The 56,606-nt window shown below is 67.0% G+C and carries 50 protein-coding genes, 1 pseudogene and 1 riboswitch (1 of these 52 running past the window's edge); of the genes and pseudogenes, 35 read left to right on the top strand and 16 right to left on the bottom strand.

Annotated elements, in window-relative coordinates; all coding sequences use genetic code 11:
- Positions 1-2,843, bottom strand: partial view of a methyltransferase domain-containing protein gene (locus ABWV53_RS00255; protein WP_353361731.1) — the 5' portion only. 1,189 nt of this gene lie to the left of the window's left edge; only the first 2,843 of its 4,032 coding nucleotides appear in the window; the start codon lies at positions 2,841-2,843; its stop codon lies off the left edge, out of view.
- Between the two features lie 93 nt (positions 2,844-2,936).
- Here ABWV53_RS00255 and ABWV53_RS00250 point away from each other — a divergent pair, with 93 nt between their 5' ends.
- The 17 genes from ABWV53_RS00250 (at position 2,937) to ABWV53_RS00170 (ending at position 21,995) form a co-directional block, all read left to right on the top strand.
- Positions 2,937-3,737 carry a glycosyltransferase family protein gene (locus tag ABWV53_RS00250; protein WP_353361729.1) on the top strand — a complete coding sequence of 267 codons (801 nt, stop codon included), beginning with the start codon at positions 2,937-2,939 and terminating at the stop codon, positions 3,735-3,737.
- Positions 3,734-4,834 (top strand): glycosyltransferase family 4 protein, encoded by a 1,101-nt coding sequence (locus ABWV53_RS00245; RefSeq protein ID WP_353361727.1) that lies wholly within the window; start codon positions 3,734-3,736, stop codon positions 4,832-4,834. The genes ABWV53_RS00250 and ABWV53_RS00245 overlap by 4 nt, the downstream gene beginning before the upstream one ends.
- Positions 4,835-4,955: 121 nt before the next feature.
- Positions 4,956-5,846 (top strand): acetylglutamate kinase, encoded by an 891-nt coding sequence (argB, locus tag ABWV53_RS00240; RefSeq protein WP_353361725.1) that lies wholly within the window; start codon positions 4,956-4,958, stop codon positions 5,844-5,846.
- Positions 5,847-5,908: 62 nt separating this feature from the next.
- Positions 5,909-6,616 (top strand): response regulator, encoded by a 708-nt coding sequence (locus ABWV53_RS00235; protein WP_353361723.1) that lies wholly within the window; start codon positions 5,909-5,911, stop codon positions 6,614-6,616.
- A 76-nt stretch (positions 6,617-6,692) separates the two neighbouring features.
- Positions 6,693-8,138 carry a sensor histidine kinase gene (locus ABWV53_RS00230; protein WP_353361721.1) on the top strand — a complete coding sequence of 482 codons (1,446 nt, stop codon included), beginning with the start codon at positions 6,693-6,695 and terminating at the stop codon, positions 8,136-8,138.
- Positions 8,139-8,209: 71 nt separating this feature from the next.
- Positions 8,210-8,926 carry a nucleoid occlusion factor SlmA gene (slmA, locus tag ABWV53_RS00225; protein ID WP_353361719.1) on the top strand — a complete coding sequence of 239 codons (717 nt, stop codon included), beginning with the start codon at positions 8,210-8,212 and terminating at the stop codon, positions 8,924-8,926.
- Positions 8,927-9,338: 412 nt separating this feature from the next.
- Positions 9,339-10,004, top strand: coding sequence for a TetR/AcrR family transcriptional regulator (locus ABWV53_RS00220; protein WP_353361717.1), 666 nt, complete (start codon positions 9,339-9,341; stop codon positions 10,002-10,004).
- A gap of 75 nt (positions 10,005-10,079) precedes the next feature.
- A complete protein-coding gene (locus ABWV53_RS00215; RefSeq protein ID WP_353361715.1) occupies positions 10,080-11,885 on the top strand; it encodes an acyl-CoA dehydrogenase C-terminal domain-containing protein in 1,806 nt (601 codons plus the stop codon).
- 47 nt (positions 11,886-11,932) lie between these two features.
- On the top strand, positions 11,933-12,367 hold the full coding sequence (locus tag ABWV53_RS00210) for a DUF2147 domain-containing protein (protein ID WP_353361713.1): 435 nt from the start codon (positions 11,933-11,935) through the stop codon (positions 12,365-12,367).
- A gap of 21 nt (positions 12,368-12,388) precedes the next feature.
- Positions 12,389-14,791 (top strand): 3-hydroxyacyl-CoA dehydrogenase/enoyl-CoA hydratase family protein, encoded by a 2,403-nt coding sequence (locus ABWV53_RS00205; RefSeq protein WP_353361711.1) that lies wholly within the window; start codon positions 12,389-12,391, stop codon positions 14,789-14,791.
- 12 nt (positions 14,792-14,803) lie between these two features.
- Entirely contained in the window at positions 14,804-15,331 is a 528-nt protein-coding gene (locus ABWV53_RS00200) for a DUF4442 domain-containing protein (RefSeq protein ID WP_353361709.1), read from the top strand.
- A gap of 67 nt (positions 15,332-15,398) precedes the next feature.
- Positions 15,399-16,598: an acetyl-CoA C-acyltransferase gene (locus tag ABWV53_RS00195; protein ID WP_353361707.1), complete on the top strand. Its 1,200-nt coding sequence runs from the start codon at positions 15,399-15,401 to the stop codon at positions 16,596-16,598.
- 351 nt (positions 16,599-16,949) lie between these two features.
- Positions 16,950-17,780, top strand: a complete 831-nt coding sequence (locus ABWV53_RS00190; RefSeq protein ID WP_353361705.1) for an acyl-CoA thioesterase — start codon at positions 16,950-16,952, stop codon at positions 17,778-17,780.
- Positions 17,781-17,790: 10 nt separating this feature from the next.
- On the top strand, positions 17,791-18,591 hold the full coding sequence (locus ABWV53_RS00185; protein WP_353361703.1) for an enoyl-CoA hydratase: 801 nt from the start codon (positions 17,791-17,793) through the stop codon (positions 18,589-18,591).
- A 115-nt stretch (positions 18,592-18,706) separates the two neighbouring features.
- Complete coding sequence (locus ABWV53_RS00180) at positions 18,707-19,171, top strand: thioesterase family protein (RefSeq protein WP_353361701.1); 465 nt, start codon at positions 18,707-18,709, stop codon at positions 19,169-19,171.
- 177 nt (positions 19,172-19,348) lie between these two features.
- Positions 19,349-19,936 (top strand): bactofilin family protein, encoded by a 588-nt coding sequence (locus ABWV53_RS00175; RefSeq protein WP_353361699.1) that lies wholly within the window; start codon positions 19,349-19,351, stop codon positions 19,934-19,936.
- Positions 19,937-20,168: 232 nt separating this feature from the next.
- Positions 20,169-21,995 (top strand): tail fiber domain-containing protein, encoded by a 1,827-nt coding sequence (locus ABWV53_RS00170; RefSeq protein WP_353361697.1) that lies wholly within the window; start codon positions 20,169-20,171, stop codon positions 21,993-21,995.
- Between the two features lie 31 nt (positions 21,996-22,026).
- Here the strand turns inward: ABWV53_RS00170 and ABWV53_RS00165 are convergent, their stop codons facing one another.
- Positions 22,027-22,524 (bottom strand): acyl-CoA thioesterase, encoded by a 498-nt coding sequence (locus ABWV53_RS00165; protein ID WP_353361695.1) that lies wholly within the window; start codon positions 22,522-22,524, stop codon positions 22,027-22,029.
- A 41-nt stretch (positions 22,525-22,565) separates the two neighbouring features.
- On the opposite strand from ABWV53_RS00165, the gene ABWV53_RS00160 reads away from it, so the two are divergent.
- From ABWV53_RS00160 to ABWV53_RS00145, 4 genes are all read left to right on the top strand, one after another.
- Positions 22,566-24,467 (top strand): ABCB family ABC transporter ATP-binding protein/permease, encoded by a 1,902-nt coding sequence (locus ABWV53_RS00160; protein ID WP_353361693.1) that lies wholly within the window; start codon positions 22,566-22,568, stop codon positions 24,465-24,467.
- Between the two features lie 76 nt (positions 24,468-24,543).
- Entirely contained in the window at positions 24,544-24,822 is a 279-nt protein-coding gene (locus ABWV53_RS00155) for a type II toxin-antitoxin system TacA family antitoxin (protein ID WP_353361691.1), read from the top strand.
- Entirely contained in the window at positions 24,819-25,337 is a 519-nt protein-coding gene (locus ABWV53_RS00150; RefSeq protein ID WP_353361689.1) for a GNAT family N-acetyltransferase, read from the top strand. Before ABWV53_RS00155 ends, ABWV53_RS00150 begins: the two co-directional genes overlap by 4 nt.
- Positions 25,338-25,405: 68 nt before the next feature.
- Positions 25,406-25,726, top strand: a complete 321-nt coding sequence (locus ABWV53_RS00145; RefSeq protein WP_353361687.1) for a nucleotide pyrophosphohydrolase — start codon at positions 25,406-25,408, stop codon at positions 25,724-25,726.
- A gap of 54 nt (positions 25,727-25,780) precedes the next feature.
- Here the strand turns inward: ABWV53_RS00145 and ABWV53_RS00140 are convergent, their stop codons facing one another.
- From ABWV53_RS00140 to ABWV53_RS00130, 3 genes are read right to left on the bottom strand one after another with little or no spacing between them, the layout of a single operon-like run.
- A complete protein-coding gene (locus tag ABWV53_RS00140; RefSeq protein WP_353361685.1) occupies positions 25,781-26,833 on the bottom strand; it encodes a DctP family TRAP transporter solute-binding subunit in 1,053 nt (350 codons plus the stop codon).
- Positions 26,834-26,863: 30 nt separating this feature from the next.
- On the bottom strand, positions 26,864-28,162 hold the full coding sequence (locus ABWV53_RS00135; RefSeq protein ID WP_353361683.1) for a TRAP transporter large permease: 1,299 nt from the start codon (positions 28,160-28,162) through the stop codon (positions 26,864-26,866).
- Entirely contained in the window at positions 28,159-28,749 is a 591-nt protein-coding gene (locus ABWV53_RS00130) for a TRAP transporter small permease (RefSeq protein WP_353361681.1), read from the bottom strand. The genes ABWV53_RS00135 and ABWV53_RS00130 overlap by 4 nt, the downstream gene beginning before the upstream one ends.
- Positions 28,750-28,963: 214 nt before the next feature.
- Between ABWV53_RS00130 and ABWV53_RS00125 the strand changes: the two genes are divergently transcribed.
- From ABWV53_RS00125 to ABWV53_RS00095, 7 genes are all read left to right on the top strand, one after another.
- Positions 28,964-29,905 (top strand): LysR family transcriptional regulator, encoded by a 942-nt coding sequence (locus ABWV53_RS00125; protein ID WP_353361679.1) that lies wholly within the window; start codon positions 28,964-28,966, stop codon positions 29,903-29,905.
- Between the two features lie 260 nt (positions 29,906-30,165).
- Positions 30,166-31,053 carry an amino acid ABC transporter substrate-binding protein gene (locus ABWV53_RS00120; protein WP_353361677.1) on the top strand — a complete coding sequence of 296 codons (888 nt, stop codon included), beginning with the start codon at positions 30,166-30,168 and terminating at the stop codon, positions 31,051-31,053.
- Between the two features lie 119 nt (positions 31,054-31,172).
- The gene (locus ABWV53_RS00115; protein ID WP_353361675.1) at positions 31,173-32,075 is read left to right on the top strand and encodes a transporter substrate-binding domain-containing protein; all 903 of its coding nucleotides are present in this window, start codon (positions 31,173-31,175) and stop codon (positions 32,073-32,075) included.
- Between the two features lie 117 nt (positions 32,076-32,192).
- Positions 32,193-32,921, top strand: coding sequence for an amino acid ABC transporter permease (locus ABWV53_RS00110; RefSeq protein ID WP_353361673.1), 729 nt, complete (start codon positions 32,193-32,195; stop codon positions 32,919-32,921).
- Between the two features lies 1 nt (position 32,922).
- A complete protein-coding gene (locus ABWV53_RS00105; RefSeq protein WP_353361671.1) occupies positions 32,923-33,591 on the top strand; it encodes an amino acid ABC transporter permease in 669 nt (222 codons plus the stop codon).
- 75 nt (positions 33,592-33,666) lie between these two features.
- A complete protein-coding gene (locus tag ABWV53_RS00100) occupies positions 33,667-34,404 on the top strand; it encodes an amino acid ABC transporter ATP-binding protein (protein WP_056670037.1) in 738 nt (245 codons plus the stop codon).
- Positions 34,405-34,514: 110 nt separating this feature from the next.
- The gene (locus tag ABWV53_RS00095; protein WP_353361669.1) at positions 34,515-34,886 is read left to right on the top strand and encodes a hypothetical protein; all 372 of its coding nucleotides are present in this window, start codon (positions 34,515-34,517) and stop codon (positions 34,884-34,886) included.
- Between the two features lie 99 nt (positions 34,887-34,985).
- On the opposite strand, the gene ABWV53_RS00090 is transcribed toward ABWV53_RS00095, so the two are convergent.
- Complete coding sequence (locus ABWV53_RS00090; RefSeq protein ID WP_353361667.1) at positions 34,986-36,491, bottom strand: PQQ-binding-like beta-propeller repeat protein; 1,506 nt, start codon at positions 36,489-36,491, stop codon at positions 34,986-34,988.
- Positions 36,492-36,882: 391 nt separating this feature from the next.
- On the opposite strand from ABWV53_RS00090, the gene ABWV53_RS00085 reads away from it, so the two are divergent.
- Positions 36,883-37,845, top strand: coding sequence for a tripartite tricarboxylate transporter substrate binding protein (locus tag ABWV53_RS00085; protein WP_353361665.1), 963 nt, complete (start codon positions 36,883-36,885; stop codon positions 37,843-37,845).
- Between the two features lie 158 nt (positions 37,846-38,003).
- Here the strand turns inward: ABWV53_RS00085 and ABWV53_RS00080 are convergent, their stop codons facing one another.
- The 9 genes and pseudogenes from ABWV53_RS00080 to ABWV53_RS00040 all read right to left on the bottom strand — a co-directional run bounded on the left by ABWV53_RS00080 (position 38,004) and on the right by ABWV53_RS00040 (position 46,888).
- Complete coding sequence (locus ABWV53_RS00080; RefSeq protein ID WP_353361663.1) at positions 38,004-38,285, bottom strand: hypothetical protein; 282 nt, start codon at positions 38,283-38,285, stop codon at positions 38,004-38,006.
- A gap of 108 nt (positions 38,286-38,393) precedes the next feature.
- Positions 38,394-39,227, bottom strand: coding sequence for an HAD family hydrolase (locus tag ABWV53_RS00075; RefSeq protein ID WP_353361845.1), 834 nt, complete (start codon positions 39,225-39,227; stop codon positions 38,394-38,396).
- A 64-nt stretch (positions 39,228-39,291) separates the two neighbouring features.
- Complete coding sequence (locus tag ABWV53_RS00070; protein WP_353361661.1) at positions 39,292-41,136, bottom strand: hypothetical protein; 1,845 nt, start codon at positions 41,134-41,136, stop codon at positions 39,292-39,294.
- A 41-nt stretch (positions 41,137-41,177) separates the two neighbouring features.
- A complete protein-coding gene (locus ABWV53_RS00065) occupies positions 41,178-41,579 on the bottom strand; it encodes a hypothetical protein (RefSeq protein ID WP_353361849.1) in 402 nt (133 codons plus the stop codon).
- Positions 41,580-41,670: 91 nt separating this feature from the next.
- A pseudogene (locus ABWV53_RS00060) lies at positions 41,671-41,841 on the bottom strand (IS4 family transposase); the annotation flags it as partial.
- A 151-nt stretch (positions 41,842-41,992) separates the two neighbouring features.
- Entirely contained in the window at positions 41,993-42,403 is a 411-nt protein-coding gene (locus tag ABWV53_RS00055; RefSeq protein ID WP_353361659.1) for a GtrA family protein, read from the bottom strand.
- Positions 42,404-42,412: 9 nt separating this feature from the next.
- The gene (locus ABWV53_RS00050) at positions 42,413-43,444 is read right to left on the bottom strand and encodes a glycosyltransferase family 2 protein (RefSeq protein ID WP_353361657.1); all 1,032 of its coding nucleotides are present in this window, start codon (positions 43,442-43,444) and stop codon (positions 42,413-42,415) included.
- The gene (locus tag ABWV53_RS00045; protein ID WP_353361655.1) at positions 43,428-45,224 is read right to left on the bottom strand and encodes an ArnT family glycosyltransferase; all 1,797 of its coding nucleotides are present in this window, start codon (positions 45,222-45,224) and stop codon (positions 43,428-43,430) included. The genes ABWV53_RS00050 and ABWV53_RS00045 overlap by 17 nt, the downstream gene beginning before the upstream one ends.
- A 35-nt stretch (positions 45,225-45,259) precedes the next feature.
- The gene (locus tag ABWV53_RS00040; RefSeq protein ID WP_353361653.1) at positions 45,260-46,888 is read right to left on the bottom strand and encodes a peptide chain release factor 3; all 1,629 of its coding nucleotides are present in this window, start codon (positions 46,886-46,888) and stop codon (positions 45,260-45,262) included.
- Between the two features lie 201 nt (positions 46,889-47,089).
- Here ABWV53_RS00040 and ABWV53_RS00035 point away from each other — a divergent pair, with 201 nt between their 5' ends.
- The 5 genes from ABWV53_RS00035 (at position 47,090) to ABWV53_RS20270 (ending at position 53,027) form a co-directional block, all read left to right on the top strand.
- Entirely contained in the window at positions 47,090-48,373 is a 1,284-nt protein-coding gene (locus ABWV53_RS00035) for an MFS transporter (protein WP_353361651.1), read from the top strand.
- 46 nt (positions 48,374-48,419) lie between these two features.
- A riboswitch (S-adenosyl-L-homocysteine riboswitch) is annotated at positions 48,420-48,503 on the top strand.
- Positions 48,504-48,590: 87 nt separating this feature from the next.
- Positions 48,591-50,030 carry an adenosylhomocysteinase gene (gene ahcY, locus ABWV53_RS00030; RefSeq protein WP_353361649.1) on the top strand — a complete coding sequence of 480 codons (1,440 nt, stop codon included), beginning with the start codon at positions 48,591-48,593 and terminating at the stop codon, positions 50,028-50,030.
- A gap of 116 nt (positions 50,031-50,146) precedes the next feature.
- Positions 50,147-51,148 (top strand): TlyA family RNA methyltransferase, encoded by a 1,002-nt coding sequence (locus tag ABWV53_RS00025; protein WP_353361647.1) that lies wholly within the window; start codon positions 50,147-50,149, stop codon positions 51,146-51,148.
- Positions 51,145-52,005 (top strand): methylenetetrahydrofolate reductase [NAD(P)H], encoded by an 861-nt coding sequence (gene metF / locus ABWV53_RS00020; RefSeq protein ID WP_353361645.1) that lies wholly within the window; start codon positions 51,145-51,147, stop codon positions 52,003-52,005. The genes ABWV53_RS00025 and metF overlap by 4 nt, the downstream gene beginning before the upstream one ends.
- Positions 52,006-52,208: 203 nt before the next feature.
- Positions 52,209-53,027 carry a septal ring lytic transglycosylase RlpA family protein gene (locus ABWV53_RS20270; RefSeq protein WP_502903798.1) on the top strand — a complete coding sequence of 273 codons (819 nt, stop codon included), beginning with the start codon at positions 52,209-52,211 and terminating at the stop codon, positions 53,025-53,027.
- A gap of 65 nt (positions 53,028-53,092) precedes the next feature.
- Here ABWV53_RS20270 and ABWV53_RS00010 read toward each other — a convergent pair whose 3' ends face one another.
- Positions 53,093-54,004 carry a 23S rRNA (adenine(2030)-N(6))-methyltransferase RlmJ gene (locus ABWV53_RS00010; RefSeq protein WP_353361643.1) on the bottom strand — a complete coding sequence of 304 codons (912 nt, stop codon included), beginning with the start codon at positions 54,002-54,004 and terminating at the stop codon, positions 53,093-53,095.
- A gap of 196 nt (positions 54,005-54,200) precedes the next feature.
- On the opposite strand from ABWV53_RS00010, the gene ABWV53_RS00005 reads away from it, so the two are divergent.
- Positions 54,201-56,192, top strand: a complete 1,992-nt coding sequence (locus ABWV53_RS00005) for a serine/threonine protein kinase (RefSeq protein WP_353361641.1) — start codon at positions 54,201-54,203, stop codon at positions 56,190-56,192.
- The last annotated feature ends 414 nt before the right edge of the window (positions 56,193-56,606 follow it).

Genomic DNA, 56,606 nt, shown 5'->3' with positions numbered 1-56,606 from the left:
TGGCTACCCGAGTGGAAAGAGAGCTCGAAGCCTTCTTCCTGTCGGGCGTACCTCAGCAGTACGGTGTGGCCCGGACCCGGTGTGAGTGTCAAGAAAACGGCTTGGTCCACAAGATGGGCGGCCAGTTCCCGTACGTGGCGCACCGTGCCGCCGGCTCGGTCGTGCAGCACATTCAGGATGACCGGCAGGCCTGATTCCGCTATCCGCGCCGCATCCAGCGCCAATCGGTAGGGGCGTGCCGGGTCAGCCTGCACGAACGCATGCACGTCGCGCGCGTAGTTGGGATGCAGTCGCGCCAGAGTGGCCATGGCCGCCTGCTCACGCGGGCTCTTGCTGTCGCCGAAACTCACGCCGCCGGTGTGCAGCACGAAGGTGTCGAGCAGGTGCAGGTTGCGCCAGCCGGCCTGCGCGGCACGTTGGCAGAAGTCGTTTTCTTCGCCGTAGCCCTTGCCGAAGTTCTCGGTGTCGAACAGCCCGACATGGTCAAGGCTGTCACGCCGGATGTACATGCAGAAACCTACGCCGGTGGGCACGTCCACCACGGCGCCGGGATTGGTGCGGGCGCACAGCGCATCCATGCGCGCAGTGTCGTAGCCTGGGGGGAGGGCATTGTCCTTGCAGAACTCCGGATAGCTGCAGATCGTGGCATTGGTGGAAAACGGCGTGACCGAGGCAATGCGCTGGTCGCCGTAAGCCGCCGCGCGGATGCGGTCCAGCCAGTCATTGGCCACTTCCGTATCGCTGTTGAGCAAGAGCACGTCGTTGCTATCGCTGAGCTCCATGCCGCGGTTGACCGTGCCGACGAAGCCCAGGTTCTCTGGATTCTCCAGCAGCGTGATGCGGCTGTCTTGCGCAGCGCGGTTGCGCAGCCACTGCGTGACCTCGGGCTCGGGGCTGCAGTCGTTAATGACGATGAGGCGGTAGGGCACCCGCACCGGGCTGGCCAGCACGGAGTCGATGCACAACCGGGTGTCTGCCAATCCTCGATAAACGGGCACGATGACATCCACTGGATGCTGTGGTGGCAGCATAGGGCGTGCGCCGTCCACCGAGGCAACTCCGGCGGCTGTCGCTGGCGGCGTGTTGCGAGGAATTCGCCCCAGAAGTCGGTCCACGCGCATCTTCGCGTGAACTATGGGTCGCGTGGCGCGGAAGACGGTAGAGCGTTCGATGGAGTGCAGATGGGTCGCCAGTTGGGCGAACTCTCGCTGAGTGCGCTGCAGATCCTGCTGCAACTGCTCGACGTGGCGGCGGTGCTGGGCTGATTCGCCCAGCAGTTCGCTGCGCTGACGGATCAGTCCATCCCTCGCATTGACAAGCGCCTTCTGCACACCGAGCAGCTGTTCGTTCTGGGCGGTCACAGCTGCCTGCGCCCGCTCCAGCTCCAACTCGCGGCGGGCTTTTGCTTCCTCGGCAGCCTGAAGGGCTCGGCGGTGGGATTCTTCCAGTGCAGAGCGGGCTGCTTCTGCTGCAAGGCGTTCCTGTTCCCGCACCGCTTCCGCCGCCAGACGCTCCTGTTCGCGGGCGCGCAAGTGAGCTTGCTCCGTGTCACGAATGTCACCACGCAGCCGCTCCTGCTCTGCTGCCGCCTTCGCCTGCAGATTCACGATCTCGCTTTGTAGCGGGCGCACCGTGCTGGAGAGAGCCAAGTAGTCTGCGGACATCGGCCAGCCCAGTTCGACTTCCAATACCGCTCCGGTGCTGGAAGCCGCCTGCGCCACGCTCTGCGCAGGAATGGGCAGTTGCACCCAAGGGTCTTCACCGGTCAGGAGCACCAGGGTGGCGGGGGCCGCAGCTGCCAGCGGTGCCTGCCAGACCAGTTGGCTATGGCGCGTTTCGGCCAGCAGCGCGCCAGGCGCGTTGTCTGCCGACCATTCCCAGACGATCTGGCCAGCAGCGTCGCGAAGCCGAATGCCATACAGATGCATGAAGCCAGGCCGATCAGCGGGGTCGAATCGAAGGTGCGTGAGTCGGCTGGACTGCGGCAGTGAAAAGCGAAGATTCTGTCGCTCACGACCGACAACTCCAGTGGTGGAGAGCTTGTCATCTTCCGAATACTGGCCGTCCTTGCCCAGATACAACTGCGCGGTGAAGAGCGCGTGGGCTGGCTTTGTATCCGGTGCCCCCGCCTGGTTTGTCAGCACCACTTCTGCGCTGGGGTGCGACACGCCGATGAATTGGTAGGTCAATGCGTCAGGCACCGCAAGCAGGTATCTGGCCACCGCGGGGGGAAGTTGGTCGAAAGCGACCTTGAACTCGGATTCGGGCAGTTCACGGCGGATGGTGTCCAGGCTGTCGAGTGCCCAGCGATGCTCACCCAGGAAACGTGCAAGGGAACGGCGGGTGAAGAAACGCAGGTGGGTGCGATCGAGCAGGCCTTCGGGCCGGTACCGGAACTCGCCCTGCAGCAATTCAGCTACCAAGCCAGCGTATCCGGCATTGGGTACCGACGTCAGCAGTCGGCCCTCCGGCACCAGCAGGGATCGGCAGGCCTCGAGCACCTTTTCGGGCTGACTGAGGTGTTCCAGCACGTCGGCGCAAACGATGTAGTCATACGTCTTGCCAGCGAACAGCGCCAGCAGATCGCAAGTCTCCAGATTGGCCACCACTACATCTCGGTAGTGGGGACGTGCGTGGGATGCTTCGGCCTCGCTCCAGGTCAGTCCGTCGCTGACGGTGGAGCGGGTTTCCTTCAAGTACTGACCCAGCGCGCCGCTGCCGCAACCAAGATCAAGAACGGAGGCGCCTTCGCGGATAAGGCTCGCCAGCACGGATAGGGATGTTCGCTCGTCCTGCTTGATGGTGCGCAGATAGACGTGCAAATCCTCGATTGTTTGCGTCATGTCCGGATTATGACCAAGCGGCGACCTGACTCCGCCAGCCAGCCCCATGCTCATGACGGGGCCCACAACCCGCTACGGCGACAATAGCCTCCCATGCTTTCTCATCCCGCTTCCTTGCCCAACATGGTGGTGTCCATCGTCAGCCACGGCCATGGTTCGCTGGTGGACGACTTGCTGAGTGACTTGGCGCGCGCACGGTCACTGTCCTTGCAGCGGGTGGTGATCACGTTGAACTTGCCGGACGAGCCAGCGCCTCGGGTGGACGCGGCTTGGCCGTTCGCAGTGCAGATTCTCCGCAACCTGCGGCCGCAAGGCTTTGGAGCCAATCACAATCAGGCATTGGCCGGGGCTGCAGAATCGTGCGTGGGCATCTTCAATCCTGACGTCCGGCTGTTGCCCACTGTGTCAGGCGAGGACGATCCGCTGACCGCCTTGGTGTCGGCTGCGTCGCAGCCTGGGGTGGGCTGCGCCTACCCCATGCAGGTCGACGAAGAGGGCTGCATTCAAGATAGTGAGCGGGCCCTTCCCAGCCCGTTGGCGCTCTTGCAGCGGCGGCTGTGGGGTCGGCGGGAAACGCGGGTGGATTGGGTCAACGCAGCCTGCCTGGCGATTCCGACCCCGGTGTGGCGCGAAGTCCACGGGTTCGACGAGCGCTATTTCATGTACTGTGAAGATGTCGATCTGAGCCTGCGCCTGCGCTTGCAGGGGTTGGGCCTGATCCGCGCTCCGGTCGCCATCATCCATTCCGGGCAACGCGCCAGCCATCGCCGTTGGCGGCATCTGGTGTGGCACGTTGGCAGCCTTTTCAGGCTCTGGTCTTCAAAGGTCTACTGGCGGGCGAAACGATTGTTGCCGATGGACACGCACGCTGCGCGTACCATCGCCTCCTCATGATCTGGTTAGCGCTCGTCAGTTTTCTCGTCGTGCTCGTTGCGTGCGGCTTCATCATTCGCTGGATGAGCGAGCACGCCGTTGAGTATGGCGATGGCATGCCCCAGCGCTTCCACGTAGGTGAAGTTCCCCGACTCGGAGGCGCTGCACTGCTGCTCGGCCTTCTCGTCAGTTGGCTGGTGGGCGTCTGGCAGAACGGAAACGGCGATGCCGCTTCGCTGCGCCTGGGTGGATGGGTGGTCTGCTGGATCGTGGTGCTGTTGCCCGCCGCGCTGGGCGGCATCGCCGAAGACATGACGCAGCGGCTGGCCGTGCGCTACCGCCTGGCCCTGACGGGGCTCGCGGGGGCGTTGGCCATCTGGCTGCTGGGGTTGAACGTTACCCGTCTGGGTCTTCCCTGGCTGGATGCCGGCCTGGCTGCGGTGCCCTGGCTGGGTTTTGCCATCGTGCTGCTCGCCATCACCGGCCTCCCCCACGCCTTCAACATCATCGACGGCTACAACGGCCTGGCCGGCATGGTGGCGCTCATCATCTGCCTCGCCCTGGCGCATGTGTGCATCCAGGTGGGCGACCGGTCCCTGGCGGCGCTGCTGGTGTGCACGGCGGCGGCGACCGGGGGGTTCCTGGTGTGGAACTACCCGCGCGGCATGCTGTTCGCGGGTGATGGCGGCGCCTATGTATGGGGCGTGGTCATCGCGCTGGCCAGCATCTCGCTGGTTCAGCGCAACCCCGACGTCTCGCCCTGGTTCCCCCTGCTGCTGCTGATCTATCCGGTGTGGGAAACGCTGTTTTCCATCTACCGCAAGCTCGCGCGCGGCGTGTCGCCGGGCGTGGCCGATGCGCTGCATTTCCACCAGCTCATCTACCGGCGCATCGTGCGTGGGGTGTTCCACGACGACGAGGCCCGCCGGGTGCTGATGCGCAACAACCGCACCTCGCCCTATCTCTGGGGCTTCACCATGCTCACCGTGGTGCCCGCCGTGCTGTTCTGGAACAACACGCTCGTGCTGATGACCTTCTGCGGCCTCTTCGGGGCGCTCTACGTCACCGCCTACCTGGGCATCGTGCGTTTCAAGGTGCCCCACTGGCTGCGGCACTGAGCCGCGCGGCGGCCGGCCCCGCTGCCGCGCCCCGGTCACGCCCGCCACGGCGACGCCCCGCAGTTGCGGCACAATTTGCGCTCTTCTCCATCGCTTGAGTGCCTGACGGCGCGCCTTCCCCATGACCGACCTCCAATCCATTGCCCCGCGCGACAAGGCCGAAATCCTGGCCCAGGCGCTGCCCTACATCCGCAAGTTCCACGGCAAGACCATGGTCATCAAGTACGGTGGCAATGCCATGACCGATCCGGCCCTGCAGGCCGACTTCGCGGAAGACGTGGTGCTGCTGAAGCTGGTGGGCATGAACCCGGTGGTGGTGCACGGTGGTGGCCCGCAGATCGAGACGGCACTGAACCGGCTGGGCAAGAAGGGCGAGTTCATCCAGGGCATGCGCGTGACCGATGCCGAGACCATGGAGGTCGTCGAATGGGTGCTGGCCGGCGAGGTGCAGCAGGACATCGTGGGCCTGATCAACCAGGCCGGCGGCAAGGCCGTGGGTCTGACGGGCCGTGACGGCGGAATGATCCGTGCGCAGAAGCTGCGCATGGTCGACAGCAAGGACCCGAGCATCGAGCACGACATCGGCCAGGTGGGCGACATCGTCTCCATCGACCCGAGCGTGGTCAAGGCGCTGCAGGACGACGCCTTCATCCCCGTCATCAGCCCCATCGGCTTCGGCGAGGACAACGAGAGCTACAACATCAACGCCGACGTGGTGGCCAGCAAGCTTGCGACCGTGCTGCAGGCCGAGAAGCTGGTGCTGCTCACCAACATCCCCGGCGTGCTGAACAAGGCCGGCGAGCTGCTCACCGACCTGACCTCGCGCGAGATCGACGCCCTCTTCGCCGACGGCACCATCTCCGGCGGCATGCTGCCCAAGATCGCCGGCGCGCTCGACGCGGCCAAGGCGGGCGTCAACGCCGTGCACATCATCGACGGCCGGGTCCCGCATTCCATGCTGCTGGAAATCCTCACCGAGCAGGCCTACGGCACCATGATCCGCAGCCACTGACCCTGGCGCCCGCCTGCTTTTCCGTCATCGAGCCACGGCTGACCGCGTGAACCGCCGCTGACATGCGCCTGCTCCTGGTCGAAGACGACGTCATGCTGGCCAGCGGCATCAAGCTGGGCCTCACGGACGCCGGCTATGCGGTGGACTGGGTGGGCAGCGGCGAGCGCGCCGAAGAGGTGCTGCAGGCCGAATCGTTCGACGCCGCCGTGATCGACATCGGCCTGCCGGGAATGGACGGCCTGGAGCTCACCCGCCGCCTGCGCCGGCCCGAGATGGCGCACCCCTCCATGCCGGTGCTGATCCTTACCGCGCGCGATGCGTTGCACGACCGGGTGCAGGGGCTGGACCTGGGCGCGGACGACTACATGGTCAAGCCCTACGAGCTGCCCGAACTGCTGGCCCGCCTGCGTGCCCTGCTGCGGCGCTCGCAGGCCGCCACCACGGCCATCCTCGGCTTCGGCCCGCTGGAGCTGGACACGGCGCACCGCAGCGTCACGGTGCGGGCAGGCCCGGGCGCGATCGCGCGCCAGCCCATCGAACTGGGGCCGCGCGAATGGACGGTGCTCGAATACCTGCTCATCCACGCCCCCAAGCCCGCCAGCAAGGAAAAGCTGCTGCAGGCCCTGACCGGCTGGGACAAGGAGATCACGCCCAACGCCGTCGAGGTCTACGTCTCGCGCCTGCGCGGCAAGCTCGAGCCGCACGGCGTCGCGCTGCGGTCGATCCGGGGCTTCGGCTACCGGCTGGAACTGCAGCGGCCGTGCGACTGAGCGTGGCCCACACCCGCATCGCCAGGCGCGCACCCCCATGCAGCCGCACCCCCCGCGCCGACCCGCGCCCCCGCCCGTGACCTCCGACCTGCGCAACCGGCTGCTGCTGCTGCTGGTGGCGCCGCTGTGCGTGCTGGCGATGATCGGCGCCTGGCTGGACTACCGCTCCGCCGACGAGGCGGCCGGCCGGCACGACCAGCGGCTGATGCGGCTGCTGCCCGCGCTGGCCGACTCCATCCTGTCCCCCGCCATGACGGAGGACGGCCAGCCGCTGCTGCTGCTCGCGCCGCCGGTCGAGGAATTCCTGCGGCAGAACACCGGCTTCTCGGGCTTCAGCGTGCAGGACCTGACGGGCCGCGTGCTGCTGGGCGACGACTGGCTGGGCAACGCCGTGCCCACCACCTCGGTGCCCGAGTTCCACAGCGTGGAGCACGACCGGGTCGTCTACCGCGTGGCCGTGCAGCGCGGCCGCACCAGTGCCGGCGAACTGGTGGTCGCCCTGGCCGACGGCTCCGACCCGCGCCAGCAGTGGGGCCGGCAGCTGCTGCTGCGGGTGCTGCTGCCCAACCTGGCGCTGATCGCCGCGGCCGCGCTGGCCATCCACTGGGCAGTGCGGCGGGCCTTCAAGCCGCTGGTGGAGCTGACCGGCGCGGTCGAGCACCGCTCGCCACGCGACCTGAGCCCCATCGACGAGGCCGCGTCGCCCGCCGAGGTGCGGCCGCTGGTCGATGCGCTCAACCGCCTGTTCGCCCTGGTCAACGCGCAGGCCGAGAGCCAGCGCCGCTTCGTCGCCGATGCGGCGCACCAGCTGCGCACGCCGCTCGCCGGCCTGCAGGCGCAGGTCGAAGCCTGGGCGCTGGCGGCCCAGTCGGCGGGCGAGCCGGATGGCGCTGGCCCCGGCCGTAAATTAGAGCCAAAACAGCCCCCCGCGCTTGATGCACCAGGGGGTGGTGCTATTGTTTTGGGAGCATTGGAGTTGCAGAAGCTGCGGCAGGCCACGCGGCGCACCTCCAAGCTGGCGCACCAGCTGCTGGCGCTCTCGCGGGCCGATGCCCGCAGCCTCGACGCCCAGCCGCCGCAGTCGGTGGACCTGAAGGCGCTGTGCGAAAGCCTGCTCGAGGCCTTTCTCGATGCCGCCACCGCCAAGGGCATCGACCTGGGGCTGGAGACCGAGCCCGCCTCCACCGCCGGCCACGGCTGGCTGCTGCGCGAGATGCTGTCCAACCTGGTGGACAACGCCATCAAGTACACGCCGGCGGGCGGCAGCGTCACGCTGCGCTCGGGCCTGCGGGGCGGGCAAGCCTTCCTGCAGGTGGAGGACGACGGCCCGGGCGTGCCCGACGCGGAGCGGCAGCGGGTCATGCAGCGCTTCTACCGGCTGCCCGGCTCGGCGGGGGAGGGCACCGGCCTGGGCCTGGCCATTGCCGACGAGATCGCCCACGTGCACCGGGCGGGCCTGACGCTCGGCGGCGGCGCGGGCGGGCGGGGGCTGCTGGTGACCGTGCGGTTCCCGCCCGCGTGAGCGCAGGGCGCCAGCGCTGCGCCGCCGCCCGAGACCGCTGTGCGAAAATCCCTCGCCCCCCCTTGGTTGCCATGTCCGCACTCCCTCCCGACACCGACACGCGCCCCGTTGAAGCCCCGCCCGCTGCCGCCGGGCGGGTGCCGGGCCCTCCAGCGCCGCCGGACACGGGCGAACCGGCTCCCGCGGCCGTGCGCCGCAGGCCGCCGCCGGGCGAGCGCCGCGTGCAGATTCTGCAGGCGCTCGCCGGCATGCTGGAGCAGCCCGGCGCCGAGCGCATCACCACCGCCGCCCTGGCCGCGCGCCTGCAGGTGAGCGAGGCGGCGCTCTACCGCCACTTCGCCAGCAAGGCGCAGATGTTCGAGGGGCTGATCGACTTCATCGAGCAAAGCGTCTTCACCCTGGTGAACCAGATCATGGAACGCCCCACCGAACAGCCCGGGCCGGCCGACGGCGCCCAGCGGGCGGCGCGCATCGCGGCGCTGGTGCTGCAGTTCGGCGAGCGCAACCCCGGCATGGTGCGCGTGATGGTGGGCGATGCGCTGGTGCTGGAGAACGAGCGCCTGCTGCAGCGCATGAACCAGTTCTTCGACCGCATCGAGTCATCGCTGCGGCTGTGCCTGCGACCCGCGGCGGATGCCGCCGGCTCGGCCGCGCCGACCGTCGATGCGCAGGTGCGCGCTGCCGCGCTGTGCGATCTGGTGCGCGGGCGGCTGCAGCGCTTTGCGCGCTCGGGCTTTCGGCGGCTGCCCACCGAGCAGCTGGACGCATCGCTGCAGCTGCTGGTCTAGGGACGCTCTGCACACATCGAGCGGAAGTTGAGCGCGGTGCGGTGTTGTGCGTCGCGTTGCCTCGCGTCGCGTCGTGTGGCGTATGTGTGCTCCTCCTCCATCGCACCACCGTCCGTTCGGGCTGAGTCCGCCCGAGCCTGGGCGCAGGACTGGCGAGATGCGGTGCCCTCGTCAACGCCTTTAGGATCCGACGGAACCCCACCCGATGCCAACCGCCCCAACTGGCGCTGCAAGTGAGCACAGGCTTCGCGCAATGCCCACGCGGTTGCATCTTCCAGTCGCCCGGCGGCACGCGCACCAGCGAATCGACGCCTTCAGGGTTTTCCCTGGCAAACCCTCATCCGCAACGCGGAACTGATCTCCAGCGCAGGTTTTCATGCAAAATAGAACGACCGTTCGTTTTATTTTGCACATGGCTGATACGTCCTCCCCCTCCAAACCCGCGCGCGGCGCTGCCCGTGACGGGCGGGCCCTGCAGAAAGGGCAGCAGACCAAGGCGGTGATCGTCGAGGCCGCGCTGGGTCTGGCCACGCACATCGGGCTGGAGGGGCTGTCCATCGGCGCGCTGGCCGACGTGACGGGCATGAGCAAGTCCGGCGTGTTCGCACACTTCGGCTCGCGAGAAGAACTGCAGATCTCGGTGGTGCGCGAATACCACACGCGCTTCGAGCAAGAGGTGTTCTATCCCGCCATGGCCGCGCCTCGCGGCGTGGCCCGGCTGCGCGCCATGTTCGGCAACTGGATGCAGCGCACCTCCATCGAGATCGACTCCGGCTGCATCTACATCAGCGGCGCCGTGGAGTTCGATGACCGCGCCGGCCCGGTGCGCGACGCGCTCGCCAGTTCGGTGCTGACCTGGCTGGCCGCGATGAAGCGCGCCATCGAGCAATCGATGGAGCTGGGCGAGTTGCGCGCCGACGTGAACCCCGAGCAGATGCTGTTCGAGATCCACGGCCTGATCCTCGCGCTGCACTATGAAGCGCGCTTCCTGCAGACCCCCGGTTCCATCGACCGGGCGCATGCCGGCTTCGACAACATCCTGGCGCGCTATGGCGTGGCCGAGGCCGGCGGCGGCTGAACACGGCGGGCCTTTTTCCTTTTTTCGGCAACCCTTTTCCATCCCTTTTTTCGTTCATTTCCATCAGGAGCCCACATGCCCAGCTACACGCCGCCCCTGCGCGACATGCAATTCGTGATGCACGAGGTCTTCCGCGTCACCGACGAGTTCAAGGCCATGCCCCAGCATGCCGAAGTCGATGAAGACACCATCAACGCGGTGCTGGAAGAGGCCGGCAAGTTCGCCGCCGGCGTGGCCTTTCCGCTCAACATCTCGGGCGACGAAGAGGGCTGCACGCTGTACAAGGCCACGCATGAAGTGACCACGCCCAAGGGCTTCAAGGAGGCCTATGCGCAGTACATCGAAGGCGGCTGGGCGGCGCTGTCGTGCGACCCCGAGTACGGCGGCCAGGGCCTGCCGTTCGTGGTGAACCAGTGCCTCTATGAAATGCTCAACAGCGCCAACCAGGCCTGGACGATGTACCCCGGCCTCTCGCACGGCGCGTACGAAGCCCTGCTGGCGCACGGCACCGACGAGCAGAAGAAGACCTACCTGCCCAAGCTGGTGAGCGGCGAATGGACCGGCACCATGTGCCTGACCGAACCCCACTGCGGCACCGACCTCGGCATGCTGCGCACCAAGGCAGAGCCCGTGGCCGGCGCACCGGAAGGCACCTACAAGATCACCGGCAACAAGATCTTCATCAGCGCAGGCGAGCACGACTTCACCGAGAACATCGTCCATCTGGTGCTGGCCCGCCTGCCCGATGCGCCGAAGGGCAGCAAGGGCATCAGCCTGTTCGTGGTGCCCAAGTACCACGTCAACGCCGACGGCTCGCTGGGCGAGCGCAACCCGATCTTCTGCGCCGGCCTCGAGCACAAGATGGGCATCCACGGCAACGCCACCGCGCAGATCGCCATCGACGGCGCCATCGGCACGCTGGTGGGCCGGCCGCACAAGGGCCTGCAGGCCATGTTCGTGATGATGAACGCCGCCCGCCTGGGCGTGGGCAACCAGTCGTTGGGGCTGACCGAGGTGGCCTTCCAGAACGCGCTGGCCTATGCCAAGGACCGCATCCAGATGCGCAGCCTCTCGGGCACCAAGGCGAAGGACAAGGAAGCCGATCCGATCATCGTGCACCCCGACGTGCGCAAGATGCTGCTGACGGCCAAGGCCTATGCCGAAGGCGCTCGCGCGCTGCAGATCTACTGCACGCTGCTGCTGGACAAGGCCCATGGCCACCCCGACGAGAAGGTGCGCAAGGACTCGGATGAACTCGTCGCGCTGCTGACGCCCATCGTCAAGGCCTTCATCACCGACAACGGCCACATCAGCACCAACGCCTGCATGCAGGTCTTCGGCGGCCACGGCTTCATCAAGGAATGGGGCATGGAGCAGTTCGTGCGGGACAACCGCATCAACATGATCTACGAAGGCACCAACACCATCCAGTCGCTGGACCTGCTGGGCCGCAAGGTGCTGGGCAACAACGGCGCCACGCTGAAGAAATTCGGCAAGCTGGTCGGCCAGCTGGTGGCAGAAGAAGGCGTGAACGAGAAGATGGCCGAGTTCATCAACCCCATCGCCTACCTGGGCGAGCAGATGACCAAGTTCACCACCGAGATCGGCTTCAAGGGCTTCCAGAACCCCGACGAAGTGGGCGCCGCCGCCGTGGATTACCTGCGCGTGGCCGGCCACCTGGTGTTCGGCTACCTGTTCGCCCGCATGGCCCAGGTGGCGCTGCGCCAGATCGCCGCTGGCAATACCGACCCGTTCTACGTCGCCAAGCTGCAGACGGCGCGCTTTTACTTCGCCAAGCTGTTCCCCGAGACAGCCACGCTGATGCGCACCGCCCGCGCCGGCGCCAAGCCGCTGATGGACACCGACGCCGCGCTGGCCTGAGCGTCGCACGCTTGCAATCTTCTTAACGTTTTTGCCCTGGAGCCCTTATGAATAAAGCGCTAGCAGCTATCTTTTGTGTAGCAATCGCCGCCCCTGTCTGGGCCCAGGTCACGCCCGTGGGCACCTGGCGCAGCATCGACGACAAGACGGGCGAAGCCAAGGCCCAGATCCGCATCGGCGAAGCGGCGGGCGCGCTCACCGGGCGCATCGAGAAGTCGCTGAAGAAAGACACGGCCCCCGACGCCGCCTGCGTGGAGTGCACCGACGACCGCAAGGGCCAGCCCATCGCCGGGCTGGAGATCATCCGCGGCGGCAAGAAAGCCGAGGGCAAGGACGTGTGGGAAGGCGGCAAGATCCTCGACCCCGAGAGCGGCAAGGAATACCGCGCCAGCTTCACTCCCATCGATGGCGGCGCCAGGATGGAAGTGCGCGGCTACCTGGGGCCGTTCTGGCGCACGCAAACGTGGCAGCGCGTCCAATAAATCCATTCGACAAGAAACACCATGTCCCGATTCCAAGTGAAGAAAGTCGCCGTGCTCGGCGCAGGCGTGATGGGCGCACAGATCGCCGCCCACCTCGCCAACGTGAAGGTGCCAGTCGTCCTCTTTGATCTTGCGGCCAAGGAAGGCCCGAAGAACGGCATCGTCGCCAAGGCCATCGAAGGGCTGAAGAAGCTCAAGCCCGCGCCGCTGGGCGTGGCCGAAGACGCCGCGCTGATCGGCCAGGCCAACTACGAAGAGCACCTGGACCAGCTGCGGGAATGCGACCTCATCATCGAGGCGATCGCCGAGCGCATGGACTGGAAGCTCGACCTCTACAAGAAGATCGCGCCCTTCGTCGCCAAGCACGCCATCGTGGCGTCGAACACCTCGGGCCTGTCGATCACCAAGCTGTCCGAGGCGCTGCCCGATGCGATCAAGCCGCGCTTCTGCGGCATCCACTTCTTCAACCCACCGCGCTACATGACGCTGGTGGAACTGATCGACACGCCCACCACCCGGCCGGAAGTGCTGGACCAGCTCGAAGCCTTCGTCACCAGCGGGCTGGGCAAGGGCGTGGTGCGCGCGCACGACACGCCCAACTTCATCGCCAACCGCGTCGGCATCGCCGGCATGCTGGCGACGATGAAGGAGGTGGAGAACTTCGGCCTCACCTACGACGTGGTGGACGACCTCACCGGCAAGAAGCTGGGGCGCGCCTCCAGCGGCACCTTCCGCACCGCCGACGTGGTGGGGCTGGACACGATGGCCCACGTCATCAAGACGCTGCAGGACAACCTGACGGAAGAGACAGACCCGTTCTACGGCAGCTTCGGCACGCCCGAGGTTTTGAACAAGCTGATCGAGATGAAGCACCTGGGCCAGAAGTCCAAGGCCGGCTTCTACAAGAAGGTGGGCCGCGACATCCTGCGCTTCGACCTGGCCGAAGGCGACTACGTGCCGGGCGGCCAGAAAGCCGATGAAGTCTATGGCCGCATGCTCAAGAAGCCCGCCGCCGAGCGCCTGAAGCTGCTGCGCAATGCCGAGGGCGCGCAGGGCCGCTTCCTCTGGGCCATCCTGCGCAACAGCTTCCACTATGCCGCCGTGCACCTGGCCACCATCGCGGACAACGCCCGCGACGTGGACCAGGCCATGCGCTGGGGCTTCGGCATGAAGCAGGGCCCGTTCGAACTCTGGCAGGAGGCCGGCTGGCTCGACGTGGCGAAGATGATCCAGGAAGACATCGACGCGGGCAAGGCGCTCTCCAAGGCGCCGCTGCCCGAGTGGGTCTTCAAGGGCCCGGTTGCCGAGGCCGGCGGCGTGCACACCGCCGAGGGCTCGTGGAGCGCGTCGAAGCAGAAGTTCGTGCCGCGCCGCCAGCTGCCCGTCTACGAGCGCCAGCACTTTCCCGAAAAGCTGCTGGGCGAAACCCACCTGCCCGACTGGCGCAAGGCCGGCACCACGGTGGCCGAGTCGGACGCGCTGCGCACATGGACTCTGGACGGCAAGATTTTGATCGCCAGCATCCAGAGCAAGATGCACGCGATAAGCCCTGATGTGATGGAGGGCCTGGTCGAAGCCATCGACACCGCCGAGCGCGAGTACGACGGCCTGGTGATCTGGTCCGGCGACGCGCCTTTCAGCGTGGGCGCCGACCTGGCCGCCACCATGCCCGCCTTCGTCGTGGCCGGCATCTCCGCCATCGAAAGCGTGGAGCAGGAGCTGCAGAACCTGATGCTGCGCCTGCGCTACGCCCAGGTGCCGGTCATCTCGGCCATCCACGGCATGGCGCTGGGCGGCGGCTGCGAGCTGGCCGTGTATTCGGCACGCCGCGTGGCCCACATGGAAAGCTACATCGGCCTCGTCGAAGTGGGCGTGGGCCTGGTGCCCGGCGCGGGCGGCCTGACCTACATCGCCCGCCGCGCGGCCGAGAACGCCGCCGCCTCCACGGGCAAGGACCTGCTGCCCTTCCTCACCGAAGGCTTCACCGCCGCCGCCATGGCCAAGGTGGGCACGAGCGCGCTGGAATCGCGCAAGCTCGGCTACCTGCTGGAGAGCGACATCGTCGTGCCGCACAAGGACGAGGTGCTGTTCGTCGCGCTGAATGAAGCGAAAGCCATGGCCGCCAGCGGCTGGCGCGCGCCCCACAAGCGCCTGTTCCCGGTGGCCGGGCGCAGCGGCATCGCCACCATCCGCGGCTCGCTGGTCAACATGCGCGACGGCGGCTTCATCAGCGACCACGACCAGCACATCGCCACCTTGATCGCCGAGATCGTGTGCGGCGGCGACGTGGACGCCGGCACGCTGGTGAGCGAGGAATACCTGATGGCGCTGGAGCGCAAGGCGTTCTGCGCGCTCATCCAGCACCCCAAGACGCAGGAACGCATCCTGGGCATGCTGAACACCGGCAAGCCGCTGCGCAACTGATCGGCAGGCCGCATGACCCCGACCCCGGACCTGGCAAGCGTCTTCGCGCCCAACCGGCTGCAACTGCAGCTAGAGCAGATCGACGACTACCCGAAGTTCCTGCGCCCCTGGGTGCGCAACCTGGTGCTGCGCCGCGCCGTGCCGTTCACCCGGACGGCCGGCGTGGAGTTCATCGAGATGTCGCCCAACCGGGTGGAGGTGCGCCTGGGCAACCAGCCCCGGGTGCGCAACCACATCGGTGGCATCCATGCCTCGGCGATGAACCTGCTGGCCGAGACGGCCACCGGCATGGCCGTGGGCCTGAACGTGCGCGACGACTGCGTGCCGCTCGCCAAGCACATGACGATGGCCTTCCGCCAGCGCGCCACCGGCGCCCTGCGCGCCGTGGCGGTGCTGACCGACGCGCAACGCGCCGCGATGCAGGCCGATCCCAAGGGCGAGATGCAGGTGCAGGTCACCGTGACGGACGAAGCCGGCGTGGCGCCGGTGGAATGCGAATTCACGTGGGCCTGGGTGCCGTCCAGCCGGCCCGCCAAGTAACCGACCGACCCAACCGAAACCACTGACCCACCGATCGAGCAATCGATGGATTGAAGGAGCCTTCTCCATGGCAAAACAACTGCAGGACGCCTACATCGTCGCCGCCACGCGCACGCCCATCGGCAAGTCGCACCGCGGCTTCTTCCGCAACACCCGGCCCGACGACCTGCTGGCGACGACGCTGAAGGCCGCGCTCGCCCAGGTGCCCGGTCTGGACCCGGCCTCCATCGAGGACATCATCTGCGGCTGCGCCATTCCCGAGGGCGCGCAAGGGCTGAACGTGGCGCGCATCGGCGCCGTGCTGGCGGGCCTGCCCACCAGCGTGGGCGGCATCACCGTCAACCGTTTCTGCGCCTCGGGTCTGTCGGCCGTGCAGATGGCGGCCGACCGCATCCGCGTGGGCGAGGCCGAGGTGATGATCGCCGCCGGCGTCGAGAGCATGAGCATGGTGCCCATGATGGGTAACACGCCGTCCCTCTCGCCCAGCATCTTCGCGCGTGACGGCGACGTGGGCATCGCCTACGGCATGGGCCTGACGGCCGAGAAGGTCGCCCAGCAGTGGAAGGTGAGCCGCGAAGACCAGGACGCCTTCGCGCTGCAGTCGCACCAGAAGGCGCTGGCCGCGCAGCAGGCCGGCGAATTCGCCGACGAGATCACGCCCATCGAAGTGACCGACCGCACGGCCGACCTGGAGGCCGGCGAGGCCATCGCCCAAACCCGCACCGTGTCGCTGGACGAGGGCGCGCGGCCCGACACCAGCCTGGAGGGCCTGGCCAGGCTCAAGACCGTGTTCGCCGCGCGCGGCTCGGTCACGGCGGGCAACAGCTCGCAGACCAGCGACGGCGCGGGCGCGCTGATCCTGGCGAGCGAATCGGCCGTCAAACGCTTCGGGCTCACGCCGCTGGCGCGCTTCGTCAGCTTCGCCAGCAAGGGCGTGCCGCCGAGCATCATGGGCATCGGCCCGATCGAGGCGATTCCGGCCGCGCTGCGCTATGCCGGTCTGCAGCAGCAGGACATCGACTGGTTCGAGCTGAACGAGGCCTTCGCCGCGCAGTCGCTCGCCGTCATCCGCCAGCTGGGCCTGGACCCGGCCAGGGTCAACCCCATGGGCGGCGCCATCGCCCTGGGTCACCCGCTGGGCGCGACGGGCGCCATCCGCGCCGCCACCGTGGTGCATGCGCTGCGCCGCAAGAACCTGAAGTACGGCATGGTCACGATGTGCGTGGGCATGGGGCAGGGCGCTGCGGGCATCTTCGAAAAAGTCTAGGGAAGCTCTGCACGAATCGAGCGGAAAGTGGGCGCTGCGGATCGGGAGGGGCTGCAAGGCGCAAACCGCAGCCATAGCGGGGCTATGGCGAGGATTTGCAACGCCGCAGACTGCCCGAATCCGCAGATGCACACGGCGCGGTGATTCGTGCAGAGGTTCCCTAGGTACAACCCCCTGAGCCGCTTTGCGGCTTCCCCCTTCTCTCGCGCTGGCGCGCGGGAAGGGGGACGACGCCGGTGGCCGGGCAAAGCCCGTTCTACGGCGTCTGCTGGCGAATACCTTCGGGGCGCTGCTGTGTCCAGTCACCGGTACGACGCTCATCCGCTTGCAACCACGGCACACTAGCTCACCATGACCGAACCCCTGCACCCCCTGGACGATGCGCTGGCGCTCACGCCCGACGGCGCCGACCGCTACACCGGCCACACCACGCCCGACTACTGGAACATGGTGGGCCCTTTCGGCGGCGCCACGGCCGCCACGCTGCTGCAGGCTGTGATGCAGCACCCCGCGCGGCTGGGCGAGCCGCTGGCGCTCACCGTCAACTACGCGGGCGCGGTGGGGCAGGGCGACTTCACGGTGCAGGCCACCCCGGTGCGCACCAACCGGTCCACCCAGCACTGGACGCTGTCCATCACCCAGCCCGGCCCCGATGGCGAGCCCGTGACCACCACCACCGGCACGGCCGTGACGGCGGCCCGCCGCGAGACCTGGGGCATCACCGAGACCCCCATGCCCGATGCGCCCGCGCCCGAAGGCCTGCAGCCGCTGGGCCAGGGCCTGGGCGTGGCCTGGCTCGACCGCTACGACCTGCGCCCCGTGGCGGGCGACATGCCGCAGCAGTGGGATGGCCGCACCAGCGAGGGCAGTCTCACGCGGCTCTGGATGCGCGACGCGCCCGAGCGGCCGCTCGACTTCTGCGCGCTCGCCGCGCTGGCCGATGTGTTCTACCCTCGCGTCTGGCTGCGGCGGGCGCAGCGCGTGCCGGCGGGCACGGTGTCGCTCACCGTGTACTTCCATGCCGGCAGCGCGCAGCTGCAGGCCACCGGCACCGGCCATGTGCTGGGCCAGGCGCGGGCGCAGGAGTTCCGCAACGGCTTCTTCGACCAGACCGCGCAGCTTTGGAGCCGCGCCGGCCTGCTGCTGGCCAGCAGCCACCAGATCGTCTACTACAAGGAATGAGGACCACGACATGACCGACACCACCCACGCTGGCCAGGGCCAGGCCCCGGAGGACATCCTCGTCCACACCGAAGCCGGCATCACCACCATCACCTTCAACCGGCTGGACAAGAAGAACTCCATCACCCGCGCCATGTACGCTGCGCTGGCCGACGCCTTCGACGCGGCCGCGCAGGACGCCAGCGTGCGCGTGGTGGTGCTGCAGGGCGACGTGGCCATCTTCAGCGCCGGCAACGACATCGGCGACTTCCTGCAGCAGACGCCGTCCACGCAGGACTCGCCCGTGTTCCGCTTCCTGCGCGGCATCGCCACTTTCCCCAAGCCCGTGGTCGCCGCCGTCTGCGGCCCGGCCGTGGGCATCGGCACCACCTTGCTGTTCCATTGCGACCTGGTCTATGCGGGTGACAACGCCGCGTTCTCCATGCCCTTCGTCAACCTGGGCCTGTGCCCCGAGGCTGCGTCCAGCCTGCTGGTGCCGCGCATGTTCGGCTACCACCGCGCCGCCGAGGCGCTGCTGCTGGGCGAACCCTTCATGGCCGAGGCCGCGCTGGAGGTGGGCCTGGTCAACCGCGTGGTGCCGCCCACCGAATGCAACATGGTCGCGCAGACCCAGGCCCGCAAGCTGGCCGCCAAGCCGCTGTCGTCGCTGATCGAAACCAAGCGCCTGATGAAGCACGGCCAGCAGGCCGAGGTGCTGGAGCGCATCGCGCAGGAGGGCGAGAGCTTCGGCCGCATGCTGGTGCAACCCGCCGCCAAGGAAGCCTTCAGCGCGTTCATGGCCAAGCGGCGCCCGGACTTCAGCGCGACCTGAGCGGCCGGGCGGCGTCGTTTCTAAAGCGAAATCACCCGCCAGCGCCGATGGATAAAGCGCTTGGTGCTATGAAAATAATAGTGAATCACGGAGAAGGTTCCCCAACGTGCAGCCCATGCCCGATTTCGAACCCGAGTTCATCGCCGGCCTGACCGACATCTTCGAGGAGCGCATCGTCTTCCACCAGCTGCTGGGCCTGAAGGTGCACAGCGTGCGGCCCGACGAGGTGGCGGCGCGCATCGACATGAAGCCCGAACTGGTGGGCTACTACGGCCACCAGCGGCTGCATGGCGGGGTCATCAGCGCGTCGCTGGACGCGATGGGCGGGCTGGCGGTGATGGCCGCCATCGGGGCGCGGCACATGGACGAATCGCCCGCCCAGCGCCTGCAGCGCTTCGCCCGCCTGGGCACCATCGACCTGCGGGTGGACTACCTGCGCCCGGGCGTGGCCAGCGACCACTTCACGATGCGCGCCGAGGTGCTGCGCCTGGGCTCGCGGGTGGCCAGCACGCGCATGGAGTTCTTTGGCGCCGACGGCGCGCTGCTGTCGGTGGGGGCCGCTGCGTACATCGTCGCGTGACGGTGGCAGGCGGGCGCCGACCGCGCTTTCGCGATGCCGGCAGCCCCTTCGATGTGTGCCGCTGCAAGCCCTGCAAGCGCATGCAACCAACGAGCGGTTTGGTTACCGTTCTTGCGTAACAGTGGGATCTTTCACCGCGCACGGCTTCTAGCATGGCCCTCTTTTCAAGGAGATCTGATGGCCGTGCAAAACCCCTTCTTCGGCAAGCGTGAACCCGACGCCTTCCAGCCCCGTCAGCCCGGCTCTGTGCTGGGCGGCGCCACCACGCCCGGCAGCGCTGCCACCGCCGCCAGCCCGCTCGCAGGCGGCCCGGCGGTGAACAAGCCGCTCTCCGGCACGTCCTCCGCCGCGCCGGGCGGCGAAGGCGTGGGCAGCAAGCTCACCGTTGGCCCGAACATCAAGCTCAAGGGGGTGGAGATCACCGATTGCGACACCCTGGTGGTCGAAGGCACTGTCGAAGCCACGATGGATTCGCGCGTGATCCAGATCGCCGAACAGGGCGCGTTCCGCGGCTCGGCCGAGATCGACATCGCCGAGATCCACGGCGAATTCGACGGCACGCTGACGGTGCGCCAGAAGCTGGTGATCTACAGCACTGGCAAGGTCACCGGGAAGATCCGCTACGGCAAGGTGGTGATCGAGGAAGGCGGCCAGCTCTCGGGCGAGATTGAGGCCGGTGGCAGCGCCAGCCGCAGCGGCCAGTCCAGCACTTCGGCCTCCACGGCCTACGCCCGCAACGATTCGCCCGCGTTGGCTGCGGCCTGAGCACCACGGCACGCGGGGCGGGGGGTTCCCGCCAGCCCCGCAGGAGCGCGATTCCGCTGCCCCCTGATCGTTCGCCCCCGGTTCCCGCGCATCACGGCGCTGCGGAAACCGGGGGCGTTTGCATTGCCGGGACGGTCCAGGACGGTCCGGTCCCGCGGCCTACCCAGTAATTCGCATTTGTTTGCAAATTACTCCTATGCTTACGGTCGTCCTCACGTTGATCGACCTGTCCATGAAATCCCGTTCCGCCCCCTGGGTCATCGCCGCGTGCGTCGGAATGCCCGCCCTGGCCGCCGATATCTCCCTCACGCCGCCCAGTGGCGGTGGCGTGCTGCTCAATTCGGCCCCTGACACACCGGCCTTGCGGGTCAGCCCTGCGGGCGTGCAGTTGCCGGGTCTGCCCGGCACGGCAGCGACCTTCCAGCAGGTGGTGTGCCGCGACGCGACCGGCGTGGTGGGCAACTGCGACCCGTCAGCGCTGGCGGGCCCCCGGGGTGCCACCGGTGCCACCGGCGCCACCGGCGCGGTCGGCGCCACCGGCCCGGCCGGAGCCACGGGGCCTGCCGGTGCCACCGGCCCGGCGGGCGCCACCGGCGCGGTGGGGGCGACAGGCACTGCGGGGGCCACTGGCTCGGCCGGCGCCACGGGCCCGACCGGCCCGCAAGGCGTGCAGGGCCCCACCGGCCCGGTCGGCGCCCAGGGCGCAGTCGGACTCAACTGGCGGGGCGCGTGGTCGGGCGCGGCCACCTACGCCGCGCGCGACTCAGTGCAGTACCAGGGCTCGTCGTATGTCGCCGTCGCCTCCGTGGTGGCGGCGGGCAGCACCCCAGGCCAGTCGGGCGACTGGTCCCTCCTGGCGGCCAAGGGCGCGGACACGGCCGCCACGGTGGTCGGGCTTTCGCCCGGTGCCATCCAGACCAGCGCCACGCTGCCGCTGGTGAACATCGCTTCGGCGAACGCCATCGGCACCGGCACCGCCGCGCTGGTCAACGTCGCCACCGACAGCGGCAACCAGGCCCTCATGCGCCTGTCCGATGACGGCGCCTTCACCGTCGGCGGCACCTCCGGCAACGGCAACACGCCCGCCAGCGGGGCCGGCGTGCGCATGATGTGGGTGCCCTCCAAGTCCGCGTTGCGCGCAGGCCGCGTCGACGGTGGCGGCGCGACCTACTGGAACGACGCCAACATCGGCGACGCCTCCGCTGCGTTCGGATGGAACACGCGGGCCCTGGGCCCGTACAGTTTCGCGGCCGGGCAGGGCACCACGGCCCAGGGCGACAGTTCCGTCGCGCTGGGCAACAACGGGAACGCCCAGTCCGAACGCAGCTTCACCTTCAACGGCACGGCATCGGGCGTGGGCGCAGTCGCCATCGGCAGCGGCGCGCAGGCCACCAACGACGACACCCTGGCCATGGGGCCGAGCTCCATCGCCAGCGGCCTTGCCGCGATCACGATCGGGCCGTCCATCGCGACCGGCAGCTTCGGCGTGGCGCTCGGCCTGCAGAACAAGGCGAACGCGAATTTCACCGTCGCCATCGGCAAGAACGCCTCGGCCCTGCACCAGGGCAGCATCGTGCTCGGCGACGGCTGCGCGTCGTTCAGCAGCGACGACGTCCGCACCACCGGCAACAACCAGTTCGTCGCACGGGGCTGTGGCGGGATCTACCTGTATACCAGCCAGAACCTGTCCTCCGGCGTTACCGTGGCGGCCGGCGGGGGCGCATGGAACAGCATCAGCGACCGGAACAAGAAGGAGAACTTCGCGGACGTGGACCCGGTGGCCGTGCTCGAGAAGGTAGCGGCCTTGCCGATCCAGAGCTGGAACTACAAGACCCAGGCGCCCGCCATCCGCCACCTGGGGCCCACCGCACAGGACTTCCGCGCCGCCTTCGGCCTGGGCGAGAACGACACCACCATCAACACGGTGGATGCCGATGGCGCCGCCCTGGTCGCCATCCAGGGCCTGCACACGCTGCTCAAGGAGCAGCGCGATGCGATCGCCGAGCAGCGCCTGATGATCGAGCAGCTGCGCGCGGAGATCGAGCGCCTGAAGCGCTGAGCACGGCAGCGGCAGCGGCCGCGCCGGGCGCTCAGCCCGCGTGCGGCAGGCCTTCCTGCACACCCCCGGGGGCTGCCGCGAGCGCGGGAATCGGCCGGGGCCGGCCCGCCGCGTCGATGGCCACGTAGGTCAGGCGGGCCTCGGTCACCTTCACATAGCGGCCCTGCGCGGCGAAGCGTTCGGCATATACCTCCACCTGCACGGTGACCGAGGTGCGGCCCACCCGCTGCACGCTGGCGAAGAACGAGAGGATGTCGCCCACCCGCACCGGCTGCTTGAACACGAATTCGTTCACGGCCACCGTGGCCATGCGGCCCTGCACGTGGCGCGCGGGCAGCACCGAGCCCGCCAGGTCCACCTGCGCCATCACCCAGCCACCGAAGATGTCGCCGTTGGCGTTGCAGTCGCCCGGCATGGGGATGACCTTGAGCACCAGCTCCTTGTCGGCAGGCAGTGCGGTGATGGCGGCGGTAGTGGCGGTGGCGGCGGGCGCGGCCGACGGGGGCGTCGCGCTGGCGGATTCGGTCATGGGCACAATCTCGGTAAAAACAACAACCGGAATTGTCCTTCATGCGCCCCCACGGCGAATCTGCTGCCTCCCCCCACGCTCCGCATTCCCACGCGTCCCCGCACGGCGGCTCCCCGCATCCGGCGGCGGCGCATTCATCGGCCTCCGCTGACCCGGCGGCGCCGCCCGCCCCACGGCGCTCCGACTGGGGCACCATCGCCCGCCTGCTGCCCTATCTGTGGCAGTACAAATGGCGCGTGGTCGCGGCGCTGGTGTTCGTCATCGGCGCGAAGACGGCCAACGTCGGCGTGCCGCTGCTGCTCAAGCACCTGGTCGATGCGATGACGATCACGCCCGGCAATCCCGCCATGGTGGTGGTCGTGCCGGTGGCGCTGATCGTGGCCTACGGCTTGCTGCGCCTCTCCACCTCGGTCTTCACCGAGCTGCGCGAGCTGGTCTTCGCCAAGGCCACGCAGGGCGCGGCCCGCACCATCGCGCTGCAGACCTTCGAGCACCTGCATGCGCTGTCGCTGCGCTTTCACCTGGAGCGGCAGACCGGCGGCATGACGCGCGACATCGAGCGCGGCATGGGCAGCATCCAGTCGCTGATCTCGTTCACCCTCTTCAACATCGGCGCCACGCTGATCGAGGTGTTCATGGTGCTCACCGTGCTGGCCGTGCGCTTCGACGCCTGGTTCGCCTGGATCACGCTGGGCGCGCTGGCGCTCTACATCGCCTTTACCGTCGGCGTGACCGAATGGCGCACGCACTTTAGGCGCCAGGCCAACGAGTTCGATTCGGCCGCGCATGCCAAGGCCGTCGACTCGCTGCTCAACTACGAGACCGTCAAGTACTTCAACAACGAGGCTTTCGAGGCACGCCGCTACGACGAAAGCCTGCAGCGCCTGCGCCGCGCGCGGCTGAAAAGCCAGACCTCGCTGTCGCTGCTCAACACCGGCCAGCAGCTCATCATCGCCACCGGCCTGGTCTGCATGCTATGGCGCGCCGCGCAGGGCGTGGCGGACGGGCGCATGACGGTGGGCGACCTGGTCATGGTCAACGCCTTCATGATCCAGCTCTACATACCGCTCAACTTCCTGGGCGTGATCTACCGCGAGATCAAGCAGAGCCTGACCGACCTGGACAAGATGTTCACGCTGATGGACCGCGAGCGCGAGGTGGCCGATGCGCCCGGTGCCGTGCCGCTCGTGCTGCAGGGGCCGCCCGCCGTGCAGTTCGAGGACGTGCACTTCGCCTACGACCCGGCGCGGCCCATCCTGCGCGGGGTCAGCTTCGAGATCCCCGCCGGCCGCACCGTGGCGGTGGTGGGGCCGTCGGGGTCCGGCAAGTCCACCCTGGCGCGGCTGCTCTACCGCTTCTACGACATCCAGTCCGGCACCATCACCCTCTCCGGGCAGGATGTGCGCACCGTCACGCAGGACAGCGTGCGCCGCGCCATCGGCATCGTGCCGCAGGACACGGTGCTGTTCAACGACACCATCGCCTACAACATCGCCTACGGCCGGCCCGGCGCCACGCAAGGCGAGGTGCAGGCGGCCGCGCAGGCAGCGCGCATCCACGGCTTCATCGCCGCCACGCCTCAGGGCTACGCCACGCCGGTGGGCGAGCGGGGGCTGAAACTCTCGGGCGGCGAAAAGCAGCGCGTGGCCATCGCCCGCACGCTGCTGAAAGACCCGCCCATCCTGATCTTCGACGAGGCCACCAGCGCGCTCGATTCAGCCAACGAACGCGCCATCCAGGCCGAGCTGCAGAGCGCCGCCGAGGGCAAGACCACGCTGCTGATCGCGCACCGCCTCTCCACCGTGGTGGACGCGCACGAGATCCTGGTGATGGACGCAGGCCAGATCATCGAGCGCGGCACGCATGCCGAACTGCTGGCACGCGGCGGGCGGTACGCGAGCATGTGGGCGTTGCAGCGCCACGAAAGCCAGGGAGGGGAGTAGCGCAGTAGCGCCCGCCCCAGGTCAGGGGTGCAACCGGTTTGTAGTGCTGTTTGCAATACACGACTAAAATTCGGGAATGACCACACTTGCCAACCACCCCCTCTCGTTGCGCCTTGCCGTGAGCGACCTGGCCATGATCGACCGGGCCGCCATGCTGCGCGGGCGCTCGCGGACCGAGTTCATGCGCGATGCGGCGGTGCGTGCGGCGGAAGAGGCCTTGCTCGAAGCCCTGCCCATCCGCATGAGCCCTGAGAGCTTCGAGGAATTCCTGGCGGTGCTGGCCGCGCCCGGCACGGCGGTGCCCGAGATGGTGGAGGTGTTGCAGCGCCCCGCGCCCTGGGAACGCGCTTCGTGAAGATCGAGGGGCCGCAGGCCCTGACGGCGCAGCACGAGGTGGCCTCGTTTTCGTGTGGCCATCCCGCGTTGGACCGGTGGCTGCAGACCCGCGCGCTGTCAAATCAGCAGAAGGGCTTCACGGCGGTGGTCGTGGTGCATGTCGAGGGGCGCGTGGTCGGCTTCTATGGCCTGTCGCCCACGGCGGTACTGCCCGCGCAGTTGCCGCGATCCATCCGCACCGGACAGCCGCCCGATCCCGTGCCCTGCCTGCTGCTCGGCCAGTTGGCCACGGACAGCCGCTGGGCGGGACAGGGCGTGGGCACGGGACTGGTCAAGCACGCCTTGCAGCGCAGCGTGGCGGCGGCCCGGCTGATCGGCGGACGTGCCTTGGTCGTGCATGCGGTGGACGAGGGCGCGGCGGCATTTTGGTTGCGGCGGGGGTTTGCGGCGTCGCGCGACGACCCATTGGTGCTGTTCCGATCGATGGCGGACATTGCGGCGTCGGTGGCCGCAGTGGGTGGAAATTTGGAATGAAAAAGGCCTCTGGCGCAGATGGATCAAGCGCTGGATGCTATTAAAAAGTGAGTGATCTGAGCAGCACCATGGACATAGACGATCTCCAGGCGCAACTGCGCTCCTTTGCCGCCGACCGCGACTGGCAGCCCTTCCACACGCCCAAGAACCTGGCGATGGCGCTGATGGTCGAGGCGGCCGAGCTGCTGGAGCTGTTCCAGTGGCTTACGCCGCAAGAGTCCCGGTCACTGGCGCAGCAGGCCGAAGGGCGGGAGCGTGTGGGCGAGGAGATGGCCGATGTGCTGCTGTACCTGCTGCAGCTGGCCGATCACACGGGCGTGGACCTGGAAGCTGCCGTCGCCCACAAGCTGCAAATGAACGCCATCAAGCACCCGCCCCTGGTGCGTTGACAGCCCGAAAGAAAAGCCCCGCAGGTGCGGGGCTTCGGGGCTGAGGGGGGGCGCTCAGGGCTTGCGCGCCGCAATCGCCTTTTCCGCCGCGCTCACCAGGTCGGTGCCGATGGGGCCCTTCCACTTGTCCACCACCGGGCGGGTGGCCTTGGTGAAGGCTTCACGCTCTTCGAGGGTGAGCTGGGTGACGGTCACGCCGTGGCCAGCGATTTCCTTGAGCAGCGGCTTGTCGGCTTCCACCAGGCCCTTGCGGGCGATGGCGATCTGCTCCTTGCCGGCGTCGATGGCCGCCTGCTTCACGATCTCGCGGTCGGCGGGCGTCCAGCTGTTCCAGATGTCCTTGTTCACCACGAAGACCAGCGGGTCGTTCATGTAGCCCCAGAGCGTGATGTGCTTTTGCGCCACGGTGTAGAGCTTGGCAGCCATGTAGACCGACAGGGGGTTTTCCTGCCCATCCACGGCGCCGCTGGCCATGGCGGGCTGAGCGTCGGCCCAGCTCATCTGCGTGGGGTTGGCGCCCAGCGCGGTGAAGGTGTCCAGGAAGAGCGGCGAGCCGACGACGCGGATCTTCATGCCCTTCAGGTCGGCGGGGCTCTTGATGGCCTTCTTGGAGTTGGAGATCTCGCGGTAGCCGTTCTCGCCCCAGGCGAGCGGCACCACGCCGGCCTTGTCCAGCGTCTGGAAGAGGGACTTGCCCACGTCGCCCTGCGTCACGGCGTCGACGGCGGCGTAGTCGGGGAACAGGAAGGGCAGCGAGAACAGGTTCAGCTGCTTGACCTGCGGCGACCAGTTGATGGTGGAGCCGATGGCCATGTCGATCACGCCCTGGCGCAGTGCGCTGAATTCGCGCGTCTGGTCGCCCTGGATGAGCGATACGCCTGGATAGAGCTTGATGTTGATGCGGCCCTGCGTGCGCTCGCGCACCTTGTTCGCCCAGATCTCGCCGCCCTTGCCCCAGGGGAAGGCCGTGCCCAGCACCAGCGACATGCGGTATTCGCTCTTGTAGTTGGTGGTGGCGCCGCTGGCCTGCGCCAGTGCGGGCGTGGCGCTGAAGGCGAGGGCGGCGGCAGCCGCCACGGCGGAGGTGAGGAAAGTGCGCAGTTTCATGGTTTCAGTCTCCTTGTCGTATGAATTCGGTCAGTAGCCCAAACGGGCCGGCAGCCACAGCGCGAGTTGCGGGAAGGCGATCACCAGCAGCATCACCAGGCCCATGGCCAGCAGCATGGGGCCGACCCAGCGCACGGTGGATTCCATGCGCACGCCGGCGATGCGGCACGACACCATCAGGTTCACCGCCAGCGGCGGCGTGAACTGGCCCAGGGCCACCTTGAGCGTGAGGATGACGCCGAACCACACCGGGTCCCACTGGTAGTGGTTCATGATCGGCAGCAGCAGCGGCACGAAGATGAGGAAGATCGAGATGCCGTCGAGGAACATACCCACGGTGATGAGCAGCAGGATGAGGAGCGCCAGCACGCCGTATTCGCCCAGGCCGGAATGCACGATGGCGTTGGCCACCGGGTCGATCACGCCCAGCGTGGACAGCGAGAACGCGAAGATGCCGGCGAGCGACACCACCAGCAGGATCACCGCCGACAGCTCGCCCGCCTCGCGCAGGATGGGGAACAGGTCGCGCACGCCGATGGTGCGGTGGATGCACATGCCCACGAAGAGGCCGTAGAACACGGCCACCACGGCGGCCTCGGTCGGCGTGAACCAGCCCGCGCGCATGCCGCCCAGGATCAGCACCGGCGCGGCCAGGCCCCAGGAGGCTTCGCGCAGGCTCTTCCAGAAAGCCGGGCGGGGCATGGCGGCCTCCAGCGCGCCCATCTTGTGGCGACGCGCCAGCCACACGGCCGGCACGATCAGCGCGATGCCGGCCAGCACGCCGGGGATCATGCCGGCCGCGAACAGTGCGGGCACCGAGGCGCCCGGCACCAGCACCGAATAGATGATGAAGGCGACCGAGGGCGGAATCAGGATGTCGGTGGCCGCAGCCGCGCCCACCACGCTGGCCGAGAAGCTGCCCGGGTAGCCGGCGCGGCTCATGGCCGCGATCATCACGCCGCCCACGGCGGCGGCGTTGGCCGGCCCCGAGCCCGAGATGCCGCCCAGGAACATGGCCACCGCAATGGCCACCAGCGGCAGCATGCCCGGGCCGCGCCCGACGATGGCGACGGCGAAGTTGACGAGGCGCAGCGCCACGCCCGAGCGATCGAAGATCGAGCCCACCAGCACGAACATCGGGATGGCCAGCAGCGGATATTTGCCCAGGCCGGCGTAGAAGTTCTGCGGCACGGCCAGCAGGCCGAACCACTGCGTTTCCTGGTTGGCCAGCGCGATGGCGGCGGCGCCTGCCAGGCCCAGCGCCGCGCCGATGGGCACGCCCACGAACATCAGCACCAGGAAGGCGACGAAGAGCAGCGTGGCGATCATGGCTGGCGCTCCGGTGGCAGGCCGTGGGCGTCCGCGTCCATGAAGAACGCATCGGGTCGGCGGCCCTGGCGGATGTAGAGGCCGATGGCGCGCCAGGTGATGAGCAGCGACAGGATGGGCAGCCAGATCGAATACCACCACTGCGGCAGGCCGATGCCGGGCGAGGTCTCGTCGAAGCGGAAGTCGTCGTACACCACGCGCACGCTCAGCACGGCGATCACGCCGAACAGCACGGCCACCAGGGCCGCGCCGAACTGCGCCAGGAAGCGGCGCCGCGCGGGGGAGCCGCGCTCGGCGAACCATTCGATGCGGATGTGCCGGTCGCGCGCTACGGCGGCGGAGCCGGCCACCAGGGCCAGCACGATCATCAGGAAGACGGAGATCTCCTCCGTCCACGCGAACGACGAATTGGTGAAGTAGCGCACCAGCACGTTGGCGAAGGTGATGAGCGCCAGCAGCGCCATGACGATCACGGTGAGCCAGTCTTCGATGCGCAGGGACCGGGGCGGGGCGTGGGGGTCGCGGGAATCGCGGTAAGGGGCCACGGAGACGTCGGGCGTGTCGCCGGACGGGGGATGTGCGGACATGGGAAAGGAGGACGGGCAGAGGGTCGGACAAACGCAGAACGCCGCAGGGCGGCAGGCAACACGGTCACTCTGCCAGCCGGTGTCGTGGACCGGCGGCGTGGACGAAGCACGGGCGCGGTGGGCGCCTGCCGCATTGTGCAGGCAAAGGTGCGTGCCGCCGCGTGGGGTGTTCCCGCACCGCAGCATGGCCCGCGCCGCGAACATAATGCGCGCCATGGAAACCAAGTGGCTCGAAGACTTCGTCAGCCTGGCGGAAACCCGCAGCTTCAGCCGGTCGGCGCAATTGCGGCATGTGACGCAGCCGGCCTTTTCGCGCCGCATCCAGGCCCTCGAGGCCTGGGCCGGCACCGACCTGGTGGACCGCAGCTCCTACCCCACGCGGCTGACGCCCGCCGGCAAGACGCTCTACGACCAGTCGCTGGAAATGCTGCAGGCGCTGCAGAACACCCGCGCCATGCTGCGCGCGCACACCAGCGCGGGCAAGGACATGATCGAGTTCGCCGTGCCGCACACGCTGGCCTTCACCTTCTTCCCGGCCTGGGTGTCCGGGCTGCGCGACAAGTTCGGGCCGCTGAAAAGCCGGCTCATCGCGCTCAACGTGCATGACGCCGTGCTGCGGCTGGTGGAGGGCGGCTGCGACGTGCTGATCGCCTACCACCACCCGTCGCAGCCGTTCCAGCTCGATGCCGACCGCTATGAGATGGTCACGCTGGGGCAGGAGGTGATCTCGCCCTATGCGAAAGCGGGTGCGGACGGGCAGCCGCTCTTTTGCCTGCCGGGCCGCCCGGGCCAGCCGCTGCCCTATCTGGGCTACGCGCCGGGCGCGTATCTGGGCCGGGTGACGGAGCTCATCCTCAAGCAGTCGAGCACCGCTATCCATCTCGACCGGGTATATGAAACCGACATGGCCGAGGGCCTGAAGGCGATGGCGCTGGAAGGCCACGGCGTCGCCTTCCTGCCGCACAGCGCGGTGAAGAAGGAGCTGCGCGCACGGCGCCTCGTCAGCGCGGCACCCGCCGGGGTGCAGGACCTGCAGATGGTGATGGAGGTGCGGGCCTACCGCGAGAAGCCCTCCGGCAAGGAGCCGCTCAAGGGCATGGCGCAGTTGCTCTGGGCTTACCTGCAGTCGCAAACGGTCAACGCGGGTGTTGTGTAACCGGGTGTTGCAGTTCGTAGGCTTCCTCGCCGCGGAATGACCCTTCGCCCAGCCCCACGGTTATGCCCCGGGTAAACCCGATGTATGTGCTTGGCGCATAACATCGTCTCGCAATCGGCATTGGAAAGCCGCCGCCGGGGCCCTTACAGTCGGCTGCGCATCTGATGGCCATGCGCGCCGGTCGTGTGCTCCCATCCGGGGCACGTCGGCTGGCGCAGACATTGCTTCTTGTTCGCATCTTCACATCTAGACACTCCTTCATGGCTTTTTCGTTTTGGAAAATCGCTGGCGGCATGGTGGCACTGGGCTGCACGCTCGGCGCGTCCGCCGAGGGGGTGCTGACGAAGGTGGCCAAGGGTGGCACGCTCGTGATTGCCCACCGCGAATCGGCGGTGCCTTTTTCGTATGTGCAGGACGGCAAGCCGGTGGGCTACGCCATCGATCTCTGCATGCGCATCGCCGAGGTGGTGCGCAAGAAGACCGGCATGAAGGACGTGGCGGTCGACTTTCTGCAGGTCACGCCGGCCACCCGCATCGATGCGATCCGCAAGGGCCAGGCCGACCTGGAGTGCGGATCGACGACCAACAACGCCGAGCGCCGGCAGTCGGTGGCCTTCACCATTCCCCATTTCATCACCGGTGCGCGGCTGCTGGTGCGGCGTGCCAGCCCGGTCGACCGGCTGGAGGACCTGGAGGGCCGCAAGGTGGTGTCCACCAAGGGCACGACACCGCTGAAGGCCATGCAGCAGTTGATCCGCGAGCGGCACATGGCCGTGACCCTGCTGGAGGCGCCCGAGCACGGCAACGCGGTGGAGATGGTGGACAAGGGCGAGGCCGACGCGTTCGTGATGGATGATGTTTTGCTTTTTGGCCTGGCCGCCCAGCGACCCGATCCACAATCGCTGAAGGTGGTGGGGCGCTTCGTCACCACCGAGCCGCTGGCCATCATGCTGCGCAAGGACGACCCCGAATTCAAGAAGCTGGTGGACGACGAAATGCGCCGGCTCATCACCAGCCGCGAGATCTATCCCATCTACGACAAGTGGTTCGCCCAGCCGATTGCGCCCTACAACCGTGCGCTGAACCTTCCCGTCAGCTATCTGCTGCGCGATTTCTGGAAGTACCCGACGGACCAAGTCCCGTTCTGACCGGCCGCATGATGGCCGGCCGCCCCTGTTCGGGAGGCTGGTTTCTGCGGGTTGTCCGCAGAAAACCCGCCTCTAGAATGAAAGCCTCTGTTTTGTATTCGCAAGTTAAGGAGATATCCATGAAGAAACATCTGTTGGCCGTAGCCATTACCGCTTTGGCTGCAGGCAGCGCCTTTGCACAAGCCGGCGACACGCTGGCCAAGGTCAAGGCGTCCGGCACGATCACCGAAGGCGTGCGCGAATCGTCGGGCCTCTCCTTCACCCTGGGCGACGGCAAGTACACCGGCTTCCACTACGATGTGTGTGCCAAGGTCATCGCCGACGTGCAGAAGCACCTGGGCCTGGCGAAGCTGGAAACCAAGTACCAGCCCGTGACGTCGCAGAACCGCATCCCTCTGGTGCAGAACGGCACGGTGGATATCGAGTGCGGCTCGACCACCAACAACCAGGCGCGCCAGAAGGACGTGGCTTTCGCCGTGACCACCTACGTGGAAGAAGTGCGCATGGCGGTGAAGGCCAACTCCGGCATCACCAGCATCAAGGACCTGAACGGCAAGACCCTGGCCACCACCACGGGCACCACGTCCGTGCAGACGCTGCGCAAGAACAAGCGCGCCGACGGCCTGACGTTCAAGGAAGTGTTCGGCAAGGATCACTCCGACAGCTTCCTGCTGCTCGAATCGGGCCGCGCGGACGCCTTCATCATGGACGGTTCCATCCTGGCTTCCAACATCGCCAAGTCGAAGAACCCGGCCGATTTCAAGATCGTCGGCGAAACGCTGAGCGTGGAGCCCATCGCCATCATGATCCGCAAGGACGACCCGGCCTTCAAGAAGGTGGTCGACGACAGCATCAAGGCGATGATGAAGTCCGGCGAAATGGCCAAGCTCTACGACAAGTGGTTCATGCAGCCCATCCCGCCGAACAACGTGAAGATCGGCCTGCCCGCCAGCGATGCGACCAAGGATGCGTGGGCCAATCCCAACGACAAGCCTGCTGAAGAGTACACGCTGAAGGACTGAGCACTCCCAGTGCCCGTGCCCGCCCGAAACGCCCACGCGAGTGGGCGTTTTTTGTAAGCAGGCGAGGGGGCTGGCGGGGCGCCTTGGAAGACAAAACCATTCAAAGAAGGAATTCCCATGGGATCGAATTGGGATTGGCAGGTATTCCTGCAGGATCCGGGCGGTGAGTACCCGACGTACCTGCAGTGGATGCTCTCCGCATGGGGCTGGACGGTGTCCGTCGCCCTGCTGGCTCTGGTGATCGCCCTGGTCGCCGGCTCCATCATCGGCACGATTCGCACGTTGCCGGACAACAAGTTTCTGGTCGGCTTCGGCAATGCCTGGGTGGAGCTGTTTCGCAACATCCCGCTGCTGGTGCAGATCTTCCTCTGGTACCACGTGGTGCCTGCGGTGTTTCCCGTGATGAAGGGTGTCTCCGGCTTCGTGCTGGTGGTGCTCGCCCTGGGCTTCTTCACCTCGGCGCGTATCGCCGAACAGGTGCGCGCCGGTATCCAGGCCCTGCCGCGCGGCCAGCGCTACGCGGGCATGGCGATGGGTTTCACCACCGTGCAGTACTACCGCTACGTGCTGCTGCCCATGGCGTTCCGCATCATCATTCCGCCGCTCACCAGCGAGACCATGAACATCTTCAAGAACTCGTCCGTCGCGTTCGCCGTATCGGTGGCCGAACTGACCATGTTCGCCATGCAGGCGCAGGAAGAGACCTCGCGCGGCATCGAGATCTACCTGGCGGTGACGGGCCTCTACATCATCTCGGCCTTCGCCATCAACCGCATCATGTCGTTCATCGAGAAGCGCTCGCGGGTGCCTGGCTTCATCGCGTCCAGCGGCGCAGGAGGCCACTGACATGATGAATCTCGACTTCTCCTTCTACAGCTGGGACATCATCAGCAAGTTCGTGCTGAAGGGGTTCTACTTCAGCATCGTGCTGACCATCGTGGCCACCATCGGCGGTATTCTGCTGGGCACCGTGCTGGCGCTGATGCGCCTGTCGGGCAAGAAGTGGCTCGACGTGCCCGCCACCATCTACGTCAACGGCATGCGCAGCATCCCGCTGGTGATGGTGATCCTGTGGTTCTTCCTGCTGGTGCCGTTCCTGATCGGCAAGCCCATCGGCGCGGAGATGTCCGCGGTGATCACCTTCGTCGCCTTCGAGGCGGCCTACTTCAGCGAGATCATGCGCGCGGGTATCCAGTCGATCTCGCGCGGCCAGGTGTTCGCCGGCCAGGCCGTGGGCATGACCTACGGCCAGAACATGAAGTACGTGATCCTGCCGCAGGCCTTCCGCAACATGCTGCCGGTGCTGCTCACGCAGACCATCATCCTGTTCCAGGACACGTCGCTCGTCTATGCCATCGGCGCCTACGACATGCTCAAGGGCTTCGAGACCGCCGGCAAGAACTACGGCCGGCCCATCGAGGCCTACCTGCTGGCCGCCGTCGTGTATTTCGTGATGTGCTTTGCGCTATCGTGGTTCGTCAAGCGGCTGCACCGCAAGATCGCCATCATCCGTTGAGCCCCACGCCACGAACCCTTAACGAAAGCCGAGCGAACACGCGAGAGTGATTCGAGCGAGTGAGGAATAAAGCAAATGATTGAACTCAAGAACGTTTCCAAGTGGTATGGCAGCTTCCAGGTGCTCAACGACTGCTCCACCACCATCAAGAAGGGTGAAGTGGTGGTGGTCTGCGGCCCGTCGGGCTCCGGCAAATCTACGCTGATCAAGACCGTCAACGCGCTGGAGCCGGTGCAAAAGGGCGAGATCTGGGTCAACGGCGTGGCCGTGCACGACCCGAAGACCAACCTGCCCAAGCTGCGCAGCCAGGTCGGCATGGTGTTCCAGCACTTCGAGCTGTTCCCGCACCTGTCGGTGACCGAGAACCTGACCATCGCGCAGGTGAAGGTGCTGGGCCGCAGCGCCGACGACGCCAAGGTGCGCGGCCTGAAGATGCTGGACCGCGTGGGCCTGTCGGCGCACAAGGACAAGTTCCCGGGCCAGCTGTCGGGTGGCCAGCAGCAGCGGGTGGCCATCGCCCGCGCCCTGTCGATGGACCCCATCGTGATGCTGTTCGACGAACCCACGTCCGCGCTGGACCCCGAGATGGTGGGCGAAGTGCTCGACGTGATGGTGGGCCTGGCCAACGAAGGCATGACCATGATGTGCGTGACGCACGAAATGGGCTTCGCCCGCAAGGTCGGCCATCGCGTGATCTTCATGGACGTAGGCGGCAAGATCCTGGAAGACTGCACGAAGGAAGACTTCTTCGGCAATCCGGATGCGCGCCAGCCTCGCACCAAGGAATTTCTCAACAAGATCCTGCAGCACTGATCGCTGCCGGCCCGGCCGCCGCGTGAATGGCGTGCGGCCCGGGCGCCCGTGCCTTGCCGCGCCAGTGGGGTCGCGGCCGGCGCGCCGGTGGCGGGCTTGCACGTCCTGCCATGTCTGACGACGCATCCACCGGCCCCCCGGCCTCTTCCACCGGCGACTGGCAGCCCGTGCAATGGCGGGTCGGCGCTCCGCCGCAGCCTGCCTGGGGCGAACCGTGCAACGGCTGCGGCTTGTGCTGCCTCGCAGAGCCTTGCCCGGTGGGCATGATCGTTTCGCGAAAGCGCCGTGGACCCTGCGACGCCTTGCGCTGGGACGACGACGGTCGCCGCTACCGGTGCGGCCTGCTCAGCGACCCTGCGGAAACCACCGGCCTGCGCAGGCCGTGGGCCCTGCGATGGGTGAAGGCGTTGGCGAGGCGCTGGATCGCCGCCGGCCAGGGCTGCGATGCCCAGCCGATCCAGGTGCGGGAGATCGATGCCTGAGATGCTGGCGGTGCTGTCGAATGCTATTCTATCTATAGCGCGATAGGCCGATGGAACAAGCGCCGGAGGGTGAAATCACCCTTGACCGCACTGGGCAGCCTACAACGCCGATGCTTCCGACGGCGCCGCCGCCATCGGGCGACCCGAGCGGGTGTAGTACGGTGAAGGCGCAGACGGCTGCGGGGCGGGCTTCATGGCCTGCAGCGCACCGGGTGCCGTTTGCAGCTGCCATGGCGGGGCCTGGCAGGGCAGGCCGATGGGTGAGAGGAAGGGTTGCAGGCGCACGGCGTACACCCCGGCAACTGGCGACCGTGCGTCCACCGCCTGCGACTGAATCGGCTGACCAGACGATGACGTCGGTGCGCCTTCCGCCCGTTCCAGCACTGCGTTGCGCAGCCCATCGGCCATCGGCGCATCCTGCCCCCCTGACGAGGCCAGCAGGCCTGCGCGGTCTGCCATGCCCGGCGGCAGGGCCACCACCTCGGCCGTGAACATCAAGGCGGCTGGGCCCGACACCACCAGTTCGCGCCCGCCGAGCTGCGGCGTCTGCAGCAGCAGGCCGAGCGCCATGGGCCGGGCGAAGCGGCCTTCGAATCGCAGGGTCTCGAACGCAATGCGGCAGGCGAGCTGGTCGAACAGCGTCACGCCCCACATGGTGGCACCGGTCAAGGGGCGGCCCGAGGGCGCGTCAGGCGAATCCGTGGCGGCCGGGCCGGACGCTGGTGCCAGGCTGGACCGCTGCTGCGATGGGTTCAGCAAGACGGCGGGATGCGCCTCGATGTCCCGGTGCAGTGCCTGCGCGGCAGCCTGCCAGTCCACGTGGTCGATGAAGCCGCGGAAGGGCGGGAATTCGATGACATCCACACCCTCGCCATCGGCTAGGCCTTCGCTGCCGAAGCCGCTGCAATCGACGTCGTCGGCCGCGTTGAAAGCCACCAGCCGACCCTGCGAAGTGGGAATGAGCAACGCGCCCGGGCAGCGCGATGGCTCGGCCAGAGGCGGTGACAGCAGCGGCTCCTCCGTGGGCACGTCGGCGTAGCGTGGTGCCGCCGTTCGTTCCCAGCCGTCCTGGAAGAGCGTGGTGGGCGCCACAGGCGCAGCCTGGCCGGTCATGACCACCCCGCCGTGCACCGGGGCGAGGGCTTCGGCCGCCGCGCCGGTCGCGCGGGCCAGGCGGTCGGGGGCACCGGCGGGCAGCAGCGTTGCCGCCAGGCCCACGATGGCGAAGCTGGCCAGTGCGGCTCCCAGGCCCTTGCGGGCGAGGGGCGGGGTGGGGGCATCGAGGCCGCGCAGGAACCAGGGGGTCAGCATGGTCAGGCCCATCAGCCAGACCACGTTGCCACGGGCCGCCAGTGCCCAACCGTCCCAGCCCGTCTCCCAGAGCGACCAGGCGAGGGTGGTGGCCAGCAGCACGGTGTGCGCCCACAGAGCGGCAGGGCTGCCCTGCAGCAGCAGCAGGCCAGTCAGCACCATCAGCAGGCCCGAGGGCAGGTAGTACCAGGAGCCGCCCAGCGCCATCAGCCAGACACCGCCCGTGCCCACCACCAGCCCGACGAACACGAGTAGCAACCCCATGGCGGTAGGCGCGACACGGTGCGACAACATGGAGGGCTTCCTTTCAGGAAACAGGGCAGGGAGGGGTGCGTGGGGAGGGCTCGCCGTTCTTGCCTGAAAGCCCGTGTGGCGAAGTTAGGTGGTGGGGCGTGGGCGAGGTGTCGGCTCCTTCCGGCGGGGGCTGTAGGAGCTTGCGCCGGGGCTGGGCAAAGCCCCCAGGCAGCCGTGGGTACCGCGTTCTGAGCATTCTTTTCTTTGCTCTGAAAATGATAGCTTAAGACTCATGTTGCATCAGCGGTGCAGCGCATTTTGGCTGGATCACCAGGCTGGCGGGGCTGACGCGTTCGGGACAGCTGCCAGGGTTTACGGCGTGAGAGAGAACGGGCCGATGCAGTGCAATGGGCAGATCTTTCCCTGCCTTTTTCCAAGGAATCCTGCATCCATGCATCGTCGCCAACTCGTGCAACTTGCCGCCGCCAGCCTGGCCGCCCCCGCCCTCGTCGCCCGCGCGCAGGCGTTCCCCACCAAGTCCATCAAGCTGATCGTCGCGTTCCCTGCCGGCGGCCCCACCGACATCACCATGCGCATGCTGGCGGAGGAAGCCGGCAAGGTGCTGGGCCAGCCCGTCATCATCGACAACAAGCCGGGCGCGGGCGGCACGCTGCCCGCGCAGGCGCTGCAGACCTCGGCCCCCGACGGCTACACGGTCGGGCAGATTCCGCTCGGTGTGTTCCGCCTGCCCTACACCACCAAGATCAATTGGGACCCGGTCAAGGACATCAGCTACGTGCTGAATCTGACGGGTTACGCCTTTGGCGTGGTGGTGCCTGCCAACTCGCCCTTCAAGACCTGGGCCGACTTCGTTGCCTACGCCAAGGCCAACCCCGGCAAGCTCAGCTACGGCTCCACCGGCACGCTGACGAGCCCGCACCTCACCATGGAACTGATCGCCCAGCAGCTGGGGATCGAGCTGCTTCACATTCCGTACAAGGGCAGCGCCGACCTGATGCAGGCCACGCTGGGCGGCCAGTTGATGGCGGCGGCCGACTCCACGGGCTTCGCGCCGCAGGTCGAGGCCGGCAAGCTGCGGGTGCTCAACACCTGGGGCGCGGAGCGGCTGGCCAAGTTCCCGGATGCGCCCACGCTCAAGGAACTGGGCATCGACGTGGTGCAGAACTCACCCTTCGGCCTGGGCGCGCCCCGGGGCACGCCGCCCGAGGTGGTCCGGCGTCTGCACGACGCCTTCAAGCAGGCGATGGAGCAGGAAAGCTACCGCGCCGCGCTGGCCCGCTACGACATGGTGCCGATCTACATGGGCACTGCGGCCTACCAGAAGTTCGCCGAAACGACGTTCGCGCGCGAGAAGGCGCTGGTCGAGAAACTGGGGCTTGCCAAGGCGTCGTGAGCTGCCGCCATCCGATTGCTATCGAATGGATAGCGATAAGTGCTGGACGGACAAGCGCCAGCGCCTGATGGCACACGAAATCCGGCACGCCCCAGGGGGTGTGCCACCGTGGAGGGCCTCTACTCCTGCCCCTGCGCCTGGCGCGAAGGCCGCCCGATTCAGTCCAGGCCCAGAGCGCGTGCGTCTTCCAGATGGGCGTCCCACGCGGGCGCGGGGCGGGGTTGGGGCAACTGTGTCAGGTAGTCGCAGCCACGGGCCGCTCGCAGCAACAGGGCGCCGCCAGCCGCGGCCTGCACGGCAGCCGTGCCGCGATGCTCGGAGCGCAGCGACACGGCAATCAGCGCCAGGCCGACGCCGGCCACCAGAAGGGTTTCGCCCGGCAGGGTGGGGCGTGAACGGTCGAAGGCCTGCCATTGTCTGAGAGTGTTGATCGGGTCCATGCGGAACTCTAGCGCAGCTCGGGCCTGTCTGGCGCAACTGTCTGCGTCAGAGGTGCATCAAGCTGCGACGAATGCACTGACGAAGGCCCGGTGGCACGGCAGATGTCCTTAGCGCGTGGCCAGGATCGCCTGCGCCACTTCGCAAAAGCCGGCCCCGCGCGGCTGCCGCGTGATGTAGGTCGGCAGATGCGCCAGCCGCGCAGCCACGTGGGCGATGTTGGCCACGCCCACGCTGTGCACGAAATGCTGGAACATCGGCTGGTCGTTGCCCGAGTCGCCGACGAACACCCAGCGGTCGAGCTCGGCAGTCAGGTCGCGCTGCAGCAGTTCACGCACGATCCAGCGGGCGCCCTGCCACTTGTCGAAGTCGCCAAAGCAGCCGTGGATGTGGATGCTGCTGACGGTGGTCTGCATGCCCATGTCCTTCAAGATGCAAAGCACGCGTTCGACGGTCTCCGGTGGATGGTGATCGAATTCATCGTAGTCGAAGGCAAGATCTGTTTCCCGGCCACCGCTGTCCCGGCTGAGTTGCATGCCCGGTACCTCTCTCAACACGCGCTGGGTTACCGCAGCCATGCGCACGCGATTGACGGAACGGGTCTGCGCGTTCTGCTGGTAATGGCGGGTCAGAACGCTGAGGTCAGTGCCTGCATGGCTGCCAACCGCGCCACTTGGCCGACTCAGCGCTACCGCCCCGTTCTCTGCCACCATGGCGTCAACGTTCCATGGGGCACCGGACTCGCCTGCCAAAAACGTTTCACACCATCCTACGGGTCGACCGGTGATTGGAATGACGTGCAGGCCTGCCCGTTTCAACGATGACAGCGCAGCGAGTGTGTCTTGGGTGACGGCCCCATGGGTCGTAAGGGTGTCGTCGATATCAGTGAAAACGCCATGAATGCGTGCAGCCGCGTCTGCGGGCCAATGGGTCAAGGAGAGCATGTCCATATGGAGTGCGTTTTTCGGAAGGAAGCCATCTCCGATTCGGGGCGGACTTCTCAAGCAATCATTTCCGAGCGAATTCGATCAGGGCTTTATAGAAGGCGTCTGACCCGTCTTTCGGATTATTCGGGCCAATTTCCATCCGATTCACCCCGTGTTCCTCAGTACCTTTGAATTTGTCGGGAATGATGGAAAGGTAGTATGGACTGACGAAACGAGCGCCACCATCCAAGTGGCTCTGCAAAGAGCGCAAGTGCACGCCCTTGGTCTTCCACTGCTGCGGGTTGAATTCCGGCACTCCGTAATCCGTGACCTTGCGGCCAGCCAGAAAATTGCGCATCCATGCGCTGTCCGCAGCGCCGCCGTACATGTTCAGGCCTTGCTTCCACGGAACATCCGCGGCCATGCTGAGATCTGCGGCAAACAATTGCGGATTCCATGTGGAATTCACTTGTGGAACGATTTGGTGCGAGTACAGCTTGTCGGCAGGCATTCCTGCCCCCAAAGCCACGTTATAAAACGCGGCAAGAAACTCCCGTACCTGCATCTCACGGTAGGCATTCCAATCGCGGGCCAGCGGGTTGAAATACAAATCCTGAATCGGCTTGGGCAAATCCAGCCATGACCGGATACCAGGGACCGTGGCGCTGGCCGCCAATCCCTTGACAGATCCAGGAACATCGTTCGGCCCGGGCGACTGGTCACGCGCGATGATCGAGAAGTCACGCTCGGCCAACTGAAACCGTCCAGTGCCTGTTTCTGCGATGACTTGCGCTCGATGTTTGCCGATCGCCATGGCGCGATAGTCGAGGTCATAGCGGAAACCGGTATTGGCATCTGTGATGGAGGGTTCCGCTCGATAGACATCCAGCCGGTTGAGGCCTGTTGGAATCTCTGCCACGCGCTGCCCGTCCACATACAAATCCAAGCGCGAGATTTTCTTCTCGGGGTCCCATAACCATCCTGAAAAGGGCAGCCTGCCATCCGCGAAGGCGTCATAGTGTTCACCAAAGCTGTTGAGCCTCTCTTTTCGAATGTCCTTGGAGGGTGGCTGAACCGCAGAGAAACTGCGGTATTTCAACCCCGTTTGAGAATTCAGTTGCCCTATGCTGCGATACTTGCGCTCTAGCCAGGTGCGGAATCCAGCTATGGAGGCCGGACTGTAATCGGTAACCTGAATGTTGTCATAGGCGCCCATGCCGTTCTCGAAGTCCGGGAACATCTGATGAAGCTCGCCCGCCAACGTAATGGCGACGATTCGCTGCTGCACAGGCGCAGGCAAGGCTTTGACGCGTTCGGCCAGGTATCGCAGCGCTTCGAAACGGTAGCGATTGACAGGAATTTCTGCATCAGTCTGCAAGGTGTAAGGGGTGATCCTGTAGCCGAAATATTTCAGTTCAAGTGGCTTGCCGTTCTTCAGTTGCAGGAGGTTGCGAGTCTCCTTCAATAGCGAGTCGGTGATCGCGCCTTGAGAATCGAAATGGCTAGCCTGGAAATAAAGGACGACAGGCCTCTTGACGTTCTGGATCAAACTGAAAAATGCGTCGGCTTTGTCTGTATCAATAGTCCAGCCTTGCGGGGTCTGCCGATAGAGGCCGAGCAGTTGGAGCGTGGCGGTATAGCCCACCTGCACCCGGCCCTTGGGGCCACCCGGCTCAAGTTTGTCGAGCAAGCGCGTCACCACACTGGCACCATCGTCCCTGAGTTCCTTGCATTTCGCATAGGCAGCACCCGGGTACGTGATCTTGGGATCTTTCAGCGCCGTTTCGCACAGTCCCAGCCCTTCGATGGTCGGTGTTATCCACATCGTCTTCGCCGAGGAGGCTGTCGACTCCGTCCCTTGGGCTAGCGCAAGAGCTGGTGCCAAGGCGAGACATGCGTGACCAAGTCGAAACAGAAAAGAGTGCATGGGATGGGGAAAAAGCGCTGAGCACTCAGTGATCTGGTGGATCAAAGTGCCGCAAGGTTGGCGTCAAGGCCCAGGAGGATCTCGACCAAAAAACAGCAGATCACCCGTAGGGGAACAGCATGACATTCTCTGCCATTGTGACCGGGCGCCTGCCGTAGGGGTTCGTTCGGACGTGGAAGCTCTGGATCAGCCACGGTCGCCAGAGGATATGCTATAGACCCACCGCTTAACGGCTTATCCCATTGGTTGACGGGCAAGGGGTCGAACTCGAGCAGCCATTGCATGTGCTGAGCCATGGTGCTGGCACGGGCCAGGTACACACCGCGCAGCATGCCCACGATGGCTTGGCGTGCCGTATGGAAGCTGGTGAGCGCAGGCTCCGCCTGCACGTGCTGGGCCATCAGGCACATGCAGCGGCGCAGCAGCGTGTGCGCGATCAGCACGCCCCACCTTCTGCTTCACCAACTCGGGCTGCCTGCTGCGCAGAACGCTATTGTTTAGCTGCAGTGACTGCTTGATCTCCCGAAACCCTAATTCCTTATCCCAGCGCTGGCAGTACACCTGCGCCAGCTGCGGCGCGGCAGACCGGTTGGAGTAGAGCATGGAGGTGATGAAGCGTCGGCGCTTGCCATCTACATTCGTCTGGATCAGCCGGGCCTGCCAGTTGCTGGGCAGCTCGGGGCGCAGTTTGCGGGCTCGCTGCAAGAGGGGCGTGCGGATCAGCCAGTCGCCTTGGCCAGCGTTTCATTCAAAGTCGTTTGCAGCAGGTCGGACAAAACAATAAGGGAACGTGTTGAACAAGTTTCCTTGGTACCTGCTGTCGGCCTCGCCTGGGCTTAACTGACTGGCATTGGGCCTAGGGGGGGGAGACGTTACGACTGCGAAAGGCCACTCGCTGCGCGCTGATGAAATTCACGGCCAAGCCGGCGATGCTGCCCAAGGCCACACCCAAGGTGGGCGCCCAGGATGCAGCGTTCCAATGCAAGGTCATTGCATAGGCCAAATAGTTCACCAGTGCGCCTCCCAGCATCGCGAGCAGATAGCGCCAGTACTGTTGCCAAGCGCTGTAGAGCGCAGTGGCGGCCTGCCCGCCGAACGTGAACGCGCGGTTGAGCGCCCAGGTAGCCGTTGCAGCCCCCAGGAACGACAGCACTCTGCCTCCATGCCAGCCCAGCCAGGGGGCCAGAACATGCAGGATCGCCACATCCACCAAGAAACCGATTGTGCCTACGGCACAAAAGGCCGCGAACTGCCGTGTGCGCGTCATGGCGGCAGTTCAGAGTGCTGCTGCATTGGAGACGGCTGGCATCGGCGCACCGTGCTTGGCAGCATCTTGCGCGCAGGTCACCCGTGGTCCGGGGGTGCCAAGGTATGCCAGCCATTTGGCTTCTCGACGACCGAGCGTGACCGTATTGAGCACCGCGCCACAGACAAGTGACAGTAACGCAGAGAGCATCGTACCCGTGGTGAGCACGGCGGTCGGAAGACGCGGAACCACTCCCAACTCCAGATATGTGAGCGCGATCGGGATGGCCATGCCGATAGATATGAGTGCCAGGAGAAGAGCCAACAGAGAGAAGAACTCCAGGGGTTTCTCGCTGATCACGAGCTTGGCAATCGTTTTGAGAATGCGCCAACCGTCCTTGAATGTGGAGAGCTTGCTCATGGAGCCTTCAGGCCGGGAACTGTAGGCGGTAGGGTGTTCTGCGTAGGGCATGCGCAGTTCGAGCGCATGCACTGTCAGCTCCGTTTCCGTTTCGAAGCCGTGAGCAGAAGCAGGAAACGACTTTGCGTAACGACGCGAAAATACCCGATAGCCTGACAGCATGTCGGTGAAGTGGCCGCCGAAGATCCAAAGCACGGAGCCTGTGAGCAGACGGTTGCCGAGACGATGGCCTGGCCTGTAGGTGGAATGGTTCGTTCCGTCATCAACGCGGCTGCCGATTACCATGTCGAGCTTGTGCTGCTGGAGCATGTTGATCATGTGTGGGGCCTGCGCCGCGTCGTAAGTCGCGTCTCCATCGACCATGATGTAGATGTCGGCTTCCACATCAGCGAACATGCGGCGCACGACGTTTCCTTTGCCGCGCAGCCGGACGTGCGTGACTTCGGCACCGTGGGCGCGGGCCACCGCAGCGGTGTCGTCTGTGGAATTGTTGTCGAAGACGTGCAAGGCCGCGTCCGGCAGCGCCTTCCTGAATCCAGTCAACACTTGCCCAATCGCAAGGGCTTCGTTGTAGCAGGGAACAATCAGTGCGATGCGCAGGGCGGGTTGGGATTGCCCCAGAGCTTCAAGGTTGGTCAGCATAAGGTCCTGGATTTATCTTGTAGGCCTTGTCTCCATTGGACTCGGCAAAGGGGGTGAAATAGCGGGCGAAATCGGGTTTGGCTTCCAAGCCAGGGATTGTGGCGCGGTGGACAAGCAGCGTCTTGAAATGCTGGGCCGTGAGTTTGTCAGCCAGCTGGCGAGATGACAGCCCGTCCAGGTCGCGGTAGCGCCAAGGGCCGAAATGGTCTCCATACACGGGGCTCGGTAGGTAATAGATCGCCCCCTCGAGCCCCCACTGGTAGGTTTTTCCCAAATTTTGATGTTTGATTTGCTGGGCAAGTCCATAAGACCACACGCTGCCCATGAGCACATGGTTGCGTTCGGCCTCGGTGGCTGCCACACGTTCCCAGTGCTTTGGCACATTGTGAATAATCCAACCCAACGACAGGCTCACCGCCACAATCACGGCGCCTAGTTGCCAACCGCGGCTTAGGTGTGGAGCCCATGTTGATTTTGTGATGGCAGCCCTGGGAGCAAGCCGCAGGATCACGGCCTGCAGGCCATGGACCAGCACATATGCACTAAGAATGCCGATTACCGGGTGCACAGGCATCAGGTAGCGGTCGTAATGGGACGTGACCAGCCACACCGCGAAGCCATACGCTGCAAAAATCTGCATGCGCAATCCGCCAACGCTTTTACGGAGGGCGGGAGACAGTGGCGCCAACACCGCAGGCCAGAGGAACCACGCAGGCCAATTCGCGCTGCGCTTCAGATCGAACAATTGGTACTGCATGTCACCGGCGTTCCAGTCGGTGTAGCCGAACAGGCTTCCCCCGAGGGGATTGAAAGGATCTCCGGTCATGAGGAAGTTGCGTGCGTACCAGTAGACGCAAGGAATGGCTACCGCCATTGACCAATAAAGAAGGTTGCGGACTCGATACGGCTGAATGAGGATGCAGCCGAAAAAGAATGGCAGCAGCCCAAGTGCTTGGTATTTCGATCCTGCAGCGCAACCCAGGAGCAGGCCGGACAGAACCAGCCAAGCACGGTCGGCGTGGTTGCGCTCCCACTGCAGGTGAGCGATGAGCGCTCCAAACACGAACGCACTCACTCCCATGTCGACGTGTGAGGCACCGAATTCTTCGCGGGTCATCACAATCCAGAAGCAGGCAGCCAGGCAGGCGGCAGCACGGCCCCCATACTGCAAGGCCAAGCGAAAAATCATGGTCGCCACTAGGCAACCCGCCAGCGCCTGAAGCAAGTGGGGGAACACGTCGCCTCGGACGATGATTCCTGCGGCGGACAAGACTCCCAGGTTGTAGGGCGAAAAGGGATAGCGCAGCCATTCGTTGACCTGCAGCTGACCGGAGGTTGCCCACTCCCTTGCGTGTGGCAGGTGGTACATCAACTCGTCCCATCGATTCGGTGGCTGGAGCGCTGCCACCGCCAGGGGCAGGATAAGCGCCAGCGGAACAATGGCATAAGGCCACACGGCACCCAGAGTCTGCCCATGTACAACCTGCGCTTTGTAGCGAATGCTTCGGAAGGCCTGAACCATCGCCAAGCCCCATCCCAGCACGAGCAGGACGTTGATGCTCGATCTGCGCAACAAGCCGCTTGCTCCCAGGCTCTGTAACGCCACGGTCATCAGTCCCATGCCCAGAACGATGGCCAGCCCATTCAGGAGCCAGCGATCCATGGGATGTTCACGCGTGTTGCAACAGGCAATCGCTGTCCTGCCGAATCCCCAAAATGTGACTGAAAATACCAGCAGCGAGGTGTAATGCTGGGCTGCGAAAAGAAGTTTGTCGTTCATATCTCCGGGCATCCAATCCCGATACATTGCGGTGATCACGCAGCGCTTTGTAGCGCCAAACCCGCATGCTCCCGCAGCGGATGAAAGTGAATTTTTGGAAACCGCTCCTGCGCCAGCCGCACGTCGTAAGGGCTGGTGCACAGGTAGGCCAGCGTGTCCGCCGCGTCATGCGCCAGGCGCAGCGGGTAGGCGTCGGTGAAGGCGCGCAGCTCGGCCGCAGTGTCGGCCGTGATCCAGCGGGCACCGGTGTACTGGCAGTTCTCCAGGCGGATGTCCGCGTCGTATTCCGTCTTCAGCCGGTGCTGCACGACTTCGAACTGCAGCTGGCCGACCGCGCCCAGCAGTATGTTGCCGCCCGCATCGGGCTTGAACACCTGGATGGCCCCTTCCTCGCCCAGCTGCGCCAGGCCCTGCTGCAGCTGCTTGGTGCGCAGCGGGTTCTTCAGCACCACGGTCATGAACATTTCCGGGGCGAAGAAAGGCAGGCCGGTGAACTGCAGGCTGGCGCCATCGGTGATGGTGTCGCCCAGCTGCACGCCGCCGTGGGTGGTGAAGCCGATGATGTCGCCGGCATACGCCTCTTCCACCGCCTCGCGGCGCTGGCTCATGAAGGTGACGACCGAGGTGGGCCGCAGTTCCTTGGCGGTGCGCTGCACCTTGAGCTTCATGCCCGGGGTGTACTTGCCCGACGCCACGCGCACGAAGGCGATGCGGTCGCGGTGGTTGGCGTCCATGTTGGCCTGCACCTTGAAGACCACGCCGGAGAAGCCCTCGTCCTCCGGCTGGATCGTCTTGACCACCGGCTGCTTGTTGACCTGCAGCGTGCTCACGCGCGGCCCGGGGGAGGGGGCCATGTCGACCAGCGCGTCCAGCACCTCCATTACGCCGAAGTTGTTCACCCCCGAGCCGAAGAACACCGGGGTGAGCTTGCCGGCCAGGAAGGCTTCCTGGTTCCAGGCGGGCGAGGCGCCCACGGCCAGCTCCATGCTCTCCAGCGCGGCATCGAATTCAGCGCCGAAGCGGGCGCGCAGGGCCGTCTCGTCGGACAGGGGGATGGCTTCGAAATCCTGCGGGCGGCGTTCGCTGCCGCTCTCGAACACCGTCATGGCCTGCGTGCGCAGGTTGATGATGCCGCCGAAGTTCTTGCCCTGGCCCACGGGCCAGGTCATCGGGCAGCAGGGCATGCCCAGCTCGCGTTCGACCTCGTCCATGATGTCCAGCGGGTCGCGCACCTCGCGGTCCATCTTGTTGACGAAGGTGATGATCGGGGTGTCGCGCTGGCGGCAGACCTCGATGAGCCGGCGCGTCTGCGCTTCCACGCCGTTCGCGGCATCGATCACCATCAGCGCCGAATCCACCGCCGTCAGCACGCGGTAGGTGTCTTCCGAGAAGTCCTTGTGGCCGGGCGTGTCGAGCAGGTTGACCACGTGGTCGCGGTAGGCCATCTGCATCACCGACGACGCCACCGAGATGCCGCGCTGCTTCTCGATTTCCATCCAGTCGCTGGTCGCATGGCGGCTGGCCTTGCGGCCCTTCACGGCGCCCGCGATCTGGATCGCGCCCGAGAACAGCAGCAGCTTTTCCGTCAGCGTGGTCTTGCCCGCGTCAGGGTGGGAAATGATGGCGAACGTGCGGCGGCGCCGGGTTTCTGGGGCGTAGGACAAGGGCGGGCTCGGATGGCAAAAGAGGGGGCGTGCGGCGGCGTGGCCGTCGCGCAAGGGGCCGTGGGCGCAGCGCGCGGTCGCACCGGCACAGGCCCCATGAATCGCAGGGATTCTAGCGGCGCCGCATCGGGCACCTGTGGATTGGACAGCCGCCCCGGTGCCCGCGCAGAATCGCGGCCCACCTCCGCTGTGGCGATGCGCATGACCCTCCAGAACGACACACCCACCCCTTCACCCCCTGCCTCGGGCGCCGCAGCCACCGATTCCGCTGTGCCGTGTGGCGCGGTGGCAGGCAGCCCGGCCTACCGCCGCATCGCCATCGCGCTCTTTTTCGCAGGCTTCGCCACGTTTTCGCTGCTCTACTGCGTGCAGCCGCTGCTGCCGGAATTCGCCCGGCATTTCCAGATCGGCGCGGCGGCCAGTTCGGCGGCGCTGTCGGTCAGCACGGCGGCGCTGGCCGTCTCGATCCTGGTGGCGGGCGCCGTGTCGCAGGCGGTGGGGCGGCGCTGGTTGATGTTCGGCTCGATGGCGCTGGCGGCGCTGTGCAACCTGCTGGCGGCCCTGGCGCCGCACTGGTCGCTGCTGCTGGCCGCCCGCACGCTGGAGGGCGTGCTGTTGGGCGGCGTGCCGGCAGTGGCCATGGCGTATCTGGCCGAAGAGATCGATGCGCGCGGCCTCGGGTATGCAATGGGCCTCTACATCGGCGGCACGGCCTTCGGCGGCATGGCCGGCCGCGTGGGCGTGGGCCTGCTGACCGATGCCTTCGGCTGGCGCCAGGCCATGGTTTTCATCAGCGTGCTGGACCTGCTGGTCGCCATCGGCTTCGTGCTGCTGCTGCCGCCCTCGCGCCGCTTCGTGCGCGCCGCGGGCATGGGGGTGCGCCAGCACGCCGCGATCTGGCGCGATCATCTGCGCAACCCGGTGTTGCCGCTGCTGGTGGCCGTGGGGTGCCTGCTGGTGGGGCCGCTCGTGTCGGTCTTCAATCTGGTGGGTTTCCGGCTGTCGTCCCCCGCATTCGGCCTGGGCCAGGCCGAGATCGGCCTGATCTTCTGCGCGTACTTGCTGGGCATGTGCGCCTCGCCCTGGGCCGGCGCGCTGGCCGACCGGCTGGGGCGCCCGGCGGTGTTGCTGGGCTGCGTGGCGTTGATGGCCGCAGGCGTGCTGCTCACCCTGCCGTCGCACCTGGCCGCGCTGATCGCCGGCATCTGCCTTATCACGCTGGGCTTCTTCGGCGGGCATGCGGTGGTCAGCGGCTGGGTCGGGGCAGCGGCGCTGCACTCCAAGGGCCATGCGTCGTCGATGTATCTGCTGGCCTACTACATGGCTTCCAGCGTGCTGGGCGTGGCGGCGGGCGGCTTCTGGGAGCGGGGGCAGTGGCCGGCCGTCGTGCTGTTCTGCATGCTGCTGCTGGGGCTCGCTCTCTTCTTCGCCCTGCGGCTGAGGGCCGGGGCGACGCACGCCCGTCGCGGGAGTGCGCCGCGCTGACAGGCTGCGGGCCCCGGCCGGCCCGCGCATTTTGTACAATGCACGCCTTTCCGAGGAGCGTTGCAGCGCCCCCAGCACAGCGGGGCGTGAGGCTCGGAAGCCGGTTCCTTCGCAACGACGCTCACCCACGCTGTTTCCGGTGCGGTGAGCGACTGCCTCCCATCTCCCGTCTCCGGACCCGCGTGGTTTTCATCGCCATCCTTGACTGGAGAAAACCATGAGCGCAGTTCTCAAGCCCCAGGCCGATCAGGCCGACCAAGCCATCGCCGACATCTCCCTTGCCGCCTGGGGCCGCAAGGAAATCAAGATCGCCGAAACCGAAATGCCCGGCCTGATGGCCATCCGCGAGGAATTCGCGGCATCGCAGCCCCTGAAGGGCGCGCGCATCACCGGTTCGCTGCACATGACCATCCAGACGGCCGTGCTGATCGAAACCCTCAAGGCCCTGGGCGCCGACGTGCGCTGGGCTTCGTGCAACATCTTCTCCACCCAGGACCACGCCGCCGCGGCCATCGCTGCGGGTGGCACGCCGGTGTTCGCCATCAAGGGCGAATCGCTGGAAGACTACTGGGACTACACCCACCGTATCTTCGACTTCGCGCCCAAGGGCAGCGCCGGCGAAGGCCCGAACATGATCCTCGACGACGGCGGCGACGCCACGCTGCTGATGCACCTGGGCCAGCGCGCCGAGAAGGACGCATCGCTCGTGGCCGGCAACGGCGGCAGCGAGGAAGAGCGCATCCTGTTCGCCGCCATCCGCAAGAAGCTGGCCGAAGACGCCACCTGGTACAGCCGCAAGTCCGCCGAGATCATCGGCGTGACGGAAGAAACCACCACCGGCGTGCACCGCCTGAACGAGATGTCCGCCAAGGGCACGCTGCTGTTCCGCGCCATCAACGTGAACGACTCGGTCACCAAGTCCAAGTTCGACAACCTATACGGCTGCCGTGAATCGCTGGTGGACGGCATCAAGCGCGCCACCGACGTCATGATCGCCGGCAAGGTGGCCGTGGTGGCCGGCTACGGCGACGTGGGCAAGGGCTCGGCCCAGGCGCTGCGCGCGCTGTCGGCCCAGGTGTGGGTCACCGAGATCGACCCCATCAACGCGCTGCAGGCGGCCATGGAAGGCTACCGCGTGGTGACGATGGAATACGCCGCCGACAAGGCCGACATCTTCGTGACCACCACCGGCAACAAGGACATCATCACGCACGACATCATGGCGGCGATGAAGGACCAGGCCATCGTGTGCAACATCGGCCACTTCGACAACGAGATCGACGTCGCGTCGATCGAGAAGTACGAATGGGAAGAGATCAAGCCGCAGGTGGACCACATCACCTTCCCCGACGGCAAGAAGATCATCCTGCTGGCCAAGGGCCGCCTGGTGAACCTGGGCTGCGGCACGGGCCACCCCAGCTTCGTGATGTCGTCCTCGTTCGCCAACCAGACCATCGCGCAGATCGAGCTGTTCACCAAGCCCGACCAGTACGAGGCCGGCAAGGTCTACGTACTGCCCAAGCTGCTGGACGAGAAGGTCGCGCGCCTGCACCTGAAGAAGGTCGGCGCCATGCTGACCGAGCTGACCGACGCCCAGGCCGCCTACATCGGCGTGAGCAAGAGCGGCCCGTTCAAGCCCGACACCTACCGCTACTAAAAGCCCCGCTGCGCCGGCCATGGGGTCGGCGTGCGGTTTGCTATGAAAATAATAGCTGCTGGCGCTTGATGGATCAGCGCCGGCGGCACTTTCGACTCTGAAAAAAGGATGGGCGCATGCGCGCAGACGTCTACCTGGTGGACAAGGGCCACGCCACCACCCGCTCGCAGGCGCAACGCCTGATCGCGGCCGGCGTGCAGTGGCGGCTGGCGGCCAGCCTGCCGTGGAACAAGGTCGCCAAGAACGGCGACGACATTCCGGAAATCGCCGAAGTTCAATTGCTCGACCAAGCCGAGGCGCGGTATCTCTCGCGTGGCGGGCTGAAGCTCGAAGGCGCGCTGCAGGCGACCGGCCTGCGCGTGGCTGGCTGGCGCTGCCTGGACGTGGGCCAGAGCACCGGCGGCTTCACCGACTGCCTGCTGCAGCAGGGCGCCGCGCAGGTGATCGGCGTGGACGTGGGCCACGGCCAGTTGCACGAGCGGCTGCGGCAGGATGGGCGGGTCGTCGCCGTGGAAGGCTTGAACGCCCGCTCGATGACGGCCGCCTCGCTGCAGGACGCCTGCGAGGACGCGCTCTCCGAACAGGTGGAGCAGGACCTGGAAGACAACGAAACCCAGCCCGAGGCGCCCTACAGCTGGATGCGCAACGGCGGAGTGATCGACGACGAATACGACGACAGCGACGACGCCAAGGAGCACGACGTGGAAGCCTTCAAGGCCGAGCGCTCGGCCAAGGCGCGGGCGCGCGCGCAGGGCACGCTGCCCACCGTGCGGCGCCGCCGCGCGGGGCGGGAATCCGTCGACGTGACGCCCATCTTCGACCTGGTGACGGGCGACGTGTCGTTCATCTCGCTCACCCACATCCTGCCCGCCGTGGCGCCCCTGCTGAAAGCCGGTGGCGAGCTGCTCATGCTGGTCAAGCCGCAGTTCGAGCTGCAGCCGGGCCAGGTCGGCAAGGGCGGCATCGTGCGCGATGCGGCGCTCTACCCGGTGGTCGAGCAACGCATCCGCGACTGCTGCGCCGCCGCGGGCCTGACGGTGGTCGGCTGGCTGGACAGCCCGATCGACGGCGGCGACGGCAACCGCGAATTCTTCATCCACGCCAGGAGCGCCGCATGAGCCAACGCCCCGCTTCCCCTTCTGCCGCCGCGGCCTTCCCGGTCAGCTTCGAATTCTTTCCGCCCAAGACGGCCGAGGGTGCCGAGAAGCTGCGCGCCGTGCGCCAGCAGCTCTACGCCCGCCGACCCGAGTTCTGTTCGGTGACCTATGGCGCGGGCGGCTCCACGCAGGAGGGCACTTTCGGCACCGTGCGCGAGATCCTCGCCGAAGGCGTCACCGCCGCATCGCATTTCTCGTGCATTGGCGCCACCGAGGAAACGGTGCGCGCCCAGCTCGCGCAGCTCAAGGCCATGGGCGTGAAGCGCCTGGTGGCCCTGCGCGGCGACCTGCCCAGCGGCTACGGCGCGGGCGGGGCGTTTCACTACGCCAGCGACCTGGTGGCCTTCATCCGCGCGGAGACGGGCGACGACTTCCACATCGAAGTCGCCGCCTACCCGGAAGTGCACCCACAGGCCCGCTCGCCCGAAGCCGACCTGCAGGCCTTCGCGGCCAAGGTGCGGGCGGGCGCCGACTCGGCCATCACCCAGTACTTCTTCAACGCCGACGCCTACTTCCGCTTTGTCGACGAGACGCACCGCCTGGGGTTGGACGTGCCCGTGGTGCCCGGCATCATGCCCATCCTGGGCTCCACCCAGCTGATGCGCTTTTCCGACGCCTGCGGCGCCGAGATCCCGCGCTGGATCCGGCTGCGGCTGCTGGGCTTCGGCGACGACGTGGCCAGCATCCGCGCCTTCGGGCTGGACGTGGTGGCCGAGCTGTGCGAGCAACTGCGCACGCGCGGCGTGCCGGGGCTTCACTTCTACACCATGAACCAGAGCGGGCCCACGCTGGAGCTGTGCCGGCGCCTGGGGCTGTAAGCGGCGTTGCCGGTCCGGTTTTTCGGCGATGGGCATCGGTGTTTGACGCCCGGCCGGGGGGCGATGAGCCGCTGCGGGCGCTCGGCAGCGACTGGTTAAGCGGGCCCGAAGGGCTCGGCTAACATCGCGCCGATGAAAAATTCCTACGCCCCCTGGTGGCGTGGCGGCGCCCGCCGCCCGGCCCACCTTCCGGCGCGGACCGCATGAGGCGCATCGCGGTCGCCGGTCTTCGTCATCTGCGGGTCAGCCTTTCCCCGCGCGCGCTGCGCCGGTCCGCCGTGCTCGCCAGCGTCTTTGTGCTGACGGCCTGCGCGGTGCCGTCCGCGCCGCCGGTGCCTGCCGGCGAGGGCTCCGGCGACGGCCCCGCCGGGGCTGCCTCTTCCGCAGCGCCCTCCGGCCCGCCGCTGCGCACGCTGATCTCGCCGCCCCGGAGCGCGGCCCATGCGGCTGCCGACGCGGGCGCCAGTCCAGCCTCCCGGGAGGGCCCGTCTGCCGAAGCCGACTCCAGCCCCGCGCCCTCGGCCAGCGGCCGCCGGCCGGCGCAGCGCGAGGCCGATCTGCCGCCCGTCTCCACCGTCGTGCCCTCCATCGCGCCGGCCGGCGTCCCGGGTCTGAACGGCATGTATTCGCTGGAGAGCGACAAGCCCGGCGAGGGCCTGCGCAGCCCCGGCGCGGGTGAAGAGGCTGAGCCCGACCAGCAGGGCATGGCGTCCTGGTACGGCGCAAGGTTCCACAAGCGCCGCACGGCGAGCGGGGAACGCTTCGACATGTATGCGCTCACCGCCGCCCATCCCACCTTGCCGTTCGGCACGCGGGTGTGCGTGCGCAGCCTGTCCACCGGGCGCTCGGTCCAGGTGCGCATCAACGACCGGGGGCCGCACGCGGCCGGCCGCATCATCGACCTGAGCCAGGCGGCGGCCAAGCAGCTGGGCATGCTGGGGCTGGGCACCAAGTCCGTCGCCATCACGGCGCTGGCCGCCGAGGACGATGCGGGCTGCCCGGACAAGGATGTGTCCGAATAGACCCGCCCGGCGCGGTGCGGCCCGTCCGGTCGCGCTGGCCCATGGGGGGCCGCGGCGCGCGCCGGTCAGCCGCCGGATTCGAGGCTGTGCGCCGCGTGCCGGTCCTGCTGCAGCAGCTCGGCCATCTGCGGCAGGGCGTCCTTCAGCGCCGCCTTCAGCGTAAAGGGCGGGTTGATGAGGAACATGCCGCTGGCGGGCAGGCCCGGGCGGCGCTTCTCGCCCTCGGCGGTTTCGACCAGCTTGCTGTTCTTCACCGTCAGCGTGGCGTGCAGCCAGGGCTTGCCGGCCTTCACGGCCATGGTCTTCAGGCGACGCGGCAGGTCGTGCGCCTCGGGCCGGGGAATGATCGGGTACCAGACGGCGTAGGTGCCGGTGGCGAAGCGCTTGAGCGAATCGGCCACCATGTCCAGCACGCGGCCATAGTCGCTCTTCATTTCATAGCTGGGATCGCAGAGCAGGAGCGCGCGGCGGGCCGGTGGAGGCAGGAACTTCTTCACCCCCTCGAAACCGTCCTCGTGCAACACGGCCACCTGGCGGCCCGCCTCCAGCTGGGCGACGTTGCCGGCGAGCGAGCGCAGGTCGGTGGGGTGCAGCTCGAAGAGCTTGAGCTTGTCGTGGCTGCGCAGCAGGTGCTGGGCGATGAAGGGCGAGCCGGGGTACACGCGGGTCTGCGTGCCCTGGTTGAAGGCGCGCACCACGTCGACATAGGCCTGCAGGGCCGGGGCGAGCGGCGCGGCCGCGGCCGCCTTGCCATCGGCCGGCGCGGGCGCCAGCAGCCGGGCGATGCCGTCGGCGGCCTCGCCGCTGGTGCTGGCATAGTCGCCGTCCAGCCGGTACAGCCCGGCTCCCGCATGGGTGTCGAGCACGGTCAGCGCCGCGTCTTTCTGGGTCAGGTGCTGCAGGGTGGCGATCAGCACGGTGTGCTTGAGCACATCCGCGTGATTGCCTGCATGGAAGGCGTGGCGATAACTGAACATCGCCCAATGGTAACCAGGGCGGCCGCCGGGCGGCCCGCCGTGCGCGCTTTCCACGCCCCGAGGCGGTTTTGTCGGCTGCGCGGCGCTTCTTCCCCCATGATGGCGCGCCGATCGGGGGCCGCGCACGCTACGATGAGCGGTGCGCCGTCCGCGTCCGTGGTCTTGCCCCGTTTTCACCGCCTCCCTCCCTCCCACCATGTCCAGTCCCCTTCCTGCCAGCGCCGTGAACCATGTCGATGCGCTGCAGCCCGGTGCGCGCCTGGGGGAGTTCGAGGTGCTGTCGCTGCTGGGCGTGGGCGGCTTCGGCATGGTGTACCGCGCGTTCGACCATTCCCTGATGCGCTTCGTCGCCATCAAGGAATACCTCCCTTCCGCGCTGGCGGGCCGCACGCAGGGCCAGACGCTGTGGGTGCGCTCCTCGGCCGACGAGCAGTCGTACCAGGCGGGCCTGGCCTCGTTCGTGAACGAGGCGCGCCTGCTAGCGCAGTACGACCATCCCTCCCTGGTGAAGGTGTTCCGCTTCTGGGAAGCCAATCACACGGCCTACATGGTCATGCCGCTCTATGGCGGCATGACGCTCAAGCAGGCCCGCGCCCACATGCGCACCCCGCCGCCGGAGGCCTGGCTGCGCAAGGTGCTGTGGTCGGTGCTGGGCGCGCTGCGGGTGCTGCACGACGCGCAGATGCTGCACCGCGACGTCTCGCCCGACAACATCTTCCTGCAGGACGTGGGCCCGCCGGTGCTGCTGGACCTGGGCGCTGCCCGCCGCGCCATCAGCGACCGCGACCGCCAGCACACCGCCGTGCTGAAGGTCAACTACGCGCCCATCGAGCAATACACCGACGCCGGCAGCGACCTGCGCCAGGGGCCGTGGAGCGACCTTTATTCCCTGGCCGCCGTCGTGCATGGCTGCGTGTGTAACGACACGCCGCTGCCCGCCACGCTGCGCGCCATCCGCGACCGCATGGTGCCGTTCGAGCGCGTGGCGCGCACCGTGCAGGAGCAGTTCGGGGTCGAGTACTCCGCACCGTTCGTGGCCGCCATGTCGCAGGCGCTGCAGCTGCGCCCCGAAGACCGGCCGCAGTCCATCGACGCCTTCGCCCAGCTACTGGAGCTGCAGGCGCCGCCCGTGGGGCTGGAGCATTTCGATTTCCGCGCCGAACTGGGCGACATCTGGGTCGACCCGGGCACGGCCGGTGGGCTGGCCGCGTCCGTGCCGATCGCGCCGCAGGAAATGGCTGCAACCTCTACCACCCGGGTGCCGCAACCGCTGGCCCAGGTGCTGGCCCAGCATACGGCCGGGGCCGAGGCCGCTTCGGTGGTGCCTTCGGCCGTGCAGGCCGCTCCGACGTTCGTGCCCCCGCCACCCTCTGCCCCGGAGCCTGACCCGCTGCCGGCCGTCGCACCGGCCTCCGCTGCCATCGACGTGGATCTGATGTTGGCGCCGCAGCCCGAGCCCGTGCCCCCGCCGGTGCCGGCAGCGCCTGCTGCTGTGGTCCCGCCGCCGCAGCCCCTGGCCGCAACGCCGCCGGCCGCCCGCGCTTCCGCCGGGGGCGGTGGGGTGCCGCCACAGGTGCCCCCGCCCGCCGCGCCCGCGCGGGCCACCGGCGCCCGGGGCGCGCCCTCCCGCGCCGTGGTCTTCGCCCTGCTGGCCCTGCTCGCTGCCGCAGCCGTCGCCCTGGCGTTGTGGTGGCGGGCGGCCCCCAAGCAGCCGTCGCGCACGCCCGACGACCAGATCATCACCGAGATGGCCGAGGCCGCGACGGCGCCCGCCTCGGCGGCCTTGCCGGTGGCCTCCGCACCCACGGCGGTGGCAGCGCCCGCCACGCCGCCCGCGTCGGCCGAGGCTCCGGTGCCCGCCTTCGTCACCGCGCCCGCGCCGCGCCCGGCCAAGCCGGCCACCCGGCGCGAGGCGCCTGCCGCCGCCCCTGCTCCCGCCCCCGCCGCGCCCGCGCCAGAGGCCGCCACCCCCGCGCCTGCGCCGGCAGCGCCCGCGCCCGCACCGTCGAGCCGGCCCGCCCGTCCGCCCAACCCCAGCGAGACCTGCGCCAGCGCCTCGTTGCTCACCCGCCCCATGTGCATCCACCGCGAATGCCAGGTGGCCGGTGCCGGCAGCTACCCCGTCTGCGTGGAGAACCGCCGCCGGCAGGAGGAAGAGGCGCGCAAGCGGGAAATGTTCTCGCAGTAGCGGGGGGCTCGGCCTTGTAGCGGCGGGTTAGTTCTCCAGTAAGAGACCGAGGCCGTCCACCGCCTTGCTTTGGCATTGCGGCGTGGGTGTCATTGGGCGCGGGTTGCAAGGCGCACCTCCCTCGCTTTTCGATGAAGTCCAGTGTGTAGCAGGGAGCATGCATCCAGGCCGCAGAGTCCACGGTGCCGTCTGCCGCACGTGCGGCGCGGGGGGCCGAGAGGGTGTTGCCCCATTTTTTTGTGCCGCACCCAGCTCTAAGCCTCGCCTAAGTCTCCCTGCCGACACTCGCGTTCATGCAACAACCCACCGAAAGGTTTGCCATGAACTCCATCCTCTCCACCCCTCGGCGCCTGACCCTGGCGCTGATCGCCGCGGGCGCCGTGGGGGCGACCGGCGCGGGTCTGGTCACCAACA

This window comes from Acidovorax sp. FG27, assembly GCF_040365715.1.
Lineage (GTDB): Bacteria > Pseudomonadota > Gammaproteobacteria > Burkholderiales > Burkholderiaceae_C > Paracidovorax.
This window is presented reverse-complemented; position numbering and strand designations above follow the sequence as displayed.

What these genes read in the sequence shown, in the direction of transcription:
- ABWV53_RS00250 (WP_353361729.1), top strand. Translation starts at nt 2,937, where the DNA reads ATGCTTTCTCATCCCGCTTCCTTGCCCAACATGGTGGTGTCCATCGTC.
- ABWV53_RS00245 (WP_353361727.1), top strand. Translation starts at nt 3,734, where the DNA reads ATGATCTGGTTAGCGCTCGTCAGTTTTCTCGTCGTGCTCGTTGCGTGC.
- argB (WP_353361725.1), top strand. Translation starts at nt 4,956, where the DNA reads ATGACCGACCTCCAATCCATTGCCCCGCGCGACAAGGCCGAAATCCTG.
- ABWV53_RS00235 (WP_353361723.1), top strand. Translation starts at nt 5,909, where the DNA reads ATGCGCCTGCTCCTGGTCGAAGACGACGTCATGCTGGCCAGCGGCATC.
- slmA (WP_353361719.1), top strand. Translation starts at nt 8,210, where the DNA reads ATGTCCGCACTCCCTCCCGACACCGACACGCGCCCCGTTGAAGCCCCG.
- ABWV53_RS00220 (WP_353361717.1), top strand. Translation starts at nt 9,339, where the DNA reads ATGGCTGATACGTCCTCCCCCTCCAAACCCGCGCGCGGCGCTGCCCGT.
- ABWV53_RS00215 (WP_353361715.1), top strand. Translation starts at nt 10,080, where the DNA reads ATGCCCAGCTACACGCCGCCCCTGCGCGACATGCAATTCGTGATGCAC.
- ABWV53_RS00210 (WP_353361713.1), top strand. Translation starts at nt 11,933, where the DNA reads ATGAATAAAGCGCTAGCAGCTATCTTTTGTGTAGCAATCGCCGCCCCT.
- ABWV53_RS00205 (WP_353361711.1), top strand. Translation starts at nt 12,389, where the DNA reads ATGTCCCGATTCCAAGTGAAGAAAGTCGCCGTGCTCGGCGCAGGCGTG.
- ABWV53_RS00200 (WP_353361709.1), top strand. Translation starts at nt 14,804, where the DNA reads ATGACCCCGACCCCGGACCTGGCAAGCGTCTTCGCGCCCAACCGGCTG.
- ABWV53_RS00195 (WP_353361707.1), top strand. Translation starts at nt 15,399, where the DNA reads ATGGCAAAACAACTGCAGGACGCCTACATCGTCGCCGCCACGCGCACG.
- ABWV53_RS00190 (WP_353361705.1), top strand. Translation starts at nt 16,950, where the DNA reads ATGACCGAACCCCTGCACCCCCTGGACGATGCGCTGGCGCTCACGCCC.
- ABWV53_RS00185 (WP_353361703.1), top strand. Translation starts at nt 17,791, where the DNA reads ATGACCGACACCACCCACGCTGGCCAGGGCCAGGCCCCGGAGGACATC.
- ABWV53_RS00180 (WP_353361701.1), top strand. Translation starts at nt 18,707, where the DNA reads ATGCCCGATTTCGAACCCGAGTTCATCGCCGGCCTGACCGACATCTTC.
- ABWV53_RS00175 (WP_353361699.1), top strand. Translation starts at nt 19,349, where the DNA reads ATGGCCGTGCAAAACCCCTTCTTCGGCAAGCGTGAACCCGACGCCTTC.
- ABWV53_RS00170 (WP_353361697.1), top strand. Translation starts at nt 20,169, where the DNA reads ATGAAATCCCGTTCCGCCCCCTGGGTCATCGCCGCGTGCGTCGGAATG.
- ABWV53_RS00165 (WP_353361695.1), bottom strand. Translation starts at nt 22,524, where the DNA reads ATGACCGAATCCGCCAGCGCGACGCCCCCGTCGGCCGCGCCCGCCGCC.
- ABWV53_RS00160 (WP_353361693.1), top strand. Translation starts at nt 22,566, where the DNA reads ATGCGCCCCCACGGCGAATCTGCTGCCTCCCCCCACGCTCCGCATTCC.
- ABWV53_RS00155 (WP_353361691.1), top strand. Translation starts at nt 24,544, where the DNA reads ATGACCACACTTGCCAACCACCCCCTCTCGTTGCGCCTTGCCGTGAGC.
- ABWV53_RS00145 (WP_353361687.1), top strand. Translation starts at nt 25,406, where the DNA reads ATGGACATAGACGATCTCCAGGCGCAACTGCGCTCCTTTGCCGCCGAC.
- ABWV53_RS00140 (WP_353361685.1), bottom strand. Translation starts at nt 26,833, where the DNA reads ATGAAACTGCGCACTTTCCTCACCTCCGCCGTGGCGGCTGCCGCCGCC.
- ABWV53_RS00135 (WP_353361683.1), bottom strand. Translation starts at nt 28,162, where the DNA reads ATGATCGCCACGCTGCTCTTCGTCGCCTTCCTGGTGCTGATGTTCGTG.
- ABWV53_RS00130 (WP_353361681.1), bottom strand. Translation starts at nt 28,749, where the DNA reads ATGTCCGCACATCCCCCGTCCGGCGACACGCCCGACGTCTCCGTGGCC.
- ABWV53_RS00125 (WP_353361679.1), top strand. Translation starts at nt 28,964, where the DNA reads ATGGAAACCAAGTGGCTCGAAGACTTCGTCAGCCTGGCGGAAACCCGC.
- ABWV53_RS00120 (WP_353361677.1), top strand. Translation starts at nt 30,166, where the DNA reads ATGGCTTTTTCGTTTTGGAAAATCGCTGGCGGCATGGTGGCACTGGGC.
- ABWV53_RS00115 (WP_353361675.1), top strand. Translation starts at nt 31,173, where the DNA reads ATGAAGAAACATCTGTTGGCCGTAGCCATTACCGCTTTGGCTGCAGGC.
- ABWV53_RS00110 (WP_353361673.1), top strand. Translation starts at nt 32,193, where the DNA reads ATGGGATCGAATTGGGATTGGCAGGTATTCCTGCAGGATCCGGGCGGT.
- ABWV53_RS00105 (WP_353361671.1), top strand. Translation starts at nt 32,923, where the DNA reads ATGATGAATCTCGACTTCTCCTTCTACAGCTGGGACATCATCAGCAAG.
- ABWV53_RS00100 (WP_056670037.1), top strand. Translation starts at nt 33,667, where the DNA reads ATGATTGAACTCAAGAACGTTTCCAAGTGGTATGGCAGCTTCCAGGTG.
- ABWV53_RS00095 (WP_353361669.1), top strand. Translation starts at nt 34,515, where the DNA reads ATGTCTGACGACGCATCCACCGGCCCCCCGGCCTCTTCCACCGGCGAC.
- ABWV53_RS00090 (WP_353361667.1), bottom strand. Translation starts at nt 36,491, where the DNA reads ATGTTGTCGCACCGTGTCGCGCCTACCGCCATGGGGTTGCTACTCGTG.
- ABWV53_RS00085 (WP_353361665.1), top strand. Translation starts at nt 36,883, where the DNA reads ATGCATCGTCGCCAACTCGTGCAACTTGCCGCCGCCAGCCTGGCCGCC.
- ABWV53_RS00080 (WP_353361663.1), bottom strand. Translation starts at nt 38,285, where the DNA reads ATGGACCCGATCAACACTCTCAGACAATGGCAGGCCTTCGACCGTTCA.
- ABWV53_RS00075 (WP_353361845.1), bottom strand. Translation starts at nt 39,227, where the DNA reads ATGCTCTCCTTGACCCATTGGCCCGCAGACGCGGCTGCACGCATTCAT.
- ABWV53_RS00070 (WP_353361661.1), bottom strand. Translation starts at nt 41,136, where the DNA reads ATGCACTCTTTTCTGTTTCGACTTGGTCACGCATGTCTCGCCTTGGCA.
- ABWV53_RS00055 (WP_353361659.1), bottom strand. Translation starts at nt 42,403, where the DNA reads ATGACGCGCACACGGCAGTTCGCGGCCTTTTGTGCCGTAGGCACAATC.
- ABWV53_RS00050 (WP_353361657.1), bottom strand. Translation starts at nt 43,444, where the DNA reads ATGCTGACCAACCTTGAAGCTCTGGGGCAATCCCAACCCGCCCTGCGC.
- ABWV53_RS00045 (WP_353361655.1), bottom strand. Translation starts at nt 45,224, where the DNA reads ATGAACGACAAACTTCTTTTCGCAGCCCAGCATTACACCTCGCTGCTG.
- ABWV53_RS00035 (WP_353361651.1), top strand. Translation starts at nt 47,090, where the DNA reads ATGACCCTCCAGAACGACACACCCACCCCTTCACCCCCTGCCTCGGGC.
- ahcY (WP_353361649.1), top strand. Translation starts at nt 48,591, where the DNA reads ATGAGCGCAGTTCTCAAGCCCCAGGCCGATCAGGCCGACCAAGCCATC.
- ABWV53_RS00025 (WP_353361647.1), top strand. Translation starts at nt 50,147, where the DNA reads ATGCGCGCAGACGTCTACCTGGTGGACAAGGGCCACGCCACCACCCGC.
- metF (WP_353361645.1), top strand. Translation starts at nt 51,145, where the DNA reads ATGAGCCAACGCCCCGCTTCCCCTTCTGCCGCCGCGGCCTTCCCGGTC.
- ABWV53_RS20270 (WP_502903798.1), top strand. Translation starts at nt 52,209, where the DNA reads ATGAGGCGCATCGCGGTCGCCGGTCTTCGTCATCTGCGGGTCAGCCTT.
- ABWV53_RS00010 (WP_353361643.1), bottom strand. Translation starts at nt 54,004, where the DNA reads ATGTTCAGTTATCGCCACGCCTTCCATGCAGGCAATCACGCGGATGTG.
- ABWV53_RS00005 (WP_353361641.1), top strand. Translation starts at nt 54,201, where the DNA reads ATGTCCAGTCCCCTTCCTGCCAGCGCCGTGAACCATGTCGATGCGCTG.